The sequence below is a fragment of the Streptomyces sp. GbtcB7 genome (genome assembly GCF_019091445.1).
In the GTDB taxonomy this organism is placed as follows: Bacteria; Actinomycetota; Actinomycetes; order Streptomycetales; family Streptomycetaceae; genus Streptomyces; species Streptomyces mirabilis.
Genome location: NZ_JAGXJM010000048.1, coordinates 1 through 56637 on the forward strand (window position 1 = coordinate 1; position 56637 = coordinate 56637).

The following is a 56637-nucleotide window of genomic DNA, read 5'->3' on the forward strand; positions in this document are numbered from 1 at the left end:
TGGGTCTCGGGTGAGGCTATAGTGAAACCGGCCGAGCGGTTTTGTTTTGCGAGTGGTTCTCTGGCGGGTGTCGGTGCTGCCCGGGGGGACGGTTTACGGGATGCGCATGGCCCGGGCCGACACCCGGATATACACGGCCTGTGACCGACACCCAGGGTGTGTGCCCGGGTGTGCGCGGTGTGGGGCTGGGCGGTTGCTGGTGTGAGGTCCGGGTGTGCATCCGGGGCCGGGTCCCGGGCGTGTGCCCCAGGGGGTGGGTTCCTGTGGGCCGCGGGGATCGGGTGTCGGGGGTCCGTGGCTGATGGCGGGATTCCGGGGTGGTTTTCCGGGGCGGGGCCTGGCGTGTGTGGGGTTGTGCCTCTGGTGGGCGTCCGGGTGGTGGTGCGGGCGTGGTGCCGGGGTGTGTTTGTGGTGCTTGTCGGGAAGTTTTCGCGGTCTATGTCGTGGAGGTGTCCGGTGGCGCGTCAGCAGGAGCAGCAGGGTCGGCGGGATGAGCGGGGCCGGCAGGAGCAGCAGGAGCAGAGGGAGTTGCGGGGCGGCGGCGGGGGCGTGGCGGACCTGCGTGCCGTGCCGAACGGGCCGGACCAGAAGGATGTGCCGGATGCGCAGGGCGTGCCGGGTCTGCGTGCTGCGCGGGGTGGGTGCCCGTATGTGATGGATGGGTTGGGGCGGGATGTGCACGGGGAGGGGGCGTTGTTGCGGGGGCAAGGTGAGGCGGCGCGGGTGGTGTTGCCGGGTGGGGTGGGAGCGTGGGCGGTGACGGATCCGGCGGTGATCCGTGGGTTGTTGACGGATGGGCGGGTCTCGAAGGATGCGTATCGGCATTGGCCGGCGTGGCAGCGGGGTGAGGTGGGGGCGGAGTGGCCCTTGGCGGTGTGGGTGTCGGTGCAGAATCTGGTGACGTCGTACGGGGCGGAGCACCGCCGGCTGCGGGGGTTGATGGGGTCGGCTTTCACGGCGCGGCGGGTGGGGTTGTTGGGTCCGCGAGTGGGGGAGATCGCGGCAGGGCTGCTGGAAGGGATGGAGGAGGCGGCGCGGGAGGCTCGGGGCGGTGTGGTGGATGTGCGGGGGTTGTATGCGCAGCCGTTGCCGAGTCAGGTGATGCTGGAGTTGTTCGGGATTCCGGAGGAGTTCCGGGGGGCGTTGCGGGAGATCATTGAGGGGTTTTTCGCCACGGGGGTGTCGTTGGAGGATGCGCGGCGTAACTACGCGGCGCTGTATCGGACGATGGGGGAGTTGGTGGCGTTCAAGCGGCGTTGTCCAGCTGAGGACCTGACGAGTGCGCTGATCGCTGCGGGGAGCGGAGCGGATCCCGCCGATCCGGCTGCCCTTTCGGACCTCACAGGCCTCACAGACGTCGCGGACGGTGCGGGCGCGGGTGGCCCGGAGGCCCCGGGGGGTGGGGGGTTGAGTGAGAAGGAGTTGGTGGACAACCTGATCATGTTGTTGAGCGCGGGGTGTGAGCCGACGGTGAATCTGCTGGCGAACGCGGTGGTGTTGTTGCTGCGGGAGCCGGGGCAGCTGGAGTTGGTGCGGTCGGGGCGGGCGTCGTGGGGGGACGTGGTGGAGGAGGCGTTGCGGGTGGAGGCGCCGGGGGCGAATGCGATTTTGCGGTATGCGGTGGAGGATGTGCGGGTGGGGGAGACGGTGATCCCGCGGGGGGATGCGGTGGTGATCGGGTTCGCGGCGGCGGGGCGGGATCCGGGGGTACACGGGGAGGATGCGGAGCGGTTCGATGTGATGCGGGCGACGCGGCGGGAGCATTTGTCGTTCGGTCATGGGGTGCATTACTGCCTGGGCGCGCCGTTGGCGCGGCTGGAGGCCGAGATTGCCCTTCAGGCGTTGTTCGCACGCTTCCCCGGGATGCGGCTGGCGGTGGAGCCGGGTGCGCTGCGTCCGACGGAGTCGTTCATTTCGAACGGGCCGCGGGAGGTGCCGGTGTTGCTGGGGCCGCCTGCCGACGGGGTGAGGTGACGCGCCGGCCCGCCCCTGCTCGCACAGGCTCGGGACGATGACCGCTGGGGAGACGTGCACGGGCTCCCGGCGACGAGCAACAGGGCCTCGAACGGCATCTGCCGATCTCTTGGCACGACCAGGGGATACATGCAGCCCGCATGAACTGCCGACACCTTGCCGCCACCTACGCACCATCCACTCAGCGACGGTCCGCCCGACGGACGTGTGCGACAGCTACTCTCCGTCCCTGACCACCAAGCGGTGCCGCCAGGTCGCAGACTGGGCCGCGGCCAACAACGTCGGGATCGCCTGCACCCCGACCAACTCCTCATGCCTGAACATCGAGGCCCAGTTCACCGCCCTGCGCAACTTCACCCTCGACGGCACCGACCACGCCAGCCACAAAAGGCAAGGCAGCATGATCCGCCGCTCCATCATCTGGCGAAGTCGCCACGCTGACCCACCAGCGCCTACGAGCCGTGGTCGCCAACGACGGCTGCCAGGTCTGCACCCGCTCGGAGTAGGGCCACGGTCCGTGTGGCGATCTGGTCAAGGCGTTGTTGCAGGATGCGTTGGGTCTTGCCCAGGCTGTCGAGTTGGTGCAGGGAGCCCATGATCTCGCGCACTGCGGGAATGCTGTAACCGGTGCCGCGCAGGGCCGCGACGATTCGGGCCGCTCTGATGGCTGAAAGATCGTAGCGGCGTGCTTGCAGTGACGTCACTCGCTCGGGCATGACAAGCCCTTCCTGCTCCCAGAACCGCAGAGTGGAGGGACGTACATTGAGCGCTCCGGCGAGCTGTGTGATCGTCATCGCGTCACTCTCTTGCTCGAACTCGGTTGTGTTCGCTTCGGCTTGGATCGCACGCAGCGCTTGTTGAGCGCGCAGAGCCTCCTCTCGTTCCCGCGCGAGCCGAACATGGACCGCGTTGATCGCCGAGGCCGCCTCCGCGATCGTCTCCGTACGCAGTTCCGCGAGCATGTGCCGGGCTGTGACTGGCCCAACAGCACCTGCGAGTCCTCGATAGGCGCGTAGGGCATGCACGTGCAGCGGTGTGTAGGAACGGTATCCGTTGCTCGATCGAGCGGCTGGGGGAATGACTCCGAGTCGCTCCAGGTCGCGAACCTGTTGCACCGAATACCCCGACTCTCCGGCGACATCGACGGTTCGGAGCGGTACCCGTCGCGAACCGCTCACCAGCTCGCCCATCAGCCAACCCCACATAGGCACTTGAAGGTGATGCTTGAACCATGAGTATGGAACAGATCATCGCGACCGTGCGAGGCTTCGTCGGCGCGCTCGTGGTTGCTCCGAAGCAGGGCGGCGACTTCCCCGAGCTCGTGTGGGGGGATGCGTTCTTCTACTACGCCCCCGACGGTCGGGTGCCTCAGAACGTCCAGCCCTACGGGACCATCGTCACCAAGAACTACCCTGACGACGCCGATTCCGACCTTGACTCTCCGGGCCGCTGGCGCCTGAACATCCACGTCGACCGCGCGACGTTCGGAGAGCTCACTGGGGAGGAGCCGCGCAGCCTCACCCGACCTCGCGACTACGCGGCGGCCGACACGGTGATGCCGCACCCGGTATACGGGGCACTCGGCTGGATCTCTGTCGTCAATCCCGGTGAGAGGACGACGGACACGGCCGTGCGGCTTTTGCGCAGCGCCCACGACGCCGCTCGTGCCCGGTGCGCGCGGCTACACGCAACGCGAAGGTCGCAGGAGAATGACTGACACGGTTCCGGAGCGAGCGGACTTGAGGGCACCCCGCACACCGTGGTGAGCGCGAGTTCGCTCCAGCTCCGCCAATCACCAGATCGTCATCGACGGCGACAGCCGCCGGGGCATCGTGGTCGGCCGGCCACTGCCGGGCAACCGTGCCGACTGCAAGACATCGCACGGCGTTAAGGTGTCAAGCCGCCGCCTGTAGTGGGGAAGAAAACGCGAGGCGCTCATCGAACAATTCGCCCGTCTTCAGGCAGTGATAGAGCTGGCCGATCATGCGGTTGAACAAGTGCCTCTGAGCCTGGGCGTGCCAGTCTCCGTGGTCTCGTCGGCGCCGGTAGTGAGCGCCAGCTCCTTGGGAGGCCGTGATGGAGGCGAAGGCCCACAGATATCCCGCGTGATTGAGCCGGTCGTTCTTGACCATGCGGCGGCCGACGTAGTGCTTCTTGTCGGAGGCCCGCGTGACGGGGGGCGGATCCGGCGTATGCCTTGAGTCCCCGGGCGTCAGCGAAGCGATGGCGGTCGTCGCCGATCTCGGCCAGCACCCGGGCGCCGAGCTGGACGCCGAGACCCGGGAAGCTCAAGATCACTTCAGCATCCGGGTGCTGAGGGAATGTCTCTTCAACTGCCCCGGCGAGGTCGTCGGCGGCGCGGCCGGTCGCCTCCAACTGGCCCAGCAGAGCGAGCATTTGTCTGCCGAAGGCGTCCTCGATCAGTGGCGGCTGGTGGGCGTAGTCGCCGCGGAAGACGTCCCGCAGCCGTTCGACCTCCGCTTCGATCCCACGACTGCGTCCCGCCCGGGTGAGCGCGGAGCGCAATTGCGTGCGCGTGAGACGGGCGGCCCGTGTAGGAGTAGGGGCGAGCTTGAGGAGTTCGCGGGCCTCGGGTCGGCACAGGCCGTTCTGCCACGACGCAAAGGCATCCAGGGCGGCAGGGTAGTACTCACGCAGCAGCGAGCGGAGTTGGTTGGCCATCTGCTGGCGGCTCCAGGTCGCGTCCGGCTGGGCCCGGGCCAGGACGGCGATAGCGCGGGCGAGATCGGTGTCGGCAGGCAGCGGCCGGTGCATGGCCATGTCGGTGCGCAGGATATTCGCCAGCACCAGGGCATCGCCGGGATCGGACTTCTTGCGGCTCACCCCATGCCGGTCGCGGTAGCGGGCGGCGGCCAGCGGGTTGATGGCGAACACCCTCCGCTTGCAGGCGCGCAGGACGGCGACCAGCAGTCCACGGCTGGTCTCGATCGCCACCGGGATGGGCTCGTTTTCGGTGTCGCCGTACTCGGCGAGCATCTCCAGCAGGATGCGGTAGCCGGCCGCGTCATCGCTGATGCGGCGCTTGGCCAGCAGCTGGCCGGTGTCGTCGACCAGGGCGACGTCATGGTGGCGTTCGGCCCAGTCGATTCCGCAACAGATCACGCTGTCCCTCCCCTTAACACCCGTGGCATGCGCTGTCCCCCACGAATACGGAGACACCTCCGCTCTCGAACAGCTCTGGCGTGTACCACCATCTCCCGCAGTCGCTATGAGCGAATTAGGCATGGAAGGAGTCCGGCGCTAAAGCCGCCGTCGGCAGGACGCTCACGATCGCCGACGGCGGCTACCCGGGCACCGGCATCGTGATGCCCCACCCCCGCAACCTCGTCCTCGCCGGATGAACGAAGCGGCTCATACAGCGCCCCGCCTCGTCCGCGTCGATTCCAGGATCGTCGCGGGACGAGCCTCACGCTGGACCGTCCGTTCCGGCTTCGCTCAAATGACTTAGCTGTCAGGGGAGTTCACGGCCGTCACGAAACGCGTCACCGCCCGCGAGAAGGCCTCCGGCTCCTCGAGGTGACCGAAGTGCCCGCTGTTCTCCAGGATCAGCAGCTCCGATTCGGGGATCAGCAGGTGCAGTTCCTCGGCCCATCGCACCCCGCAGATGACGTCGTGGCGGCCGACGAGGACGAGGGTCGGTACGGTGAGTGAGCCGAGGTCCGCACGGTCGTCGATGACGTCCGGGGAGAGGTTCTCGTCCAGCCCGGAGATGTGCGCGGCCCGCACCGAGGCACGTAGGGGAGCGAACTCGTCCTCGCGCCCCCAGTAGTCGGCGAAGTACGCGGGGAGCAGCCCCCTGGCGACGGCTGTCATCTGTGCGTCGTCGGAGATGGTGGGGATCGCCTGGAACGCGGCCAGGACCTCGGGGAGTTCGGGGTGGTCGGCGTGGAGCGCGGCGAACGACTGCACCAGGCGCATGGCCTCGGCGCCGTGTTCGGGACCGGTCAGTGGCGCGCTCTCGTAGAGGATCACCCCGGCGATGCGCTCGGGGTGGTGCAGGGCGTGGTACTGGGCGACGAAGCCGCCGTGCGAGTGACCCAGCAGGAACACTTCGGGGACGCCGAGGTGCTCGATCAGCGCTCCGAGGAACCGGCTGTAGCGGGGCCGGGTGTAGCCGTGCGGGTGGGAGGGCAGGTGGCCGGAGCCGCCGGTGCCGATCGGCTCCGGGTAGACGATCGTCAGATGCCGCTCCAGTGCGGGCATGCGCAGGTACTCCGAGACGATGCCAGGTCCGCCGGAGTGCGCGACGCACACCGGACCTGTGCCGTGGACGTGATAGCGCTGCACGACTCCGTCGATCTCGACGGTGTGCGTTCCGGCGGCAAGAGGTTCGGTCGCAGAGGTGGTCATGGGTTCTCCGTATCGGGCAGGTGTCGATGACAGACACCGGCATGACGCTGGAGAGAGGACGAAGTTCGACCTGGACCGCGTGACGCCCGTCACATCGGGCGGAGTGACTGGAGGGCCTGCACCGGCCTGGGATGCAGGAGGCGCAGCCGGTGCGGACGACTGGCGTCGTCGAGGGTCATCAGCCAGGCCACCGAGGGCGGGCAGTGGTCGGGGTTGTCGACGGGGCTGAGGAGGTCCATCTCCCAGACGACAAGGGACCGCCCGGCCACGACATGGACCAGGCGCTGCCGTACACCGGCCTCGAGGTCACCGTCCATGCCGCGTGCGAGGACGCTCCTGCCGCCCACCGGGTCGTTCCCCCTGAGCAGGGCGATCTCGGGCGACCAGCGCTCCGTCATCAGCGCGCCGAAGCGTCCGCTCTCGGCGGCGGCCAGTGTCTCGTGTGCCTCGACACGGCTGGCGCGTAGGCGCTGCGCGGTGTTGCCGTGCGGGGCGTCCGCTGTGGCGGCGAGGGCTGTCGCGAGCTTGGCCCGCCCCTGGTTGAGCCGGCTGCGGACCGTGCCGACCGGGACTCCGCAGGCGTCGGCTATCCGCTCGTAGGAAGTGACGCCGGTGCTGAAGTGACGCAGCACCAGGGGCAGGCGCAGTGCCGGGGACAGCTCTTCGATGGCCTCCCAGATCCAGTCCCGCATCGCGTGCTGCTCCAGCCGCCGCTCCGGATCGGCGTCCGTGGCGGGCAGGTGCAGATCGTCGATCGGCTGGACGGGGACGGAGGACCGCAACAGGGAACGGCTGGCGTTGCGTACGATCATCCGCAGCCATGCGCCCACGGCCGCCGGGTCGCGGACGTCGCCCACGCGGCGGAGCGCGGTCACCGCCGCGTCCTGGACCACGTCGTCGACGTCGGGCCCCGGCCCCAGAACGCTCAGCGCCACCGCGCGCATGCCTGCCCGGTGCCGTTCCAGCAGTAGGCCGAGGGCGGTGACCTCACCCGCCTGCGCGGCACGGGTGAGCGCCGCGTCCTCGATGCGCGCGACTTCGTCCGACGTCTGGTTCATATGGCTCCCCTTCCAGCGTCCGCCGTCGCGCGTGACCGTACTACGTGATCGCCATGGCTCTCCCACGGTGGGCCGGTGCGGGGGCCGTTGTGCCACGCCGGAGCGCCACGGCCTCCCCGCATCGCTCAGTAACGCCCGCCCACCGCCTGCGCGGCCAGCCCGTCGAGCGTGGCGACCTCGTCGGCCGTCAGCTCGATGTCAGCGGCGGCCACGTTCTGCTCCAGCCACTTCACGCGCTTGGTTCCCGGGATGGGCACCACGGGAATGCCGAGGTGCTCACTGCGCGCGTGCACCCAGGCGAGCGCCAGCTGGGCCGGAGCGACACCCTTCTTCTCCGCCAGTGCGCGGACGGCGTCCGCGATGACCTGGTTGGCCGTCGTCCGGAAGCGGGGAAGCCGCTTACGGGCGTCGCCCGGCGGTAGGGATGTCACATCGACCGTGCCCGTCAGGAAGCCTCGGCCGAGTGGTGCGTACGCCACCAGTGCCACACCCAGTTCACGCAGGCAGTCCGCGACGGCCGTCTCGGGATCGCGGGACCAGATCGAGTACTCGCTCTGCACCGCAGCGATCGGATGAACGGCGTGGGCACGCCGCAGGAGCGCGCCATCGACCTCGGAAAGGCCGATGTGCCGGATCTTTCCCGCCTTCGCCAGCTCCGCCATGGCCCCGACGGACTCCTCGATCTCTGCTGTCCGCGGAGGCCGGTGCAGGTAGTAGAGGTCGATGTGGTCGACACCCAGACGCATGAGGGAGGCGTCACACGCGCGCTTGATGTAGTTCGCCTCCCCGCGCAGCACCCAAGTGTCGCTGCCCATGCGGTCGATACCCGTCTTCGTCGCGAGTTGTACCTCGTCCCGACGACCGGCGATGGCCCGGCCCACCAGCACCTCGTTGTGGCCGAAGGCGTAGGCGTCGGCGGTGTCGATGAGTGTGACACCCAGGTCCAGGGCGCGACGGATCGTGTCGATCGCGTCGTCCCAACTGGTCGGGCCGTACCCCTCGCTCATTCCCATGCATCCGAGCCCCTGGGACGACGTCGTGAGGCCACCGAGTGAAGCCTTGCTCACGGGATGTCTCCGTTCGATGTGGCTGTACTGTGACGCACGTACCGGAGGATCCTCCGGTACGTGGGACGTTAACGGAGGATCCTCCGCTAAGCAGGCGAGGGTGAGATGCCAGCTGCTGTCGTTCGGTCAGCGCGCCGGTCTGGAGGGCAGCACGCATGCACGAACAAGGACCTGCGCAGCCCATGCGCGCACACGCCCGACGTAACAGGGAGAAGCTATTGGCGGCAGCCCTGGAAGAGTTCGCTCACTCGGGTAAGGACGCGCCGCTGGACAGCATCGCCAGAGCTGCCGGGGTGGGCATCGGTACTCTCTACCGGCACTTTCCGACGCGGGAGGCCCTCGTCCTGGCCACCTACCAGCACGAGGTGGAGCAGCTGTGCTCCACCGCGGAGGATCTCCTCAGGACGCTGCCGCCGAACCAGGCGCTGCGCGAGTGGATGGCCCGATTGGCCAGTCTGCTGGTCGCGAAGCAGCACATGTCCGAAGCGTTGCGGAGCGTGGGGCCCTCCAGTGGAGCATGGGCGTCGGAGTCGTACGCGCAGGTCTTCGACACGATCGACACCCTTGTCGCCGCGGGCGTCGCCGCCGGAACGATTCGGTCCGACCTTGAGACAGCTGATGTGGTGCTGGCCATGAGTGGGCTTCTACGCCTGGACGTGACCGGAGACTGGAAAGGACAGGCCGACCGACAGATCAGGCTCCTCATGGACGGCCTACAGGCCGGGACACATCCGCATCCCCTGAACGCCGATACGGCCGAGGCGTGACCCTGGAGACCTTCCGGCCCTGTTCAGTGCGCCCCTGCCACCCGCGAAAGGAGATAGGGGCAGACGAGTCGGGCTGTACGCCGGGCTCGACCTGATCCAGGCGTTCGCTCCGGAAGCTGTCTACCCGCTCGACTGGCCGTACCCATGGCGCCTTTCGCGACGCCCGGGTGACCTACCTGTCCGAACCCACCCCGATACGGGCCAACACCTGGTCGGCCAACTCCGGCGGTGTCAGCCCTCCGTCCAGGAACACCGTGTCGCCGGGCAGGGTGTCGACCGCGGCCATGCACGGTTCGATCCTGTCCTTGCCCCAGCGTCGGACCTGTTCCTCCCGCTCGGGATCATCAGGGAAGAAGACTCGTCCGTCGATCCGCTTCTCCAAGGTCTCTCGAGAGACCTTGAGGAAGAAGTGGTGAAGGTCGATGCCCGCGTTCTTCAACGCGTCGAAAATCTCCCCGACATAGCCGGGGTCGACCACGGTCATGGGGACCAGGACCGGGCGGCGGTACTCCTCGATCAGCCCTACCGCCAGGTCGGCAACCTGTCGCCGCCACAACCGTAGATCCTGGAAGTCGCCAGTCGGTACCTCCACGATCTCCCGCAGCACGAAGCCGACCATCTCCGGGTCATAGACCAGTGCCTCGGGCCAACGAGGACGCAACTCGTCCACCAACGTGGTCTTCCCGCTGCCGAACGCACCGTTCACCCAGACGATCAACGCGATCCTCCGCACCCCATTGCCAGGCCCGCGCGTCGAACCCGGCGTGTCGGATCAGCATGCCGCTCGACCTGAGTGAGGCCAAATTCCATTGCCAATTCATGCCCGGAAGATCGATCAGTGGGGCCGAACCCAAGCTGACAAGCGGAGCCGGTTCACGTTGCCGCAGCCAACGGGCCGCCAGTGTCGACGACGTACTTGGCTCTGACCGCGATTTCATGAAGGTCAGGGTTGGCGGCTCTGCCTGTGTTGGAGGATGGGCTTCAGGGGGAACCATGGATGGCTTGCTCGGACCAGATCGTCTTGCCGTTCTGGCCATGGCGGCAGCCCCATCGTCCGCCGAGTTGAGAGACGAGGAACAGGCCGCGTCCTCCCTCGTCGGTTGTGCGAGCACGCCGCAGGCGGGGTTGGGTGCTGCTGGAGTCGGTGACCTCGCACACCAGGACGTGGTGGCGAATCAGACGGAGGTCCATCGGCGGACGGCCGTAGCGGATGGCGTTGGTGACCAGTTCACTGACGATGAGTTCGGTGGTGAAGAGGAGGTCGTCCAGGCCCCACATGGTGAGTTGGCGGGTTATCCACTCTCGAGCCTTGGAGACGGCGGCCGGATCGGCCGGGATCTCCCAGTGAGCGGTGTCCGCCGCTGGGACGGCGCGGGTGCGGGCCAGCAGCAGGGCCGCGTCGTCGCGCGGGGCCTGGTCGGCCAGGTCGGCGAGGAGAGCCCGGCCGGTTTCGTCCAGGGCACGATCCGGACGGCAGTGCGCGGCGAGGGCTTCCGTCAGGCGCGGCAGGCCTTGGCCGATGTCGCGATCGCCTCGTTCGACCAGGCCGTCGGTGTAGAGAGCGAGAACGCTGCCCGGCTCGACGTCGATCACGGTGGTCTCGTACGGCATGCCGCTGAGGGCGAGTGGTGGCCCCGGGGAGATCCCGACTGCTTCGGCGGTCCCGTCGGGCCGGACCAGGACGGGTGGCGGGTGCCCGGCACTGGCCATGGCGCAGCGCCTGGTGACCGGGTCGTAGACCGCGTACAGGCATGTGCCGCCGACGATGTCGCGGTCGCCGGACGGGGCTTCGGCCGCGAGGCGCTGGACCAGGTCCGCGAGCCGGGTGAGCAGCTCGTCCGGTTCGAGTTCCAGGTCCGCGAGCGTCTGGATGGCGGCGCGCAGGCGGCCCATGGTGGCGCTTGCGGGCATGCCGTGGCCCACCACGTCTCCGGCGACAAGGGCCACTCGGAGAGAGGGCAGAGCAATGGCGTCGTACCAGTCGCCGCTGATGTCCGCTCCCCCGCCTGCGGGCAGGTAGACGCCGGCGGTCTCGGCTGCCGGAGTGTCGGTCGTGGCCGGGGGAAGGAGGTGCTGCTGCAGCGCTACGGCCGCCCGGTGCTCGCGCGTGTAACGGCGGGCGTTGTCGATGGCCAGTGCACCCCGTGAGGCGATCTGCCTCATGAGATCCGCCTCGTCCTCGGTGAAGGGGTCGGATCGGCCGCAACGCCAGGCCGTTATGGCGCCGAGCGTGAGCCCGCGGGCATGCAACGGTGCCACCATCACCGAATGGGTGTCCTTCGGGACGAGATACTCGACCAGCTGCGGGTCGCTGACCATGGCGATGAAGTCGTCAAGGCTGAAGACGACTGGCTCGCCGTGCAGGAAGCTGAGCAGCAGGGGGTGGTCGGGAAGGGGCGGGATGGACTCGCCGCGCTTGATGCCGGCCGGCCACACCGCGGTGGCCGGAGCAAGGGCCGCGTTGCCCATGTTTCCACCGTTCAGCTGCTTCGAGGGTTCGTCCCCGTCGAAAACGGAGTGCGCAAGGTCGACTGCGGCGAAATCCCCGAACGCAGGTGCGAGAACGTCCGCAAGGTCCTGCGCGGTGCGCACGACATCCAGGGATCCTCCTACTCGCTCGGCCACCTCGCGGGCGAGATCCAGATGACGGCGGGCGCGCATCTGGTCGGCGTTGTCGAAGTACAGGACTGCGACCCCCGTGGGGCGTCCTCGCGCGTCCTCCAGACGGAAGGCGGACAGCGACAGCGCTTGCTGCCGCGCCGGATCGTGCAGACAGCTCACGTGCTGGTTTCTGCGGATCACTGGGGCACCCGTCTCGAGTACCTGGCGCAGTAGCGTCTCGAGGTTCTCGGCGTCCTCGGCGCCCAGCACGTCGCTCAGCCGAGAGCCGGGCCGTACTGGACGGCCGTCGAGAGTGCCCGGCGCGGCGTTCGTCTGCACAGTGGTGAGATCCGTGTCGTGCACAGCGATCGTGATCCGGTTCTGTGCGGACAGTGCACGCAGAAGCGCCGCGCCCTGCTCGTGGCCGGCGACGTGGTGGGTAGGGGCCGCCAGGACGAGGACCTCCGCCGAGCCCCCAACCTTGGTGGTCCTGAAGGTGACATCGATGGTGTCGCCGCACTTGTGCCACAGCCGTACCCGGCCGGACGCCGGCATCTCCGTGGCGCCACGCAGGTCGTCCGGGAGGTCGGCCACCAGTTCCTGCACGGGGCGGCCACAGACCTCCTCGGCGCGGAACCCCGTCAGGTCCTCTGCTGTCCCGGTCCACCGCACCACCGCGCCTCGATGGTCGAGCACGGCGGCTGCTGGACCGTCGAAGGCGTACAACCCGCCGCTGGGACCGGAACCGGAGACGCCAGTCGATCCTTGGGAGGCGCCTGCCGAGCAGGCGTTCTTGACACTCTCTATATCCATCTATGGCTTCCTTTACGAGAGCCTGCGGCTCGAGGGATCGGCATGCTGTGGCGGCCGTCGGCAGCGCGTCACACCGCAACGGCTTTGGAGGGCAGGTCTTGTTCGGCCCAGACGACCTTGCCGTCCGTTGCGGAGCGGGAGCCCCACCTGCGGGACAACTGAGCGACGAGGAAGAGACCGCGGCCCTGCTCGTCGATGATGTGGGGCTGACGGGGGCGTGGGTGGCTGGTGTTGCTGTCGGAGACTTCGCAGGTCAAGACCTGGTGCTGGATGAGGCGTAGGCGGATCGGCCCACCGCCGTAGCGGATGGCGTTGGTGACCAGTTCACTGACGATCAGCTCCACGGTGGCCACCAGATGGTCAAGCCCCCATTCGCTGAGCTGACGGGCGACTGCCTGCCGGGCGATGCGGACAGCGGCCGGCTCGTTCGGCAGTTCCCAGGAGGCGACCTGGGCCGGTTCGAGTCCGCGAGTCCGCGCAAGGAGCAAGGTGACATCGTCGGCCGGGGCCGGAGTCTGCAAGGTCTCGATCACCTGAGAGCACAGGTCTTCCAGGGACGAACCGGTCTCTGCCAGGGCGGCGCCCAGGCGATTCAGGCCTACGTCGATGTCGTCGTCGCGGGACTCGACCAGACCGTCGGTGTAGAGGGCGAGCAGAGTTCCCTCGGGCAGTTCCAGTTCGACGGACTCGAAGGGGACCAGACCGAGGCCGAGGCCGAGTGGGGCCCCGGCGGGCATGTCGGGGAAAGTGATATGGCCCTGCGGGTCGATGATCGCGGGCGGGGGATGCCCGGCCCGCGCCATCGTGCACTGCCGGGTGACCGGGTCGTAGACGGCATACAGACAGGTGGCGCCCGCCGCCGCGGGGAACTGCTCCAGAGCGTCGGCATCTTCCTCGCTCAGCCGCCTGACCGTGTCATCGAGGTGCGCCAGCAGTTCGTGGGGAGGCAATTCCATGTCCGCGAGCGTGCGGACGGCGGTGCGCAATCGGCCCATCGTCGCCGCGGCGTTGATGCCGTGTCCGACCACATCTCCGACTACGAGAGCCACCCGGGCGCCGGACAGCTTGATCACGTCGAACCAGTCGCCCCCCACGCCGTGGTCCGTGTCAGCCGGCACGTAGCGCGAGGCCACATCGAGGGCGGCGCCGCCTCCCACATGGTGGGGGAGCAGGTCGCGTTGGAGCGTCAGGGCCGCGGTGCGTTGGCGAGCGTACTGGAGAGCGTTGTCCAGGCTGAGCGCGGCCCGGGTGACGAGCTCCTCGGCGAGGAGGAGGTCGTCCTCCTGGAACGGCGTCGGTTCCGTGGAGCGGCCGAACAGCGCCAATCCCAGCACGCAGCGCCGCGCACGGATGGGTACGACCATCAAAGAGTGGATCCCGCTGTCACGGACCTTCTGCGCTCGCGATGGGTCGTGGTCGACCCATGGGCCGGCTTGGGTGTCCAGCACCGGTTCCAGGTGAGACCTGCCCGTGCGCAGGGCGGCGGCGAATGACGAGGTCGGAGGGACGTGGACCACCTCTTCGCGCACCGCCGGCAACTCCAGGACACCTTGTTCGGTGGAGGCCACCCCGGCACGGCGCAACACAGGGGGGCGGCCGCTCGTCGTGCCGATCCGCGCCGAGGGCTCCACGCCGAACGGAACCGACTCCACCAGGTCGACGATGGCGTGGTCGGCCAGCAGGGGCACGGCAAGGTCGGCCAGTTCCTGACCGGTCTGCATCAAATCGAGGGTGCTGCCGATGCGCGTGCTGGCTTCGCTGAGGATGGCAAGGCGCTCGCGCGCACGCCGATTGCCGGTGACATCCACGCTCATGGAGCACACGCCCAGTGCCTTGCCGTCCGCGTCCTGGAGGCAGAAGAACGAGGCCGAGAACACGTGCGCGCGGCCCCGGTCCGCCGGCGGCCACGCCCGGTACTCGTGGACCTTGGTGGGGCCGCTCTCCAGCACCTGCCGCATCACTGACTCGAGCGCTTCCGCCTCGAAGCCAGGGAACAGATCTTTCAGGCGGTGTCCGAACCATCGGTCACGAGGAACGCCAACGTGGCGCTCCATGACGTCGCTCACCCAGGTACAGCGCAGCTGCGGGTCATAGACGGCGATGCCGATCGGTGCGCGGGCCAGGAGCGACTCCCGCACAGCTCCGTTGGGCGCCCCCGAGGACAGGGTGCCTATGTCGGTCACGGACACCAGCCACCGGGTGCCGGCGTCCTGCCCCCACAGCATCGAGATCCGCAGCGTCATTTTGATGGCGTGGCCGTCGCGGTGGCGGACCGTCACGGTGCCGGACCAGCCATTCTGGGCACGGCACTGCTCGGCGAACGCTGATGCACTCGGGGCGTCCTCGGCGGGCGACAGCACGTGTGCGGCGGACCGGCCCACCACTTCCCCGGCCGAGTATCCGACAAGCTGCTCGGCGGCGTGCGTCCACCCCACCACGGTCCCCTCCGTATCGAGCATCGCTATTGCCGCATCGGGGATTTCTCGGGGGCTCACCGGTTCGGTGAGTGGCGTGTGGTCGGTGTTCGTCATCCGGTTCTTCCCATCGGTGCGGAGGTGTGCGACAGCGTCGGCATATGCGGCGTCGGGCCGATCTGCAGCTGCGGCGGAACGGCGGTGGTGGCCGGGGTCTGAGGAGCGCCCTGGCGGGACCGGCCGCGACGGGCGTGCGATAGAGCGCGCTGCCTCGCCGATGGTTGAGTGGTTCACCGGCGCGACGTTTGCCGACCTTGGACCACTTTGTCCACTTCTGATGAAATAGTCAGTTACGAGCGCTTCATCGTCAAGTCCCCCGAAATTGATCAAAGCGTCAGATGTGACTGTGCACTGTCGCATCACGCGACCGCGAAGTCGGGACGGTAGGCCACGGTGGACACTCGAGGTGGGCGATGTGATGATGAATCCATCAGAACTGCTGCTCTTATTCATGGAGCATGCCGATGCCAGCCCCACGCAGGAACCGATTCGAACGCCGTCGTGCCGAGACTCGCCAGGCACTCGTCCGCGCCGCGCGGCAGATCCTGGCTGAGTCCGGTGGAGCCGGCGCCAGCATCCATGCCATCGCGGAGCGCGCGGACGTGGGCCTCGGCTCCTTCTACAACCACTTCACGGGCAAGCCGGACCTGTTCGACGCGGCCGTGGCCGATGCGCTGGAGGAGTACGGCCAAGCCGTCGCCGAACGCCTGCACGGCGTCGTTGATCCCGCCGAGCGCCTCGCTGGGGGTGTGCGGCTCAGTGCGCGCATGGCCGAGTCATATCCGGAGATCATGCAGATCCTGTGCCACAGCCAGCTCGGTCGGATATGCGCCGGCGACGGACTGGCTGCGCGGGCGAAGCGCGACGTGGAGGAAGGTATGGCCGCAGGCCGGTTCACCGTGGTCGACCCGGCGATCGCCCTGACCGTGCTGAACGGCAGCCTGCTGGCGCTCCTGGAACTGTGGTGCAACCAGCCCGAGGCTGACAGTGACCAGGCCGCAGGCACAATGGCCGAGATGATCCTGCAAGTGCTCGGCCTCTCCCCGGATGAGGCCCGCGACCTCGCCCGACAGCCCCTTCGCGCTGCCGCGTGAAGAGAATCCTGTCGCGCACCGGTCGACTGGCGCCGACTATGCACCGGTCTCGCAGCCTGCGTAATGGACTGGTGTGGCTGGTCTCGCCTGCTGTCGCCGCCCCGCAGCCTCAGAGTTGGGATGGGTAGCCGAGGAGGATGGCCCGGACCGGGCACGCCGCTGCAGCCTGGCGCACGCGCTCGACCGGGTCGTCCGGGACGGCCGTGGCGTACAGCAACCCCTCCTCGCCGTGCGGCTCGAACACCTCCGGTGCGAGGAACACGCACTGCGCATAGTCCTGGCAGCGCGTGAGATCCACAACGGTCTGTGTCCCCACCACTCCCTCCGTGGCCTCACCCCCTCGTTTCCAGCATGGGGTCGGAGCCGGACGCCCGCATGCCACGGCTCCGGGGACGGAAATCCCGGGCAGCTCGTCCCTCGGGCGCGAGGGTTAGGTGAACGCCCGGGAATTGCTGTCCAGTTGCTCGTCGGTGTGGCTGATCTCCACGATGCAGAGCGCGAGATGGTCGATGCAGGTGAACATCTTCTCGAAGGCCAGGCGGAGTTCGTCCAGGCGGCCGACGCGGTCTGGGTGAGGACATCGAGCTGTTCATGCCGCTGTCGGCCGCGCGAGCCAATTTCGCCACCTCGACAGTTCCATACGGTGTATGGTAATTCTGGGAAGGTACTTCCATACGTCGTATGGAAGAGTTTGCTCGGGCACCAGGCGCCACACATCGCCTGCATGTAGTCGATGGTGCAGAGCGCACCAATCGGGAAGGAAAGATCATGAAGAAGCTCACGAGGCGCGTTGCCGTCACCGCTTCCTCCGTGGCGGTCGCGAGTGTCGCTGTTCTTGGTGCCGGGGGTACCGCTTCGGCCGCGACTTCTACATCCGCGCACGTCCAGGGTCCGGCCGTCAGTGTCAACGCCGGCGACTACCGCTGGGACCACGGTGTCGGCTACCTGCTCGAACTGGGCTACTCCTGGGACGAGATCCGTGGCTGGTATCACGACGGCCAGGTTGAGATCAGCGTTCGCTGACCGCCGCCCAGCCGGGAGTGAAAGTCGATGGAGTCTTTGAAGACCGTCATGCAAGGGATGGCCGTGCAGCTTGTCATCTCGCGCACCTACTCGCTGTCCATGTGCATGAGCCTGCGGTACGAGCCCACTGATCCCTATGTCGTCCGTGCCGCCTTTTTCGCCGACACTGACGAGCAGGCCGAGTGGGTCCTGGGGCGTGATCTTCTGGCCGATGGCCTGACGGGTTCCGCAGGCTGTGGGGACATCCAGGTCTGGCCGGCCGTCGACCGTGGTGACCAAGCCATGTACATCGTCCTCGGGTCTCCCGCGGGGACCGCCTTGCTCGAGGTTCCCGTGCAGGACGTCAGGACCTTCCTCGAGAACACGGAGGCGCTGGTGCCACGGGGCACCGAGTCCGGACACATCGATTGGGAGCTCGAACTGGGGAACCTGTTCGCGAAAGGCTGAGAGAAGCCTCCCAGCCGCCGTGCCGCTGGGGATCTTTGTCCCGGCGGCAGAAGAGCTGGGGATCTTTGTCCCGGCGGCAGAAGAGAAGGAAAGAGTGTTCATGTCCCAGTACCAGCTTCGTGTCTACACACTGCGCAGCTCTGAGGCGCTCGTCGCCTACGAGGACATCTGGTCCAAGCACATTCCCGGTATGGCCAAGCACAGGATCACCACACACGGCGTCTGGACGGCGCCCGCGGCTCCCGGGAATGAGGCTCCCCAGCTGTACGCCCTCGTTTCCTACCGGGACGCCGACGACGTTCAGGAGCGGCTGGAGGCGTACCTCTCCAGCCCCGAATTCCGCGCGGACATGGAGGGCTTCGACATCAGTCAGATCGTCGGCGTCGCCGAGTCCGTGCTGACGCCCACCGCCGACTCACCCTTGCGGTGACAGGTACCGAGCCGCTGGAAGTCTGCGGCGCCTTCTCGTTCGTGTCGGAACGCCGCGCAACTCCGCCAAGGGGCTAGCTGGACGGCAAGCGGCATGGACGAGATTGGCGAGGTCGAGGGGACGGTTGCAGTTGCCGTAGACCCGGTTGAGCGCCTGTCGGTACGGGCGGCCGACGCCCGGTGACATGGAGGCCCGTTGACCGGGGATGAACGCGTACCGGGGATGAACGCGTACTGGCGGCACCGTGCGCTGGGCTGCTGCCGCGTCCGGAGCTTGGCCGGCCAGTCCATGCGCAGGGTCGTCGTCCGGGGTGCGAGCGAGCCGCACGGCGGCATCCAGGGCCCTGCCACTGGCGGACGCTGCGGTTTCCTGGGACGGTGCGAGACCGCGGGTGACGTACACCATCCAGGCGGGCCCACAGCGGCAACACTGACCGCGAGGTTGCGTAGGGCAGGGTGTACCCGTAGGGCGCGCACGTGGATCCGCCGACGGTGTAACCACCAGGTCGGCCACAGATCGGCCGACCGGCCCAGCCGCAGCACACCGCGCATCTGCCACGGCCGCACGGAGAGGGCCTTTCCGGATGTGATGGGTGCGCTCCTCATGCGCGCTGCGGCCTGAGCCCGCCCGACCACGGGCCGGCGTCAGGCCGCAACACTTCAAGTCTGCAAAATCAATGGCCGGCGCCCTGGCCGTCACCACCGGCGGCCAGTCGACTCTCCAGACCCGTGATGAGCGTGTCCAGCGCCAGGCGGAAGACACGGTTCTCGTCATGGCCGGGATGGGGGAGTCCGTCTTCGCCGACAGTGGGGGGCTTGAGGCTCGACCACTGGTGGAGCGCGCCATTGAGCTCGGCGGTTAGGACACCGGTGATGACGGCGCACACGAGGGCGGCGATCTGCGGGAGCTCGGAGTGCGGTACCCCAGCGGCGTCCAGGATCGCGGCGAGCGAAACCCAGAACGGGTCTGCGGGCTGGATGAAGTCGGCCTGGTGGCTGAACGAGTAGGCCATGAGCTTGGGGTGGCGGTGCGCCAGCGTCCGGAAATCCGTGGCGAGCAGGCGGATGCGCTCCTGCCAGGGAGCGTCCTCCAGTGTCACGGTGCGGAACTGGGTGCCGACCATTCTCGCCACGCCGCGCAGTAGGGCGTCCTTGTTCGGCACGTGGTGGTACAGCGACATCGGGTTCGCATCAAGCACGGTCGCGAGTTTGCGCATGGTGAGCGCCTCGACCCCGTCCGCGTCGATGAGCCGCACGGCGGCGGCATAGATCCCGGCCTCGGTCAGAGGCACCTCTCTCTTCCTGGTTCCCCGAGCGGGACGCTTCGCCTTTTCCATACCCCGTACGGTATCAGTTTCGTACATCGTACGGAAGTGAATCCGGCCGCGCTGTGACCTGTCGGTCGCCCGGATGGCCTCGGGTTGCGGTCGACTTTCCATACGGCGTATGGTACCAATTCCATACGGCGTATGTTTCCGTGGTGCGGCCGGGTTTCGGCCGGCGCCCTTGCCATCCCCTCCCTGTACAAAGGAGCAAGCCATGACCACACAGCCCGAGGCCGGCCTGCGACCCATCCGGTCTCCGCGCGGGGTCCCGCTCTTCGGCCACACGCCGCAGATCCCCAGCGCCAACCCGGTGGAGTACTTCGGCAAGCTGTCCAAGCAGTTCCCCGAGGGGCTCTACGGCATGGAGATCGCCGGTATCGAGCAGGTCTTCGTCTGGGACCCGGACCTGGTGGCCGAGGTCTGCGACGAGACGCGGTTCTACAAGCAGATCGAGAAGACGCCGCTGAACCATGTCCGGGACTTCACGGGTGCGGGCCTGTTCACGGCCCATCAGCGCGAGGAGGAATGGGGCATGGCGCACCGGATCCTCCTGCCGGCGTTCAGCCAGCGGGCCATGAAGTCCTACTACGGGCAGATGCTGGAGATCGCTCAGAACCTGGTGGGCAAGTGGGAGAGCAAGGAGGGCCGGCCAGTCAAGATCACCGACGACTACACCCGGCTGACCCTGGACACGATCGCCCTTTCGGGGTTCGGCTACCGGTTCGACTCGTTCGCCAAGGAGGATCTGCACCCCTTCCTCAACGCGCTGCTGGAGGCGCTGGTGGAGTCGCTGCGGCGCTCGCAGGAGCTTCCGATGATGACCAAGATGCGCAAGGCGGACGACAAGAAGTACCGCGAGAACATCCAGCTGATGCGGGACCTGGTCGAGAAGGTGATCAAGGAGCGCCGTGAGGGGATCGACGCGGGTGAGGATGATCTGCTGGGTCTGATGCTGCAGGCCACGGACCCCGACACCGGCAAGGGTCTGGACGACGACAACGTCCGCGACCAGGTGGTGACCTTCCTGATCGCCGGCCACGAGACCACCAGCGGTCTGCTGTCGTTCGCCACGTACTCGCTGATGCGCAACCCGCACGTCCTTGCCCAGGCCTACGCCGAGGTGGACCGGCTGCTGCCGGGCGACACGGTCCCGGACTACGACACGATCATGCAGATGGACGTGATCCCGCGGATCCTGGAGGAGACCCTGCGCCTGTGGGCTCCGATCCCGATGATCGGCAAGTCCCCGCTGGAGGACACCGTCATCGGCGGCTGCTACGGGCTGAAGAAGGGAACAAGGGTCAACATCCTCGAAGGCCCCCTGCACACCCATCCCAAGGCGTGGGAGCGGCCGGAGGAGTTCGACATCAACCGGTGGCTGCCGGAGAACCGGGTCAACCACCACCCGCACGCCTACAAGCCGTTCGGGAACGGTGTGCGAGCCTGCATCGGCCGGCAGTTCGCGCTCACCGAGGCCCGCCTGGCCCTCGCGCTGGTGCTGCAGAAGTTCAAGTTCTCCGACACGACCGACTACAAGATGGACGTGCGGGAGGCGCTGACGCGCAAGCCCGGCGACTTCGAGCTGGTCGTGCGGTCCCGTCAGGAGCACGAGCGCACCGTCTTCGGCGTCGCGGACCTGCAGACCGACGACACGCAGCACCAGGCCGCGGTCAGCGGTGTCGGGGTGAACCTGACCGTCGCCTACGGCTCCAGCCTTGGCTCGTGCGAGGACCTGGCGCGCACCATCGCCGACCGCGGCGAGCGCTCGGGGTTCGGCACCACCTTGGTCGGCTTGGACGAGCTGGGCGACAACCTGCCCGCCGAGGGCCTGCTCGTCGTCGTGGCTTCCAGCTACAACGGCAAGGCTCCGGACAACGCGCAGCGTTTCGACGAACTGCTCACCGCCGGGCTCCCGGAGGGCTCGCTGTCCAACGTGCGGTTCGCACTGCTGGGCGCCGGCAACACCCAGTGGGTGGCCACCTACCAGGGCTTCCCGAAGCGGATCGAGGCAGGCCTGCTGGCCGCCGGCGCCACCCGCGTCATCGAGCGCGGCATCGCGGATGCCGCCGGTGACTTCGACGGCATGGCCACCCGCTGGATGGACACCCTCTGGACCACCCTGGCCGAGGAGTACGCCGCCGACACCTCCGAAACCACAGGGCCGCGCTTCCAGGTCCAACTGCTCACCGAGGCCGACGTGCGCCCCGCGATCGTCTCCGAGCAGGCCTACCCCCTCACGGTCGTCGCCAACGAGGAACTCGTCAACGACCCGACCGGCCTGTGGGACTTCAGCATCGAGCCGCCGCGCCCGGCCGCGAAGTCCATCACCATCGAACTCCCCGACGATGTCACCTACGACACCGGCAACCACCTGGCCGTCTTCGCCAAGAACGAGCCGCAGCTGGTAAACCGCGCCCTCGCGCGGCTCGGAGTCGACCGCGACCAGGTCCTGCGCCTGGACCAGCCCGCCGGCGGCCGCACGCACCTCCCGGTGGGCACGCCCGTCACCGCGGGTCTGCTGTTCACCGAGTTCCTGGAGCTGCAGGACGTGGCCACCCGCTCCCAGATACAGACGCTGGCCGGGCACACCGAGTGCCCTTGGACCCGGCCGCAACTGCAGGCCTATACGGCCGACACCGCCGAAGCCGAGGAGCGCTACCAGACCGAGGTCCTGGGCAAGCGCGTCTCCGTGCTCAACCTGCTGGAGCGCTTCCCCGCGGTCGAACTGCCGCTGGCGGTGTTCCTGGAGATGATGGGCCCGATCCGCCCGCGGTTCTACTCCATCTCCTCCGCTCCGCTGGCCGACCCGCGCCACGTGCGCTTGACCGTAGGCCTGCTGGAAGGACCGGCCCTGTCCGGTGACGGCCGGTACCGCGGCACCTGCTCCTCCTACATCGCGGGCCTCAATCCCGGCGACGTCGTCTACGGCTATGTGCGCGTGCCCTCTCCGACCTTCGCCCCGCCGGCCGACCCCGCAACGCCGCTGGTCCTCATCGGCCCGGGCACCGGCATCGCGCCGCTGCGCGGCTTCCTGGAGGAGCGAGCCCACCAGCACGCGAACGGCACCCAGGTGGGCCTGTCCCAGGTCTTCGTCGGCTGCCGCCACCCGGAGCACGACTACTTCTACGGCCAGGAGATGCAGGCCTGGGAGCAGTCCGGGATCGCCCAGGTGCACACCGCCTTCTCCGCGGTGACCGGCCACCCGGCCCGGTTCGTCCAGGACGCCATCGCCAATGCGGCCGACACCGTGTGGCAGGCCATCCAGGACGGCGCGTACATCTACGTCTGCGGTGACGGCCGCCGCATGGCACCCGCCGTACGCGAGGCGCTCGCCGCCATGTACCGCAGGCACACCGGCAGCGACGACGAGGCCGCCCAGCAGTGGCTCGCCCAGCTCGAGGCCGACGAGCGCTACCAGCAGGACGTCTTCGCCTGACCCCCCCCCAGACGCCGGGAGGCGTGCGGCGGTCCTGACACCCCGCACCTTCCCGGCCACCACTCACCCACGAGGCACAACACGGCACCCGTCGGCCGAACCGCCGGAGTGCCGCTCACAGAAAGCAGAGCACCATGGACACCATGCTCGCCGGGCGCTTCCACCTGGACAGCAAGAAGTTCGCCGTCGAGGAGGTCCCCGTCCCCGTGCCCGGCCCGGGCGAGGTCCTCATCGAGGTCAAAGCTGCCGGCGTCTGTCTCTCGGACGTCCACCTGCTCGACGGCTCCCTCGTGCCGCTGTTCGCCACCTCCGACACGGTCACCGTCGGCCACGAGGTCTCCGGTGTGATTCACACTCTCGGCCCCGACCTCAAGCGCGGCCTGACCGTCGGCACCCGCGTCACCCTGGAGGCCGGCAAGACCTGCGGCCAGTGCGCCGGCTGCGTGCGCCGCCGCCCCTGCACCCAGATGCTCACCGCCGGTATCGACTACGACGGCGGCTGGGCCCAGTACACCCTCGGCCGCGAGGACACCCTCATCCCCATCCCTGACAACCTTCCCTTCGACCAAGCCGCGATCATCCCCGACGCGGTCTCCACCCCCTACGCCGCCGTCGTCGCCACCGCGGGGGTGCGTCCCGCGCAGTCCGTCGGAATCTGGGGCGTGGGCGGTGTCGGCGCCCACAACGTCCGCGTCGCCCGCCTGGCCGGCGCCGCGCCGATCATCGCCGTCGACCCGCTGCCCGGCGCCCGGGAGCGTGCCCTGGCCTTCGGTGCGGATTTCGCCCTGGACCCGGCCGCCGACGACTTCGCCGACCAGGTCCGCGCGGCCACCGGCGGACGGGGTCTGGACTTCGCCTTCGACTGCGCCGGCGTGCCGGCGGTCCGTGAGCAGGCCGCCGCCGTGCTCGGCCTGAACGGAGTCCTCATCCTGGTCGGTATCAGCCCCAGGCCGATCGCCATCAGCGAGGGCCTGACCTTCAACTACCTGGGCAAGCAGGTGCGCGGCCACTACGGCGGCACTCCCGAGTCCGTCACCGAGCTGGTCCGGCTGGCCGAGGTCGGCCGGCTCGACCTGGCCCCCTCCATCACCGACCACATACCGCTCGCCGAGGCCGCCGACGCGGTCAACCGGCTGGAGAACAAGATCGGCGACCCGATCCGCCTCATCCTCGTCCCCTGACAACTGAACAGAAAGTTCACCAAGACCACCTCGGGCAGGGGTGAGTGGGCGCCGGTGCTTGAGGGAGCACCGGCGTCCACAGTCTTTCGCTCCCGACCCCCCTGAACCACAGGCGGTTCAGAGCCACCCGCGGCAGGCCGCCTGCGCACCCGCCTGGAATCGGCTCGTCGCCACGAGGCGGGTGCTCAGGCCGGTGATCCGGCGGCGCAGGGTGCGTTCGCTGAGGCCGAGTTGGCGAGCTATGGACTTGTCCTTCAGCCCGGCGTGGAGCAGAGCACAGTCGGTCTCGCTGAGGTCAGGCTGTTCTTCCGTCTCCTGGGCCTTGCTGCCGAACACGGGCGTGGCCTGCTGCCAGCCGGCCTCGAACAGCTCGACGAGGGCGTCGCACAGTGGTGACCGGTGGACCAGGGTGGCGGTCTCGCTCATCGCGGGTGTCGATGCGGCCCTGAAGCAACCGCCCAGCGCAAGCGCGCAGGACCGCCCGGCATCCCTTCTGGACGCCGGGGCCCCTGAGCTGTCAATCGAGGCCAGGCAGCGGCCTCCGGGTCACCTGGTGGGCGTCGTCCGGAGGGACGCCGAGCATGCGCAGGACCATCTCTGCCAGGTCGGAGGCGGCCTCGTCCCCGTCGAGGTCGGGTCGGGCCAGCCGCAGCGCCACGAGGGACATCAGGGTGCCGCCCAAGGCGGACAGGGCGGTTGTCGCGTTGCGGCAGGTGAAGCGGCCCGAGGTGATGCCGTTCTCCAGGTCGCGCAGGGCTCGCGGGGCGAGTCCGCGGTCGGAGTGGATGTAGGCCAGACCGCGGTCACGAAGGATCCGCATGAGTTCAGGGTGGGAGTCCGCCATCCGGGCGGTGAGCCGGAAGCCCGCCGCGACGAGCTCGGCCGGGTCGTCGATTCCTTGTACGCGCTCGTCTATGACCTGCCCGAACTCGTCCAGGGCGTCTGTCACCGCGGCGTCGAACAGCTCCGTCTTGGACTCGAAGTGGTTGTAGAAGGAGCCGAAGCCGACGTCCGCGCGCTCGGCGATGGCCTGGATGCTGGCGCTGGTGTCCCCGGTCTCCGCGAGGATCTGCCGGGCCGCGCGGACGAGCGCCTGACGGGTCTCGGCGCGGCGTCGCTCGAAGCGGTTCTTGGGCGGGGCTGACGTCGGCATACGGCGAGTGTAACAACCGTCGCGATGAGTCTGCCATTACTGATGAGATCATCAATTATTTGACTCCGCCCTATTGACGATGGGTAACGGCAAAGTTGATGATTTCCTCATTACGGCAATGTTGCTTGGAGGACACCATGTCCCACACCCCCGTTGACGGGGCCACTCCTCAGACGCCCCACCAAGACCTCCACAGTGAGCAGGGCGCCCTGCGCGGAGAGCACCCCGGACGTTCCCGGAATCCCGTGATCAAGGTGGCGGATCTGGCCTGGCTCGAGTTCGAGAAGCCGGACCTGGACCGGGCCGAGGTCTTCGCGCGTGACTTCGGGTTCGCGGTCGCCGCCCGCACCGAGGGGGAGCTGTGGCTGCGCGGTACGTTCGCGGGCTCACCCTGCATGGTCATCCGGCGGGGGCGTGCGTCCCGGTTCATCGGGCCGGCGTTCCGCGCGGCAGAGCGGGCCGACCTGGACCGGCTGGCCCGCGCCACCGGCAGTACCGTCCGGGACATCGGTGTACCGGGCGGTGGGCAGTCGATCGCCCTGCTCGATCCCTCGGGCCTGCCGGTCCGGGTCGTGCACTGCGCCGAGCAGCTGCCCGCGTTGCCCGAGCAGGATCCGCTGATCCTCAACTTCGGTACAGATCACCGTCGTACGAACGCCACCCAGCGTCCGCCCCGTGAGCCGTCCCGTATCCAGCGGCTGGGCCATGTGGTACTGGAAACCCGGGTGTTCGCCCGCACCCTGGACTGGTACCTGGACACCCTCGGGATGATCGTGTCCGACTTCCTGTTCCTGGACGGGCAGCGCGGGCGCGGGCCGACGATGACGTTCATCCGGTGCGACCAGGGGAGCGTGGCCGTCGATCACCACACGCTGGCCCTGCACCTGGGGCCCGGAACCGGCTACGTCCACTCGGCCTACCAGGTCACCGACCTCGACGCGATCGCCGCCGGTGGGGAGTACCTGGCCGAGCGCGGCTACAAGCGCAGTTGGGGCATCGGCCGGCACATCCAGGGCAGCCAGCTGTTCGACTACTGGCGCGACCCCGACCACTTCATGCTGGAGCACTTCGCCGACGGCGACCTGTTCTCCTGCGACCTGGAGCCCGGCTGGGCACCGATGTCGGCGAGCGGCCTGGCCCAGTGGGGTCCGCCGGTCACCCGCGACTTCCTGGGCGCCAGCCCTTCCCCCGCCAAGCTGCGCGAGGTCATGACGGCCCTGCGCGGCGACAACGAACTCGACCCCGCACGCCTGCTGGGCCTGATGAAAGCGATGAGCTCATGAGCACCAACGTTCTGCGTACCACCGACGGCTGGTGGGTCGTCCGGGACGATCGCGCCGTCCGCATCGACACCAAGGCCGTCACCACCGCCGAACTGCTCGCCGACCGCGACGCGATCCGCGAGGCCGCCGCCTCCGCCGAGAGCGGCACGCCCGTCGCCGACCTGGTGGCGCTGCCTCCGGTCACCACCCCGTGCCGGGTGGTCGCCCAGATGGTCAACTACCGCAGCCACGCCAAGGATTCGGGCTTCACCGGCGACATCCCGCCCACCTTCTTCCGCAAGGCGTCCGGCTCGGTCAGCGGCCCCCACGACACGATCATCCGCCCCGCGCACGTGAAGTTCCTCGACTACGAGGTGGAACTCGGCCTCGTCATGGGCGCGACCCTGCCCGTGGGCACCGTCGTCGAGGAGCAGGACCTGCCGCGCTATGTCGCCGGCCTTGTCCTGACCAACGACGTCAGCGCCCGCGACGTCCAGCTGACCAAGACCCAGTTCTACGAGAGCAAGTCCTATCCGACCTTCACGCCGACGGGTCCGTACCTGGCCCTGCTGGAGCCCGAGGACTTCACCCACCTGCTGAACCTGCGGCTGCGGCTGTCGGTCAACGGCGTGTCACGCCAGGACCGCACGCTGGCCGACATGATCGTGCGGCCCGCACAGGCGCTCACCCTGCTTGCCCGCTTCCAGACCCTCGCCCCGGGCGACCTGCTGCTGACCGGCACTCCCGGCGGCACGGCCCTGAAGGCCCCGCCCAAGGCGGCCGAGAAGATCGGGGCGCTGCTGCCGCCCGCACTGAAGTGGAAGGCGTTCTTCAAGGGCCAGGCCAAGAACCCGCGTTACCTGCGCAACGGTGACCTCGTCACCGCCACGATCGCCACCCCGGACGGGCGGATCGACCTCGGCGAGCAGCGGACCCCCATTGCGGACGCATCATGAAAGCCGCATCCCGGAGACCGGTGGTGATCATCGGTGCGGGACCCGTCGGGGTCATGGCCGCCCTGCTGCTCGCCCGGCACGGAGTGCGCAGCCTGGTCCTCGAACGTCACCGGGACATCTACCCCCTGCCGCGCGCCGTCGTCGTGGACGACGAGATCCGCCGGATCCTGCAGAGCGCCGGTGTCCACGAGGAGTTCGCCGCCCTCGCCCGCCCGGCGCCCGGACTGCGGCTGCTGGACGCCGGGCGCCGCGTGATCGCCGAATTCCCGCGGTCCATGCACGGACACCACGGCTTCCCGCAGACCAGCATGTTCGACCAGCCCGATCTGGAACGCCTGCTGCGTGACGCCCTGGCGCGCCGCCCGGAGTGCGAATTGTGGAGCGGAGTGGAGGTCGTGTCCGTCACCCAGTCCGTCGCACGGGACACCGCCGGACCGAACGATCCGACGGGTCCGGTCCGGGTCACCTTCCGGCGCGACGGCAGCGACGAGGACGAGCACCTGTGGGCCGATGCCGTCCTCGGCTGCGACGGTGCGAGCAGTCTCACCCGTGACGCCATCGGCGCCGTGTGGGAGGACCTGCACTTCGAGGAGACCTGGCGGGTCATCGACGTGCGCACCAGCCGCTCCGTACGCACCTGGGAAGGCGCCGAGCAGATCTGCTCTCCCACCCAGCCGGCCACCTTCATGCGCGTCAGCGAAGACCGCTACCGCTGGGAGTTCCGGCTGGCCGACGATCAGCACCTGGACGGCCCGGACGGATGGGAGCGCCTGCGCGAACTGGTCGCCCCCTGGGTGGACCTGCCGCCCGACGCCTCGCCGGGCAACGACTTCGAGGTGGTGCGGCAGGCGCAGTACACCTTCCGGGCCCGCCTCGCCGACCGGTGGCGCAAGGGGCGCGTCTTCCTGCTGGGCGACGCCGCCCACCTCACTCCGCCCTTCGTGGGGCAGGGTCTGTGCGCGGGCCTGCGCGACGCCCAAAACCTCACCTGGAAGCTCGCCCAGGTGCTCCAACGGGGCGCACACGAGGGGCTGCTGGACACCTACGAACGCGAGCGCAAGCCGCACGCCCGCCATGTGATCCGCGTGGCTGTCGCCGTCGGCTGGGCCATGACCGGCGGACAGGACCGCGGTGCGGCGTTCCGCCGGGCCGTCGTGGGCACGGCCTGTCGCATCCCCGGTGTGACTGCGGCGGTGAGCCGTGACCTCAGTCCCGCCCTCACCGCCGGTCCACTCGTACGGCGCCGCCCCAGGCTGACCGGCCGCGTGCTGGCCGGCACCTTCTGCCCGCAGCCCTGGGTACGGCACGACGGCAGGCGAGTGCGCCTCGATGACGTCCTCGGGGATTCCTTCGCCGTCCTGACCGCTGTGCCGCCCACGGCGCAGATGACGGCCGTGGCCACGGCACTCGGCGCCCCGACGATCCGCGTCGAGGACCTGTGCGACGACGGCACCTTGGCCGGCTGGCTGGCACGCGGCCGTGTCGACGCCGTCCTGCTGCGCCCCGACCGCGTCGTGATGGACACCGTCCCGGCCGGCACCGGCGACTTCACGGACACCGTCGCCTGGGCCCCCCTGCTGCACACGGCCCGCCGTACCGCCGACGCCCGGCCCGCCTGACGAGGAGCACCACACCATGACCACCCCGCGCCCTGAGCCGTATACGGAACCCTTCTTCACTCCCGACCCGAAGTCGGCCGCCCACAGCCGCATCGCGGACTTCGCCCGATGGGCGGCCCGGCACCGGGACGCCGAAGGGATCCAGGACCCCACGGACTACCGAGCCCTGTACCAGTGGTCCGTCACCGACCTCGAAGGGTTCTGGGCCGCGGTGTGGGAGTACTTCGACATCGACGCGACGACTGAGTACGAGCGGGTGCTGGCCGAGGAGACCATGCCCGGCGCCCGCTGGTTCCCCGGCGCCACCCTCAACTACACGCATCACGCGCTGCGCAACCTGCAGCCGGACGCTCCCGCGATCACCGCCCTGGACGAGACCGGAGCCGGCTACGAGATCACGGGCCGGGAGCTGCGTGCCCGGGTCGCCTCCGTCGCTGCCAGCCTGCGCGACCTGGGCGTCGGACAGGGCGACCGGGTGGTGGGCTATCTGCCCAACACCCCCCACGCCATCGTCGCCTTCCTCGCCACCGCAAGCCTGGGCGCGGTGTGGTCGGTGTGCGGCCAGGACTACGCACCCAAGGCCGCCGCCGACCGCTTCGCCCAGCTCGAACCCACGGTGCTCATCACCGCGGACGGCTACCTCTTCAACGGCGCCACCCACGACCGCCGCGCCGCCTCGCTCGAACTCGCCGCCGCCCTGCCGAAGCTGAAGGCCACGGTGCTCGTGGACCACGTGGGCCTTGCGTGGCCCGAGGGCGGGGACTCGGGGCTGACGGTTCCCTGGGAGGACGCGGTCACCCGCGTCGAGTACCTCACCATCGCCCCGGTGCCGTTCGACCACCCCCTGTGGGTCGTCTTCTCCTCCGGCACCACCGGACTGCCCAAGGGCATCGTCCACGGGCACGGCGGGGTCCTGCTCGAACACCTCAAGACCCTCGGCCTGCACACCGATCTGGGCACCGGGGACCGCCTGCTGTGGTACACCACCACCCACTGGATGATGTGGAACCTGGTCGTCTCCACCCTGCTGACCGGTGCCACCACCTGCACCTACGACGGCAGCCCGGCACCGCAGGCGCGTCCGGACGTCCTGTGGGAGCTGGCGTCCCGTCACAAGGTCACCGTCTTCGGCACCAGTCCCCAGTACCTGCTGACCATGGCCAAGCTGGGCATCGAACCCTCCGTGCACGACCTGTCGGCCATCCGCGTCGTCGGCTGCACCGGCTCCGCTCTGCCCGCCTTCGCCTACCCCTGGGTCCGCGACCACGTGGGCGCCGACGTCCAGTTGGCCTCCACCAGCGGCGGTACGGACATCGTCTCCGGCTTCGCCGGCAGCGCCTCCACGACCTCCGTCTGGGCGGGGGAGCTGTCCGCCCCCAGCCTCGGCGTGGCCCTGGCCGCCTACGACGCGACGGGCACCCCTGTCCTCGACCAGGTCGGCGAACTGGTCGTCACCCGGCCCATGCCGTCCATGCCGCTGTACTTCTGGAACGACCCCGACGGCAGCCGCTACCGCGACGCCTACTTCGGCGCCTACCCCGGTGTGTGGCGGCACGGCGACTGGATCACACTCACCTCGCACGGCTCGGTGATCGTCCACGGCCGCTCCGACGCCACTCTCAACCGCAACGGCGTGCGCCTGGGCAGTGCCGACATCCACGACGTCGTCGAACACCTCCCCGAGATCACCGAGGCCCTCGTCATCGGCGCGGAGGAACCCGACGGCGGCTACTGGATGCCCCTCTTCGTGGTCCTCGCCGACGGGGTCGGCTTGGACGATTCCCTGCGCGAGAAGATCCGCGACGCGATCCGCGCCGGGGCCTCACCCCGCCACGTCCCCGACGAGATCCTCGCCGTACGAGCCCTGCCGCACACGAAGACCGGCAAGAAGCTCGAGGTTCCCGTCAAGCGCTTGCTCCAGGGTGCCCCCGTCGAGCAGGTCCTGAACCCAGCGGCGGTCGACAACCCTGAACTGATCGCCTACTTCGCTCGGTTGGGCGTGGAGCGGAACAAGCGGTCAACACACCACACATGACGTCGGCCAGGGGACCACATGCCCACGTGACAGCACTGGGTCCTTGTGCCCTGCCCGACTCCGCAAACCCCGTCCCCACGGGGTGGTGCCGGGGCGGTCAACCCGCCCCGGCACCTCACACAACCGAAGTAAGAGAGAAATGATGAGCATGACCGACCGCGAACCGCAGGCCCTCGATGTCCTCGACGACGCCGGACGAAAGGTGCTGTTCACCGAGGCCCGCACCGCGAACACCTTCACCGAGGTGGCCGTTGCCGACGACGAACTGGCCATGATCTGGGAACTCGCCCGCTGGTCGCCGAGCGCCGCCAACGGCCAGCCTCTGCGCGTGCTCTTCGTGCGGACCCGAGAGGGCAAGGAGCGACTCGTCCGGCATCTCGACGAGGGCAACAGGGCCAAGACGCTCAGTGCGCCGGCCGTGGCGGTCTTGGCGTACGACGTCGACTTCCACGAGCAGATGCCGACCGTCTTCCCTGCCCGCGGGGACTTGCTGCGAGCGGCGTTCGCCGACCAGATCGACGCGCGCGAGAGCATCGCGGCCTACAACTCGGCACTGCAAACCGGGGTCTTCCTGCTCGCGGTCCGTGCGGCGGGATTCGCGGCCGGTCCCATGGCGGGCTTCGACAAGGGCGGCGTGGACGAGGAGTTCTTCGCCGGTACCAGCTGGCGCTCGCATCTGGTGGTCAACATCGGTCACCCCGGTGCCGACCCGTGGTTCCCGCGGCTGCCCCGCGTGCCTGTCGAGCACGCCCTCGACTGGGCCTGACGGCACTGCAGCCGCCTGGTCGCGCGGGATCCGAAGACCGATCAGCCCGAGCGTGGTCGGCGTAGAAGTGAGAGGTGCCATGTCGTGGGCGCCGGTGCTCTCCTGAGTACCGGCGCCCATTCTTTCTCCCCTGCCCGGGGCGGCTGTGATGGACTTTCTGGAAGCGACCGTCCTCATAGCGGCCGTCAACGAGTGGCTGCAGCCCGGGTGACCATGAGGTGTCGCGTGGCATGCGGAGAGTGAGTGCCTGGAGGGGCAGTTCGATGAGGGCGTAGGCGAGGAGCGCATCCTTTCCTGCCGTCACGTCCGAATTCGGCGTATTCGTAGTACCCGATGATCAGGCCTGCCTCGGCGCCGAGGCCGCCGATCGCGGCCCGAACCAAGGGGCCCTGCTGGTAGAGCAGAAACTCCGGCGGCGAACGCGGCAGCGGACCAGACGGCACCGGAGTTGGCGATCTGGCTCCACGCGTCAGGTGGGAGTAGTGGTCGTCACGGCGACCTCCACCAACGGGGTCCCAAAGACGGCACGCATGCCTCGACGGCTGCAGAGATACCTCGAGGTCGTGGGCCTTCGCGCGAGTCGAGGCCGCCTCTTACCCGGGGCCCCGATCAACACCCTTAGTGCGACGGAACTTCGCACTCGCATTTCCATACGCCGTATGGTTTACTCGAGGGGTAGTTCCATACAACGTATGGAACCTTGGGGCCTTGCTGCGAAAGCGACTTCTCTCGCGCTCGGTGACGCAGTGCAGAGCCGACCGAGCCCGCACAGAGCGGCCAGCAGCGCCCCACGAACTGCACCAGCGACAGGCGCACCCGTTGCACTGGCGGATTGCCCTGGCCCGAAGGAGAAAACCCGTGAGTAACCTGACAAAGCGCATGTGTATCGCTATCACCTCTGTGGTGGTGGCGGGCGGAGCCGTAGTCGGTGTCGGGGGTACCGCGTCGGCTGCGGTGTCCGAGCATGTCCAGCGCCCGGCTGTCGGTGTCGCGGCCGACAACCACCGCTCGGGCGGCGGCCATGAGCACAACTGGGACCGGAGCGACGACCGCCGGCCGGGCTGCGATCACGACTACTGCTGGGACAGTGACCACGCATACCGCTCGGACCGCGACCACGACTACCGCTGGGACCGTGGTGACGGCCACCGCCGGGACCAGGGCACCAGCTTCTCGTGGGGCGATCGCGGTGGGGACCGCGACGGCGGGAGCCACTACAACCAGGACCGGCAGGACAGTGGCCGCTGACACGACCATGGCTCTTGCCAGGCAGCCGAGGTTGCCTGCATCCCTGTGATGCCCCCGGCGGTCAGCGGTCGCTTTGTCTGCTCCTGCCGACCGGCCGGACACCCTGGCGACGGCACGAGATGTAGCCCCCGCGAGCGCTCTCGTGTCGTCCGCCACCGGTCCCGCCGCAACCATCCCCCTATGGCTCGAGGCGCCAGGAGCGAACCCATGAAGTCAATGAGAACCGTGATGCAGGGTCTACCTGTACAGCTTGTCGTCTCGCAGGAAATGTCCCTGTCCATGTGCATGAGGCTGCGGTACGAGCTCAGTGATCCTTATGCCGTTCGTGTCGCGTTCACCGTGGACGACAGCGATGAGGCGGTGGAATGGATCATCGGACGCGATCTGCTGATCGACGGCCTGAAGGGCCCCGTCGGCGAGGGAGACGTTCGGATCTGGCCGGCCGGCGAGTGCGACCGCGGTGCTGTGTACATCGTCCTCAAGCCGCCCAGTGCTATGGCGTTGCTCGAAGTTCCGGCGCAGGACATCAAAGGGTTCCTGCAGGAGACAGAGACACTCGTACCCAGAGGATCCGAGTCCGAGCACATCGACTCGGACGCGCTACTGAGGCACCTCCTCGCCTAAGGCTGAGGTCTTCCTGCCCGGAATCAGGCTCTGGCCGTGATTGCAGCAAAACGTGCCGTTGCGGGCCGAGACCACCCTGACCAGCTGCCTGTGGCCCGTTGCGACGTTTAGCGTGGCCATCCTGAGGCTGGCACACTGAATGTGTGTCCCCGTTGATGACCGCTGCTGATCAGAATGCGTCCTCATCGTTTACCGGCGCCGCCGTCGTGTCGGTCTGCGCATTGGTCTTCACGGTCTCCTCATTCTGGTGGATCAATGCCAGACAAGGGTGCCTGAAGACATGGGAGCCTCACTCCTTTGCGGCGATTTTCAACTACTCTCTGGTTCGCCTGCGGCTTCCGCTCGTCCTTCACAACACCGGCGCCAAGCCGATAGTTGTGCAGGATCTCAGGCTCACCTTCCCTGATGAGCCCGCCTCTCATCTACCGCTCTTGTGGATGTCTTCGCCGTCTCGTCTCCAACCCGGACCGGACGAGGAACTGAAGTTGCCGGCCGGATTCGTTGTGGCCGGCAGAGAAGCTCTACAAATTTTCATCGAGCTCGAGGCGCCGTTTCCCGGGCTCCTTCCAGAGGCCCGTGACTACAAGGCCCAAATTCAAGTCAGGGTTGGCCACCGCAAGGGGTGGCGCCCGCTTCTGACATTCACGTTGAGGACCACCAACATCGTTGATCCCGACCGGTACGCCGTCTACAACAACGCACCTCTTGAACTGACGAAGGAGGATCAGCAAAAGGCAGACGCTGCGCTCCTGGAGCTCTTGGACAAGCAGGAGAAGGACGCTTCCGCTCAGGGTGGGACCAAGCAGCGAGACTCTCCGAGCGACGATGGCAACGCCGGTACCGACCTGTAGGCCGGGAAGATGGTCATGAGACCGGCAAGGGCGGACGTGCTGGTGCACTGCACGTACGGCACGTCCTGACCGTTGCGCCCGTCCGGCGCCGCCGCCGGCAGGTGCCCAGTCATCCTTGGCGCGCATCTCATGTGAGGCAAGTACTCCTTGGCAATCCTGAATTTTCAAGGAGTACTTGCCTCGTGGCTCTTCCCGACCTGGACTGCCTCATCGCGGAAGTCGACCGAAGGTGCGACACAGCACACCGACCCGGCGGACAAGAACAGCCCGACTGGCTCGCACTCCTCGCGGTCGCCACCCAACTCGCAGGCGAAGTGCAGGCGCTGGCAGACAACCTGGTCGAGGACTACGTCGAGCACTGCCGGATGCACGGTTCCTCATGGACGGACATCGGCGCCGCCCTGGGCGTGACCCGACAGGCAGTCCAGCAACGCTTCCAGGCCCCGCACAGGCACTACAGCCCTGAGACGATGACCGACGACGTCCGCCAGACGATGGTCCATGTCAAGCTGGCAGCGGTGCAGCACCGCAACAACTACATCGGCACCGAGCACCTGCTCTGGGGAGTGACCACCCAGGACACCGGCGCCCCCGGCTCCTTCAAGCCGCCGGTGTCTCGCCGGAGACGCTGCACCGGTCCGGCGAAGCCCGGCTGAGCATGGGTGCCTTCCACGCAGCCGAGCGAGTCACGTGGACGCCCTACTCTCGCAAGGCCATCGCCATCGCAGGGGCTCGATCCGAGCACAACGGCTCCGAGCGCATCGGCTGCGAAGACCTGCTGATCGGCCTTGCCCAGGTCGGTCGCGGAGTGGCCGCCAGCGTCCTGACCTAGGCCGGCTTCGACCCGGCCGCCCTCGACGCCCCACCTGCGGACGCCCGCGCAATGATCAGAACCTGTGGATGGTCCTCGGCGGGGTGACGTGAAGGGGCGCACCTTCCCGAGGGAGATCGATAGCCCATAGCAAGTCTGATCATGTGCCGGCGTTGGCGTGCCGGTCGGGAATGTACGCCCATGCCCAAGGTTCCAGCACTCCTTGGGGGCGGCCGTGCCGGGCGGACGCGAGCAGATCGTCAAGGTCGGTGTCGCGGAAGCGCCGGACGGTCTTGCGGTGCAGGCGCCGGGCGATCGCGGAGACGGAGCATCCCTGCCGGAGCAGGCGGTGGATGTCGGAGTAACGGTCAACGGTGCGGACAGCGATCTTCGTGGGTGGGAGAGCCGGCAGAGGCAGTGGGTTGATGATCCGCAGGGGCTCTGCATCACGTTCGGCTTCGGCGTGTTTGCGCAGACAGGATCGGTGCTGGTGGCACGTCTTCTCGACCGCGGAGGAGAGGTTGTTCAGCAGGTGCCGGCGGTCGGTGATCTCCTGGGCGCCTGGTGCTGCTTCGCGCGCGGCGCTGGAGTAGGCGCTGGCCCGGTCCCTGCAGATGATCTCCGCGCCGGGATGTTCGCGCAGCCAGGCGGCGAAGGTGGCCGCGGCCCGGTCTGCGAGGACGTCCACCACACGACCCGCCTCCACGTCGACCAGAGCGGTGCCGTATCGCCAGCCCTTACGGAAGGCGAATTCGTCGACCCCCAGCACCCGGGGCGCCTGACCGGGCTCGCTCGGTGTCGCGAGCAGGCTCAATAGGTGGGTGCGGCCGGTGGGTAAATGCAGGGTCCGGCACAGACGTTCACCGGGGCGGCCGCCCAAGAACGTTGCGATGGCTTGCATCCATCGCCGCAGCCCGACGCTGTGACGCCGGTACCGTTCGCTCAGGTCCAGGACCTGCCCGGCGAACGTCCGCCGTCTGCACGAGGCCCGCTCGCAGAAGAAGGGGCGCACCTTGAGCGAGATCACCAACGGCCGTCCCAGCACAGGACGTTCGGTCACGCGGGCACACATCGAGAGTGCACGAGACGTCCTGGACAGCCGCAGTCCGGACAGGCTGGTGGCCGTCCGCCCGACGACGCTTCGACGGCGACTCTCTCCTCGGTGACGTGCATCGCCGTGACACGCACATCGATCCCGGGAAACAGCACATCCTCGATCGCCGCAGCCCCCATGCCTGGGCAATCCCCGCAAGAAACGTTCCCGCAGTCGCACGATGACCTGGGGATTCACGCAAGCGCGGCCAGAACCGCGTACTTACCTGGTGCCGTGGTCGCGTAATTCCCCAGGTCCTGGGCTCGGTGTGGGGCTAGGTTGGCCGGCATGAGCAATGGCCGAAGGAGCTATGGCTATGTCGGACCCGCCGACTTGAAGACTCTTGTCCGAGCGGGAAGCGAGGGTCGGAGCATGCGCTCGGCGGTGGACTTCGACGAGTGGGTCTCGACCCGGACAGCGGGAGAGCTGGCTGAGTCCTTCACCTTCGTAGTTGATGCCTCTGGGAACCTGCGGCTCGCACCGCGCCGGAGTGAGCACGTGGTTTGTGCCGGTGGGGGACGGGTTCTCAGTGCCGGTGAGGTCAGCTTCCGCAAGGAGTCCGGGCGGTGGACGGTCGAAGAGGTCAGCAACCAGTCGACCGGCTACTGCCCGGACGTCAGCTCATGGCCGGCTGTGGCGGAAGCCCTGGACCGAGCCGGGATCTCCCGGCCCTCCAGTTTCACGCATGAAGTGGTGTTTCGACGCTGCCCATCCTGTGGGCAGCTCAACATCGTGAGAGAGGAGGACTTCGTCTGCGTCTTTTGCGACGCAGTCCTGCCAGCGGAGTGGAACGTAGCCGAACCGGACGCTGGGTGATCGGTGGTTCGCTGGTCTCGTCGGTCGGGTTCTTGGGGCACTTGTTCGGGCGGTAGCTGAAGCTGTTCATGACACGCAACGGGACCAGTCCAAGCAGGAGGGTGCCGATGGGTACGACTGCCTCCGAGCCGCCGTTCGTCGATCCGGCAACGCTGATCACAGACGAGGCGGCGGTCAGCGCGGAATCACCCAGCCCGGCGCCCAGGTCCCGGTGGCGTCGTGGTCGGCCGCTGTGGCGGCGAGGTGGGCGCGGAGAGTGGCCAGCGCGGGGTGGGGGTTGTCGCGGTGCCAGAGGAGCGAGTGAGGGTAGACGGGCGTCGGGTCGGTCACCGGGATGCGGCGCAGGCCGTGGCCGGAGGGCCAGACGAGGCGGGTGTGCCCGCCCATGAAGGTGGCCAGGGCCGGGGTGTCGGCGACGGTGTCGAGGAGCGCGTCGGAGCCGAAGTTGGGGCCCGTCGCCTCGATGGTGAGGCCGAACTCGGCGACGAGGTCGTCGTAGTAGGCGGCCCACTCGGTACCGGGGACGATGCCGGGCATCCAGATCCGGTGCCCGGCGAGCTGAGCGACAGTCACCGACCGGGCGCCCGCCAGCGCATGCGCGGGGCCGGTGAGGAGCTGGAGCGGCTCGTCGAGCACCCGGACGGACTCGATGTCCTCGGGAAGGGGCCGCCCGGGCGCGGCGACGGCGCGGAAGGACGCGTCGATCGCACCGGACCGGATGGCGGCGACGGCCGTCTCGATGTCGAACAGCATCACCACGTCGAGGTCGATCTCGGGATGCGCACGGTAGAAGCCGCGCATCAGGCCCGCCGCCGCGCCGCGCGAGGCGATGACGTCGACGCGCAGCGGACGGCGGCCGGGGCGCACGGACGCGACCGCGCGCTCGGCGACGCGCAGCAGCTCGCGCGCGTGAGGGAGGAACGCCTGCCCGTCGATGGTGAGCTCGGCGCCGCGCGCGGTGCGAGTGAACAGCCGCACACCGAGGTTGCGCTCCAGCGCGGCGATGCGCTTGGAGACGGCCTGCTGGGTGACCGCCAGCTCGGCGGCGGCCTCCTGGAACTGCCCCGCGTCGGCGGCGACGACGAAGGTCCGGACGGTATCGAGGTCCATGCCGACACCCTACGAGCACAACCGATGGTTGTGGTCGGTGGCCCTACGGTTGTTTGATCCCCTGGTGTGACGCCCGCTTTGATGTTTCCGAACGCGGATCGGTTGTGCGGGTGAGTGGCGAGGGGCGTCGGGCATGAGGAGCGGACACCGGCTGGGACATCTGCTCGGACATCGGCTGGGGTGGCGGTTCGGGTGGCTGTGGGGAGCGTACGGGACCAGCGCGCTCGGCACCTGGCTCGCCTTCGGCGCGTTCCCGCTGATCGCCATCCGGGTGCTGCACGCCGGACCGGCCGAGGTCGCCGCCCTCTCCTCCGTGGGGGCTGCGGTGGGCGCGGCCGTGGCGGTGCCGCTCGGCCCGTGGGTGGAGTTCCGCCGTAAGCGGCCGGTCCTGATCGCGATGGACCTGGTGCGGTTCGCGGCGCTGCTGACGATCCCAGCCGCGTTCGCGCTCGGCGTGCTCACCTTCCTTCAGCTCCTGCTGGTCTCGGTCGTCGTCGCCGCGGCCGACATCACCTTCCGCGCCGCCTCCGGCGCGTACCTGAAGACCCTGCTGCCGGCCGAGGACCTGCTCGTCGCCAACGCCCGATTCGAGTCCACGGCCTGGACGACCACGATCATCGGACCGCCGCTGGGCGGCGCGGCGATCGCGCTCCTCGGTCCGGTGGCGACGGTGGTGGCCGACGCGGTCAGCTACCTGCTCTCGGCCCTGGGCATCCGCGCGTCGGGCGGGCACGAGCCGCGGCCCGAGCGCCGGGAGGCCGCGCACCTGCGGGCCCGGGACCTGCTCGCCGGCTGGCGGTACATCCTCGCCGACGCGACGCTGCGCCCGCTGTTCTTCAACACCGCCTTGTTCAACGGCCTGGTGATGGCCGCTCAGCCGCTGCTTGCCGTCCTGATGCTCGGCCGACTCGGTTTCACACCGTGGCAGTACGGCCTGGCCTTCGCCGCGCCCTCGATCGGCGGGCTGCTCGGTTCGCGACTCGCCCGACCGCTCGTTACCCGGTTCGGACAGCATCAGGTCCTGGTCGTGACCGGGGCGCTGCGTGCGCTCTGGCCCGTCGGCCTGGCCTTCCTGGGGCCGGGCACCGGAGGGCTGCTGCTCGTGATGGGCGTCGAGCTCGGGCTCATCTTCTGCTGCGGGGTCTTCAACCCCGTCTACGCCACCTACCGCCTCGAGCGCACCGCGACCGACCGGATCACCCGCACACTGTCCGCCTGGACGGTGACGACCAAGGCGTCGACCGCGCTCCTGACGGCCGTCTGGGGCGTGCTGGGCGGCCTGCTCGGCCCGCGTACGGCCATCGGCCTGGCCGGCGTGCTCCTGCTGGCGACCCCGCTGCTGCTTCCCCGCCGCGCGGCAGCGCCTCTCGCCGATCCGGAGCCGGAGCCGAACCGCGCCTGACGGACCGTCACCGCCGTTACCACGATGCCGCGTGCAGCTCAGCGAGCAGGACCTCGTGCGGTCGCCGCCACACGCCGACCCCGTTCCACTCCCGCAGCCGGCGCCGCTCGCGCTGCGGCAACAGCGGTTCCAGGAGCTTTCAGGGGCGATCCATCTCGATGTGTCAGCTCTTGCACGAGCCTGTGATTGCATCCCCGGAATCGTGCTGTGACTGCCAACCGTGGATCAGTAGGTCGAACACTGTCTCCACGGTCGCGCGTGGATCGTGTCGGCCCTTGGCCAAGGTCGGGACTTCCAGGACGAACCGTGCGAGTGCCGAGCATGCGAGATCATCCGCTTCGCGGCCGAGTTCCTCCGCGATGACGGCGCTGAGGGTGCCCGCGTGCCGCATCCACATACGCTCCGCGTACTCGCGGAGCGCGGGCGTCTGGTCCACCAGCGCGGTGAGTTGATGCAGACGTGGATCCGACGCGATCGGCACCCAGGACTTCAGCGCGTGGGCGCGGAGCGCCTCGACCACGCTCTGGTCCTTGGGTCGTTCACGGACGGCGGCGGTCAGCTCTGCCTCGACTTCCTCCTCGCGGTCGAAGACCAGTGCCTCCTTGCTCGGGAAGTGCGCGAAGAGGGTCGTCGTCGATACGTCTGCTCGTTCGGCGATGTCGCGGACACTCGCTTGTTCGAAGCCGTGTTCCAGGAACAGGTCCAGCGCAGCGTCAGCGATGGCCTGCCTCGTCGCCGCCTTCTTGCGCTCGCGACGGCCAACGGTCGGGGAGTCGGGCATGCCGTCACTGTACCCCATAACTGAAATGAAGCAGAAACTGTAACGGTTGCACTTATGGACTCGTTTCTGCTTTCGTGGTCTCCGTAGGGGTTGCCGCATCCCGGTGGGGTCGCGGCACCGGTCATCGCCGCGCCGCGGCGCCACCCGGAACCCCACCGACGAAAGGAATCCACCGTGGACTCTCCGACGCCCGCAAACGCGCGGATCAGCATCATCGGTGCCGGCCCGGGAGGCCTCACGTGCGCACGCATCCTGCAGCAGCACGGCATTCCGGTGGCGGTGTACGACCGCGATCCTGAGCTGAACTCCCGCAACCAGGGAGGCTCACTCGACCTGCACGAGGAAGACGGCCAGCTCGCGCTCCGTGAAGCGGGCCTACTGGAGGAGTTCTTCGCGCTCGCCAGGCTCGAGAGCCAGGAAATGCGCCGCATGGACCCTGCAGGGCGCGTCCTTGCCCACCATCTGCCGGGCGAGGGCGAAACGGTCAGCCCCGAGATCGACCGCGGACAGCTTCGCGATCTCCTGCTGGGCTCGCTCGCTGTCGGGACCGTTCAGTGGGGACGCACTCTCGAATCAGTGAGCGGACCGGCCGACGGGCCGCGAACGCTGACGTTCGCCGACGGGACGGCCGTTGAAGCGGATCTCGTGATCGGTGCGGACGGCGCCTTCTCCCGCGTCCGCACTGCCGTGTCGCCCGCGACACCGCGCTACACCGGGGTCAGCTTCCTCGAGGCATGGTTCGACGACATGGAGACCGCTCATCCCGAGCTTTCCGAACTGGTCGGGAAGGGCAGCGCCCACGTCGCCGACGGCGAGCGCGGCCTCTTCGCGCAGCGCAACAGCGGCAGTCACATGCGCGTCTACATCATGCAGCGTGTCCCTGTGGACTGGATCACGATGAACGGGCTTCGCCCCGAGGACACCGAGGGCATCCGCGCGCATCTGTTGAGCGAGTACGCGGCCTGGTCACCGCAGACACTCCGGATGATCGCCGACAACGACGGCCCCTACGTCGATCGTCCGCTCTTCGCCCTGCCGGTGCCGCACACATGGGAGCGCTCGCCCAGCGTGACACTCCTGGGAGACGCCGCACACCTCATGCCACCGCTCGGCGTCGGTGTCAACCTCGCCATGCTCGATGCCAGTGAACTCGCGCTCGCACTCGTCCACTCCGCCACCATCGACGACGCTGTACACAGCTACGAGAAGTCGATGCTTCCGCGCTCGGCCGACATAGCCCAGATGCTCGAAGGCGGCGCTGAGCATCTTCTGTCCGTGCCCGACCCCGACGAGATCGCGCGGATCGGTCCGTCCCGGCCCTGACATCGCGGGCGCGGCTCCGTCAACCAGCCGAACGCTCAATCCTCCCCCTCCCTTGACACCACCACCAAAGCCAATCGCACTCCTTGTGTTGGCCGTTGTAAGGCGTTGTGGATGGGGTGGTGGAGAAGCTGGTCCCCGGAGGCGATGCGGCGGCTCCTCAAGCTGTCGGACGTCCGCCTGGAGGACTACGGGTCGGAGTGCCGGGCCAGGGCGGGGTGTCGTGTTCGTCGGTGGTGATGGTTCCGCGCGGGCAGGCCGTGAGGCGGCGCTTGGCGGCGATGGCCCCAGCCTGGGCCGTGACCTTCTCCCCGACGGCGGTGGAGTGGACCAGGATCCAGCGCACTCGATGCGCTGGATCCCGTATGCGGCGCCCGGTCGGGGTGTGGACGACCTCCAGCACCCGGTAGACCTCCCGCACCGGGCGGGGACGGGCCACTGGAGTGGTCCGTGGCGACAACGGCACTCGTGCGCGGCGCGGGTCCGGGGGACCGGCCCGGGATCCGCGTTTAATCGCGCCGGAGAACCGAGACGCCAGGAGCGGAGAGCGCTGACGGGCGTGGATCTCCGGGCCACGCCCCACAGCGCTTGAGGGAGATTGCAATGAGCGGCACAACGACCTTGCCGACACGGTCCGGTCCCTACCTGGACAAGGGGCTGCTGCCCGCCGACTTCTACGCCTACGAGGACCTGCTGTCGGACGGGGAGCGGGAGAAGCTCGAGTCCGTCCGCGAGTTCCTGCGCACACAGGTCGCACCCATCGTCGACGACCATTGGGCCCGGGCCGAGTTCCCCTTCCAGCTGATCGGGGGCTTCGGGGGGCTCGGTCTGATGGACTGGGCCGACCCGGACTCACCGGAGTCCAAGCCGAGCAACCTCCTCGCGGGCTTCCTCGCGCTGGAGTTGGCGCATGTCGACGCTTCCGTGGCCACGTTCGTGGGCGTGCACACGGGTCTGGCCATGGGCACCATCCTCACCTGCGGCTCCGACGAACAGAAGCGTCGGTGGCTGCCGGCGATGGGCCGCTTCGAGAAGATCGGCGCCTTCGGGCTGACCGAGCCGCACGGCGGCTCCGACGTGGCCGGTGGCCTGCAGACGACCGCGCGCCGTGACGGCGACGAATGGATCCTCGACGGCGCGAAGCGGTGGATCGGAAACGCGACGTTCGCCGACCTGGTGGTCGTCTGGGCCCGCGATGTCGAGACCCGTCATGTGCTGGGCTTCGTCGTGGAGAAGGACGCCCCAGGGTTCACCGCGACGAAGATCGAGAACAAGATGGCGCTGCGGATCGTGCAGAACGCCGACATCGTGCTCGACGGCTGCCGTGTTCCGGAGGCCAACCGGCTGCAGAACGCGAACTCGTTCAAGGACACCGCCAAGATCCTGCGCCAGACGCGCAGCGGGGTGGCCTGGCAGGCGGTGGGAGTGATGTTCGCCGCCTACGAGATCGCCCTGCAGTACGCGAAGGAGCGCGAGCAGTTCGGGCGCCCGATCGGGGGCTTCCAGCTCGTGCAGGACCTGCTCGTGAAGATGCTCGGCAACGCCACGGCCTCGTGCGGGATGATGACGCGCCTGGCCCAGTTGCAGGACGCCGGGGTATTCCGGGATGAACAGTCCGCCCTGGCGAAGGCCTATTGCACCGTGCGGATGCGCGAGACCGTGGGGTGGGCGCGGGAACTGCTGGCAGGCAACGGCATCCTCCTCGACTACAAGATCGGCCGCTTCGTCGCCGACGCCGAGGCCATCTACTCGTACGAGGGCACGCGGGAGATCCAGACCCTCATCGTCGGACGCGCCGTCACCGACGGCCTGAGCGCCTTCGTGAGGTGACGACGATGACCACCGAATCCGTCTTCACCGGCCTGAAGGTCCTCGACGCGTCGAGCTTCATCGCGGGACCGGCCGCGGCCACTGTGCTCTCCGACTTCGGAGCGGACGTCATCAAGATCGAGCCACCGGGAAAGGGCGACCCCCAGCGGGGGCTGAGCTCCGTGCCGCCCAGCCCCCGGGCACAGGCCAACTACAGCTGGCACCTCGCCAACCGCAACAAGCGGGGCATGGTCATCGACCTGAAGGCACCGGCGGCCACCAAGATCCTCAAACGCCTCGTCGAGTGGGCCGACGTGGTGATCACCAACTTCCCGCACGGCACACGCGAGAAGCTGCACCTCGGCTACGACGAGGTCGCGGGCTGGAACCCGCGGGTCGTCTACGCCGACATCACGGGCTTCGGGGACGCCGGTCCCGACGCCGGGCAGCCGGGCTTCGACCTGACCGCCTACTGGGCGCGCAGCGGGCTGCTGGCCTCCACCCGGGACGCGGGGGCCCCGCCGACGGCCCCGGTCTGGGGCAGCGGCGACTACATGTCGGCGATCGGGATCTACGCGGCGATCGTGACCGCCCTCTACCGCCGCGAGCGGACGGGACAAGGGGCCAGCGTCGGGACGTCACTGCTCGCAGAGGGGGTCTGGGCCACCGGAACGCTCGTGGCCGGCGCGCTCGCCGACGGCACGCCGTTCGAGTTGCACGACCGGAAGGCGCCGGCGAACCCGCTGATCAACCCCTACCGGACCGCCGACGGCGAATGGTTCATGCTCGTCACCTCAGCCCCGCACTGGCCGGGCCTGACCCGGGCCATCGGGCACCCCGAACTGCTCGAGGATCCCCGTTTCGCGGACATCGAGGGCTTCGTCAAGAACTCCACCGCGCTGACCGAGCTGCTCGACGCCGAGTTCCGTTCGCGGCCCTTCGCCCACTGGAAGGACGCCCTCACCCGGGAACGCGTCACCTACAGCCTCATTCAGACACCGGAGGAGACCGCGCGGGATCCGCAACTGCGCGCGAACGACATCGTCGTACCGCTGGAAGGAGTCAGCGGGCTGGAGTACACCATCAACAGCCCGGTCAACCTGCGAGGCGTCGCGAAGGTCCCGGCGAAGCGGGCACCGGACCTGGGCGAGCACAACGACGAGGTCCTCGCCGAGCTGGGATTCGGCCCCGCAGAGATCGCCGAGCTGCGCGCCGAGGGAGCGATTCCCGGCCCGGCGGAAGCGGAGGGGGCGCGATGAGCACTACGCCCGACGCGTCGGGCGTAGTGCTCCACGAGCGCCGCGACAGCGTGCTGACCACCGCCATCACCGCACCTACTTCGGTACCACGTCGCCGCTCGTACTGCTCACGGGCGAGCCGCTGAACGCCGCCGAAGGCAGCCGCCAAGGAGGTCCTGCGCGCAACGCAGGGCCCGAAGGAGAGCGACGTGTTCAGACACCAGGACGAGCTCACGAGCGGGCCGGCCGCCGGACAGGACGCGGGGGTAGGCGTACGGGCGTTCGCCGAGAAATGTGCCCCCACCCGGCGCGGCCGCTGATGCCGGCCACCTCTGCCGCCATTCCCCCGCAGCCCGTGTCCGACTTTCAGGAGCAGTGAACCAGTCATGAACGCACACAAGCCCGTCCACCGCGTAGCGATCGTCGGTACCGGCACGATCGGTGCGAGTTGGGCGACGCACTATCTCGTCCGAGGCTTCGACGTGACGGCGACGGACCCCGGCCCCACCGCGGAGGCGGCCCTGCGGTCTTATGTGGAGGCGGCATGGGACACGGCTGCTTCGATCGGACTCGCGCCCGAGGCGTCGCCCGATCGCCTGAGCTTCACCACGGACATGCGTCAGGCCGTCGCGGACGCCGATTTCGTACAGGAGAACGCGCCGGAGCGTCCGGAACTCAAGGTCAAGCTGTTCGCCGACATCGACGACGCCACGCCGCCCGACGCGATCATCGCGTCGAGTTCCTCGGGCATCACGATGAGCGTCATCCAGGCCGAATGCCGGCGCCCGGAGCGGACCGTCATCGGTCATCCCTTCAACCCGCCGCACGTCGTCCCGCTGGTCGAGGTCGTGGGCGGGACGAAGACCGCCCCGGAGACGATCCGGGACGTCATGTCGTTCTACGCCGCGATCGGCAAGAAACCGATTCACCTCAAGAAGGAGCTTCCCGGGCACGTCGCCAACCGTATCCAGGCCGCGCTGTACCGAGAGGTCGTGTACCTGGTCCAAGAGGGAGTGCTCGACGTGGCGGACTCCGACGACGCGGTGTCCTGGGGGCCGGGGCTCAGATGGGGCGTCATGGGTCCCCATCTGCTGTGGCATCTCGGCGGGGGAGAGGGCGGCATTCAGCACTTCATGGACACTCTTATGCCGCGGATGGTGGCGTCCTGGCAGGACCTGGGCACCCCCGAGTTCACGCCCGAGCTCCAGGAGAAAATCGTGGGCGGCGTCCTGCAGGAGGCGCACGGCGACTCGGTCGATGAGCTGGCCGCCCGGCGCGACGCGATGCTGTCCGCCCTGCTGGCCGTGCGGGCCGAGCACGACCCGCTCGGCCCGCGGAGCGCCGCAGCCGGTCGCCCGGCGAAGGAGGAATCGTGACGCGGCCCCAGGAAAGACTGTTCGTGCTCGAGGCCAGCAGCGGCGGTCGCCTGTTCTCCGTGAACCCCGATGGCTCCGACAAGAAGGTCATCGTCACCGGGTGCAGGATCCCCGACGGGGTCGCCGTCGATGTCCAGGCCGGGCACATCTACTGGACGAACATGGGCCGTCCGCCGGAGAACGACGGCTCGATCGAACGCGTGGACCTGGACGGAGGCAACCGGACGACGATCGTCCCGAGCGGTGGCACGCATACGCCGAAGCAACTCCACTTCGAGGCATCCGGCCGGAAGCTGTACTGGGGTGATCGCGAAGGCATGCGCGTCATGCGCTGCGACCTCGACGGGCACAACGTCGAGACCCTCGTGCAGACGGGACAGGGAGACGACGACCGCCGCGACGAGACCAAGTGGTGCGTGGGAGTTGCCGTCGACCCGGTCGGCGGACACCTCTACTGGACACAGAAGGGCCCGAGCGACGCGGGACTCGGGAAGATCCTGCGCGCCGGAATCGACCTGCCCGCTGGGGAAAGTGCGGCCGAACGCGGCGACATCGAGGTGCTGTTCGACGGGCTGCCCGAGCCGATCGACCTGGAGCTCGACCTCACGCGGCGCATGCTGTACTGGACGGATCGCGGCGACCCGCCGCGGGGCAACAGTGTGAACCGCTCGCCGGTGGACGCGCCGGAAGGGCAGCGGACCCCCGAGATCCTGCTGACCCACCTCATGGAAGGCATCGGCCTCGCCCTCGATCCGGACGACGGCCGCATGTACGTGACCGACCTCGCCGGGAACGTCTACGCGGCCGACCTCAACGGATCGAACCAGAGCGAGATCCTCATCCTGCAGGGCAATCTCACCGGCATCGCCCGTGCCGTGCTGCCGACCGGAACGAAGGGATAGGCCGTGTCTGACAAATGACGCCCAAATCCCGCCCGGTGTCCTCCGGGCGGACGGCGCTCCTTGCCAGACACGGCCGAACCAGTGGGTGGAACTCGGCGCCTGCTGTGCTCAGCCTGGTGCCTTGACGCCGTCGGTGAGGAGGCGCAGCAGATGTCGTATCAGTAGCGCCAGGCCGCCGAGCGCGCGAAAAGGCCGCAAGCCCCGGGCGGGGCTCAGCTCACCGCCTGCTTCACGAGCGCATTGATCCGAGCCTCCACCTCGGGCGTCACCTCGGTCAGGGCGAAACCGGCCGCCCACATCGTGCCCTCGTCCAGCTTCGCCTGGTCGCTGAACCCGAGCGTCGCGTAGCGCGCCTTGAATTTCGCCGCGCTCTGGAAGAAGCAGACGACCTTGCCGTCCAGCGCGTAGGCGGGCATGCCGTACCAGAGCTTCGGCGCGAGGACCGGGGCGCCGGCTGTGATGACGGCATGGACGCGTTCGGCCATGATCCGGTCCGAGTCCTGCATCTCGGCGATCTTCGCGAGCACGTCCCGCTCCGCCTCCGCGGCCTTGTCCGCGCGCGAGCCGCGGCGCGCTGCTGTCTTCAGCTCTCGGGCGTGGTCCTTCATCGCGGCCCGTTCCTCGGCTGTGAATCCCTCGTGCGTGCTGCTGTCAGTGCTGGTCATGGCAGATCTTCCTTCGTCGATCCGATGTGGCGGGTGTTGATCTGATCCGGCGGGATTCTGGGCGTCTGTGGCGACACGCCGTCACTCCAGCATCGGCACGCACCGTGCCGATCGATACTGAATGCTGCGCGCAGCCCTCGGCATTGTCAACGGCACGCCGCGTGCCGATAGAGTGTGGGTATGAGCGACACGCCCGCCACGCCACGCCGCCGAGGTGCCGCGCGCACCGAAGAGCTGCTGCGGGTGACCCTCGATCTGGCTGCGGAGGTCGGGTATGCGGGCCTGAGCATCGAGGCGGTCGGCCGACGGGCCGGGGTCGGAAAACACACGATCTACCGGCGCTGGCCGTCCAAGGCGGCTCTGCTGCTCGACGCGCTCAGTCGCGTGTGGACCAGGGACCTGGACTACCGCGACACCGGGGACGTCCGAAGGGATCTGCGCGAACAGTTCCTACGTTCGGGTTTCGCCCTCTCCAGCCCGCCGATCGGCCCCATCTACCGCGCAGTCATCGCGGAAGCGCAGGCTGATTCCACGCTGCGGGCGACCCTGCACGAACGATTCCTGGCCACCGTCGAGCAGAGCACCCTCGATCGGATCACCCGCGCCCAGCACACCGGTGAGTTGACCGCAGCAGCGAACCTGGAATTCGCCGCCGAGGTGCTGTGCGGCACTCTTTACTACCGCAGCCTGCTGTCGACCCGTCCCATTGACGAGGCCGCGATCGACGGACTGCTGGACATGTTCATGGCTGCCTACGGAACCACCGCCCAGGGCCTGTCCGATCATTGAACTTGTTGTACGCCGTGGAGAGTTGACGGATGTGGCATGGGAGCGGACAGGGCTGCTGTTGCCGGGTGTTGATCGGCGGGAGGCCGTGTCGGGACCACCGACAGGTGATCGACGGTGTGCTGTGACGTCTGCGGACGGGACTTGGGGCCGCCTCTTGGGAACAGGCCCACGTGCGGGACGACTTCGTCGGCGCGGTAGATCCGTCACGTGCGGCGCTCGGCCAGGCGCTCGGCCGGTTCTGCGGCGGCCTGACCGCCAAGGTCCGTCTCGCCCGCGACGGCCGGGGCTTTCCCCTGGCGGCTTCCCCTGGCCCGCATCGTCACCGTCGGCAACGGCCAACTCGTATGACCGTTGGGTGAATTCGTCGCGGAGACGACAGCTCGGCGGTCACCATCACCAGGGCACCGGGCCGTCCTCGCTGACGAACCCACTGGTCGGCCCGTCCCCGCCGAGCGTGGCCAGGCGCACCAAGACCGCGGCGCCCTGCGCGACCGTGACGTACCCGCTGTGGTTGTTGATCTCCGTGTCGACGTAGCCGGGGTCGGCGGCGTTGATGAGGATGCCGTTCTTGCGCAGTTCATTGGCGTATTGCACGGTCAGTGCGTTCAGTGCGGCCTTGGAGGGCGTGTACGCGGCCGACGTCGGCCGAGCCGCCGGCGGGCCGTCCGGGTCGCTCGTGACGGTCAGCGACCCGGCGGCGCTACTGACGTTGACGATGCGTGGCTCCGGTGACCGTCGCAGCAGGGGGAGCATGGCGTTGGTCACCGCGATCACCCCGAAGACGTTGGTTTCGAACACCGTCCGGACCATGTCCAGGTCGACGGAGCTTGGGACTTGATCGTGGGCGTCCTCGGCGGAGACCTGTCCGGAGCCGGTGATGCCGGCGTTGTTGGTCAGCACGTCGAGGTGGCCGAAGCGTTCCTCGATCTGCTGTGCGGCCGCCCGGGCGGTCGTCCTGGTCGGTGACGTCCAGGACGACCGCGTGCGCGTTGCCGCCGACCGCGCGCAACGCCGCGGCGGCATCCTCGCCACGCCGTGGGTCTCTGGCACCGATCAGGACCGTCATCCCCAGCGCAGCGAGCTGCTCGGCAGCCGCCCGGCCGATCCCCTTGTTCGCCCCGGTAATCAGCGCGATCTCCTGGTGCGTGGCGTACTCGCTCATCACCAGCTCCCTGCTACGGGATGGTGGCGTCCTGCAACTCGTGCAGAGACCCGACGCCGACGCCGCGTCGAGGAGGTCGGTGACGATGGAGATCAGGTCTGCAGCCAGTGTCGAGGTGGGCAGCGCGCCCGACGATCGGATCGACGGGCCGGTCCGCCTCCGGCGCCAGCCCGGGGTGCGGACCGCCACCGTTCGTGCAGCGGATCCAACGTTGTAGACGTTGGGGTTGGGGTTTCGGCCGTTCAAGCAGCGGCCCGGGAAGCTGCGCGCAGTGGGCCGAGCGCCTGCGCCCACGCCAGCAGCTCGTCGACCAGCCCGTGCACCTCCGCCACGTGCAGCTCCTGCGGCCGGAAGTCGGCAAAGGCTTCGAAGTCCTCGCGCAGCGAAAGCGCCACCTGAGGCCCGATGTCCGCCATCCGCAACGGGCCCGCCTGCGCACGGAGCTTCTGCACCGCCATGACCGCGCCGAAGATGCCGTAGCCGACGTAACCGACCGGCTTGCCGCCCCACTCCGCGTAGAGGTAGTCGATGGCATTGGTCAGGGCGGCGGGCGGGGCGGTGTTGTACTCGGGCGTGACGACGATGAAGGCGTCGCACGATCCGATCCGCTCGGCCCATCGCCGTGTGTGCGGCCGCCGGCCCGGTGCCGTGCGCGCCGGCACGGGCTCGTCGAGCAGCGGCAGCGCGTAGTCCTTCAGGTCCACGAGCTCGAAGTCCGCGGCGTCGCCTGCGTGTTCAACCGCCAGATCCCGCACCCATTGGGCCACCTGGTCGCCGTTCCGGCCGGGGCGGGTGCTGCCGATGATGATGCCGATCGTGATCATGTCCGATTCTCCTGTTCTGGTTTTGGTTCTGGTTCTGGTTCTGGTGCGCCGAACCTGTCGCTGCTTGGTGTTTGGTTGGGGCGCGCATGTCCGCGATGGTGAGTTCCCTGCCGCGACGGCGGGTTCCCGGTCGGCCTGCGGCACCCGGCACCACGGGTCTGGAGCGCAGTCAGCTCTTCAGGTCAGTCCGCGTCCCGACGGACCTGTTGTGTTTCGCGCAGGACCGCCCACGCGTCGCCCACGGGGCCCATGTGTCCGAGCTTGTCGGGGTTGCTCACCGTGCGGATCGTCTGGATCCGTCCGTCGAGGATGTCGAGTGTCCAGGTGTTGAGGACATTGCCGTCCGGGTCGCGGAAGATCGCGCCCGGCTGGCCGTTCACCTGGTGCCGTTCCACGACGCCGCCGATCTGGATGAACGGCGGGAGGAGGGTGGCGAGCACCTGGGACACATGGTCGGCGCCGAAGAAGCCCGTGGCCCACTGCGGGGCCTTGCCGCCGCCGTCCCCGACCAGCGACACGTCGCTGGCGAGGAGTTCCCGCAGCCCGTCGATGTTCCCCTCCCGCAAGGCGTCGAAGAACCGCTCGGCGAGCTTCTCGCGCTCCTTCCGGTCGGCCTCGAACCGAGGCCGACCCGCGTCCATGTGGCGGCGTGCCCGCACCGCGAGCTGGCGGCACGCCGCCTCCGACCTGCCCACCGCCGAGGCGATGTCCGGGAAGCCGAAGGCGAACACCTCCCGCAGGACGAACACCGCGCGTTCCAGCGGGCTGAGCCGTTCCAGCAGCAACAGGGATGCCATCGACAACGTGTCGGCCAGTTCCGCCGAGTGCTCCGGGTCCTCGTAGGGGTCGGTGAGCAGTGGCTCGGGGAACCACGGCCCGACGTACTCCTCCCGCCGCAGGCGGGCCGAGCGCAGCACGTCGATCGAGATCCGGGTGACCACGGCCGAGAGGAACGCCTTGGTCGACGTGGGCCGGGTCGCGGAGAGCTCGTAGCGCAGCCAGGTCTCCTGGACCGCGTCCTCGGCCTCGCTCACGCTGCCCAGGATCCGGTAGGCGATCGAAAACAGCAGTGGCCGCAGCTGTTCGAACTCCTCGGTCCGGGTCACACCAGCCCCTCCTCGAAGCCCTGCCGCCACGACGGATAGCGCGGCTCCCAGCCGAGCTCCCGCTTGGCCTTCGCGTTGGAGAAGCCGCGCCCCTCGGTCATCATCGTCACCACCACCTGTCCGGCCAGCAGCCGGGCCAGCCACGGGGGATGCGTACCGGCCGCTTCGCCCCCGCGCACGCCGCGAGATGGGGCAGCCACTCGACGGCCGGGGCCGGGTCGTCATCGACGATGTTGAACACGCCCCTCGCTTTCTGCTCGACGGCCAGGACGGTGGCGCTCGCCGCGTCGTCGAGATGGATCCAGGAGGCATAGCCGGTGCCGTTGCCGACCAGCGGGAACTGCCGCTTGCGCACGAGTACGACCTGGTCGTCGGTGGCGCCGGGTCCGTAGAACGCGCCGTATCGCATCACCGCGCCGCCGGCGCTGATGACGGCATCCTCGACGTGGCGCAGCGCTGCCATCGCCGGGCGCGCGGGCGTTTTCTCGTGCAGGTCCAGCGGGTCCTCCTCGGTCTTCACCCAGCCGCCCTCGCGGATCCCGTTCCAGTTGGCGTAGCCCTGCGCGACGAAGTGCGGCACGCCGGTCGCCTCGGCGGCGGCCAGCAGGTGATCGGTTCCCTCGGTGCGCAGCCTGATGGTGGGCAGGGACCAGCGGTCGAAGTGCTTCAGGTCGGGCTTGCCGGCGTGAGCCATGCTGATCCCGGTCATCTGGTGCACGATCACGTCCGGGCGGGCGGCTGCCACCGCTTCGCCGACGGACATCGGGTCCAGTCCGTCCATCACGACGCCGTCCGCGCCCAGTTGCTCCACGAAGCCGAGCTTGGCCGTGCTCGTCGTCGTGGCCGTCACCCGGTGGCCACGAGCCACGAGCTGCGGCACCAGCCGTCGCCCCAGGACTCCACTCCCGCCTGCCACGAACACCCGCATGACCATCACCTTCCTGCTTTCGGAGTCTGTCTTCGACGATCTGAGACGAGACAGCCCCGCCGTTCTGTGACATCGGAGGGCGCGGGAAGGAAATGGCGGGGAGGAGGCCGCCGGTGCCGCCCGCGCACGGGCCGAGACGGGGACGCGCCCGCCGCACGTCGGCCGGTTGTCAGGTCGTCATGAAGGGCCCGGGCTGCCGCCCCGGCGAACAGCCGAAGAGCCCGGCTGACAAGCCACCGGCCAGGGCTCTTGCCTTCCCTGGCGAGAGGGGCGTGCGCCCGGTCGCGACCTGGTTCGTCATCGACGGCGCGGCGCCGGCAGTGGCCGCCGTCAGCTACACCAAGCGCATGGTGATGACGCGGTTCGACAGCGATGGTGATCCCGACGAGGACACCGTCCCCCTGCCTGAGGCACTGCGGATCATCAGCCGCATCCCCGGCACGGGCCTTCCACCCTCTCCCGCGACCTGGCCGGTCGGCCGCGAGTCAGGCCAGTGCCTGGGGAATCACCTGGCCGCAGCCCCTGGGGAATGACGTCGGCGTCGGCGAACGGGCGCCGGGATCCGTCGTTCCGGGAGTGCGGGCGCGTACGGAGTGCTCTAGCGTCGTATGAGCGAGGGTGGCCGATACCGGGCCGATCGGGTCTCGGAGGAAGCGCACACCACCCGCACGACAGGCACGGCACACCGCCTGCTCGACCCCTGTGGTGCTCGATCCCCGGGGGATTCCGTCTCTCGGGTTCGCTCGCCGCCGCCCCCGCCCGCGGTCCGGCGCGCCCAGGACCGCGTGATCCGACCCAGAGAGCAGGTGCATCCTCATGCGTCGTTCGGCTTGTATTCCCAGTGTTCTCGCGGGCCTGGCCCTCGCCCTAGGCGGCACCGTCATCGCCGCACCAGCCGCCCACGCGGACATCGCGGCCTGCGAGAACCAAGTCCGGGACCAGGGCACCGACGTCACGGACGCCGTCCGGATGGCGTGTTACGTCGGCCTGGTGGGCGACCAGAGCGGCTGTGTCGGCGATCTGGCCCGGGCCGGGGTGGCGGGCGCCGTCGCAACCGAGGCGTGCCGCCAGGCCCCGCAGTAGGCCGCTGCCCCCAAGGAAGAGGCCGGGTGCTCCGGAGACTTCCGAGGGCCCCGGGACGGACGGCGCCCGGTAGCCGGGTTCGAAGAACCGCCGCCCGTCTACGCAACAGGCTCCGATCGGCGGCCGCCGCGCTGCCCGCCTTCGCCGCCGCCAAAAGCGTCGCAGCACCAGAACATGACCTACACGGTGAGCCATCAATGCGGCAGTCGCTGAACAATGACGAACTGTCAGGTGAGGGTGGTCTTCACGGGCAACTCGTGGTCTCGGGAATCATGGTCGGCAGCAGGCCGGTGGGGGTGCCGTCCCCCCGGCCGGTACACGGTCGCGGCCGGCTGGGTCGGCCCTGCGGGACTGTCGCACCGTGGCCGTCGCTCGATATGTGCTCCAAGCCCCTCACATCTGGACATGACCGGCGGTGCCGCCCCAGCCCCGCCATACGTTTGGGTCATGAATTCCTCCTCGTCCGCCCGTCCTTTGCCGCCTGCCGCAGAAACAACCACGCGTGCGGTATTCGGCCCCAGCTGGTTCGCGGCGGTCATGGGCACGGGCATCGTCGCCAACGCGGCGGTCACGCTGCCCCGGAGCATTCCCGGGCTGCGGACTTTCGCCACGGTGGTCTGGCTGGGCGCCGCGCTGCTGCTGATCCTGCTGGCCGTCGGTTACCTCAGGCAGCGGGCGCTGCGGGTACACGCGGCTGATCCCGTGGCGGCCCAGTTCTTCGGCGCGCCGCCGGTGGCGCTGCTCACGGTGGGTGCCGGCGCGCTGGTGTTGGGTCGGCGGCTGATCGGGCTCGAGGCAGCGCTGCGTCTGGACTGGGCGCTCTGGTCACTCGGTACCGTGCTCGGTCTCGTCACAGCGTGCACGGTGCCGTATCTGATGGTCACCCGGCACCGCTTCGCGCCGGACGCGGCGTTCGGCGGCTGGCTGATGCCGGTGGTGCCGCCGATGGTCTCCGCCGCGACGGGCGCGCTGCTGGTGCCCCACGCACCGGCCGGGCAACTGCGGCTCGCCCTGCTGCTGGGGTGTTACGCGATGCTGGGGCTCGGCTTCGTCGCGGCGCTGCTGGTGCTGGCCATGATCTACGGGCGCCTGGTGCACCACGACGTACCCGCCGCGACAGTGGTGCCCACGGTGTGGATCGGCCTCGGGGCGTTGGGCCAGTCGGTGACGGCGCTCGGCGCGCTGGCCGCGGTGGCGCCGAGCGCGTTGCCCGCGCCCTACGCGCGAGGCGCCGCGGTCGCCGCGTTGCTGGGGGGAGTGTCGGTGTGGGGCTTCGCCATGTTGTGGCTGGCGCTCGCGGCGGGGCTGACCGCACGGACGGTCCGGGGCGGGCTGCCCTTCGCACCCACGTGGTGGTCTTTCATCTTCCCGGTGGGCGCCTGTGTGACGGCCACGAGCGCTCTCGCGGCGCGGACCGGATCGCAGCTGTTCATATGGGCGGCTGCCGTGCTCTACGTGCTGGTGGTCATTGCCTGGATGGTGGTGGCGAGCCGCTCTTTGCGCTACGCCGCCGGACACATGCGCCGCCGACCCGTCATTGAGCACGCGCGCCGTCGGCCGGCCGAGCCTGACGCGCGCCGCGGCATGGCGCCCGTGCTCAGGGGTACCGTCCGCAGCAGCACCACGGACGGCCGCCCGGTTTCCGAGGCCCGCGTCACGCTCCTGGACCCGGCGGGCGACGTCGTCGGCATCGCGCTCACCGCCGAGGACGGCTCGTACGTCTTCACCGGTCTCGAAGCCGACCAGTACACCGTCGTCGCGGCGGGCTACCCGGCCCGGTCAGCATCCCTCACCCTGGATGCGGCCGGCCAGGACGCCTTTGATCTGACGCTGGCACACGACGAGGGATGAACGGCTCTGTCACTGACGGGCCCGCTCCGCGCGTTCGGAGCGGGCCCGCCGTGGTTTTCGCGTGATCATGGGCGCAGCGGGGGGACGAGGTCGTCCGTCCGCGCCGCGGACCTGCTCGCCGACAGGAGGCACCATGGCCACCGGGAGGCCGTCACTGCCCTGCCCTGCCCTGCGCACGTGCGCAGGGCAGCGGGGCTACGCGCCGGCCCCCTTCCCGCAGCGGCACACGGTGTCACATCAACTGCTGGTCGTGTGCCTTGCGCAGCACGGCGAGCCGGGCCATTTGCTCACCCATGCCGCGTGTCCCGGCCAGTGGTGTGCGGGCGTGTGGCCAGGTGGTGCGGACGAGGCCGGCATGCCGTGCGCCGCCGAGAGCCACAACGGGGTCGAGGAGCACGATGTCGCGCACTGTGGCCTGCTTCAGTAGGGCTTGGGCTGTGATGGCGTCGGCAGCGCCATGGGGTGTGTCGTACGGGTCGATGACGTCGTCGAGGTCGAGCAGGCCGTAGCGCGCGGAGAGTATGAGCAGCCGGTCGGGCCGCAGCGCATCAGCCGCCCTGCGGCACGCACGGTGATAGGAGCCGACATACAGGTCTGCCGCTCGTGCGCGCCGGCCCAGTTTGCGGCTGCCGCACGGGATGACGACGAGTTCGGGTTGGAAGCAGTCGAGGTAGTCGTTCGCCGTCATGTCTGTTGTCCTGCCTGTCCATGTGTGACGTCAGCCGTGTGGGCGCTGTATGCGCCTGGTACGGGTCTCATGACCTGGACGACTGTTCGGTCTCGGGCGCATGGGGCGCGGGGGAGGGGATTGCCGTGCGACGACGGAGCGTGCCGCAACCGCTGTTCACCGCAGGGCGCGAGGCAGCCGGTGATCAGGCTTCGGCTGTGCGTGGAAGCATTCCACGCGAGGGCCGCCTCACTGCTGCGATGTCCTGATGTGACGGCGTTATGGCATTCCTGGGTGTCTTGCTCGGCTCCCGCAATGCCATAGCGTCGA

Annotated in this window: 50 protein-coding genes and 7 pseudogenes; 35 read left to right on the forward strand and 22 right to left on the reverse strand. The window is 68.8% G+C overall.

Features of this window, described 5'->3' with window-relative positions; all coding sequences use genetic code 11:
* Window positions 1–456 precede the first annotated feature (456 nt).
* The 3 genes and pseudogenes from KVT44_RS47410 to KVT44_RS60825 all read left to right on the forward strand — a co-directional run.
* A complete protein-coding gene (locus KVT44_RS47410) occupies window positions 457–1974 on the forward strand; it encodes a cytochrome P450 (protein ID WP_308314311.1) in 1518 nt (505 codons plus the stop codon).
* Window positions 1975–1989: 15 nt separating this feature from the next.
* Window positions 1990–2088, forward strand: a pseudogene (locus tag KVT44_RS59115) (N-acetyltransferase); the annotation flags it as partial.
* 43 nt (window positions 2089–2131) lie between these two features.
* Window positions 2132–2480, forward strand: a pseudogene (locus tag KVT44_RS60825) (hypothetical protein); the annotation flags it as partial.
* On the opposite strand, the gene KVT44_RS47415 reads toward KVT44_RS60825, so the two are convergent.
* On the reverse strand, window positions 2427–3164 hold the full coding sequence (locus tag KVT44_RS47415; RefSeq protein ID WP_217574522.1) for a MerR family transcriptional regulator: 738 nt from the start codon (window positions 3162–3164) through the stop codon (window positions 2427–2429). The pseudogene KVT44_RS60825 and the gene KVT44_RS47415 sit on opposite strands and share 54 nt — an antisense overlap.
* Window positions 3165–3211: 47 nt before the next feature.
* On the opposite strand from KVT44_RS47415, the gene KVT44_RS47420 reads away from it, so the two are divergent.
* Complete coding sequence (locus KVT44_RS47420; RefSeq protein ID WP_217574619.1) at window positions 3212–3691, forward strand: DUF6194 family protein; 480 nt, start codon at window positions 3212–3214, stop codon at window positions 3689–3691.
* A 67-nt stretch (window positions 3692–3758) separates the two neighbouring features.
* Window positions 3759–3848, forward strand: a pseudogene (locus KVT44_RS47425) (IS5/IS1182 family transposase); the annotation flags it as partial.
* Window positions 3849–3869: 21 nt separating this feature from the next.
* Here KVT44_RS47425 and KVT44_RS47430 read toward each other — a convergent pair.
* Window positions 3870–5097: pseudogene (locus KVT44_RS47430) on the reverse strand (IS110 family transposase).
* 119 nt (window positions 5098–5216) lie between these two features.
* Between KVT44_RS47430 and KVT44_RS47435 the strand changes: the two are divergent.
* A pseudogene (locus KVT44_RS47435) lies at window positions 5217–5309 on the forward strand (IS5/IS1182 family transposase); the annotation flags it as partial.
* 130 nt (window positions 5310–5439) lie between these two features.
* On the opposite strand, the gene KVT44_RS47440 reads toward KVT44_RS47435, so the two are convergent.
* The 3 genes from KVT44_RS47440 to KVT44_RS47450 all read right to left on the reverse strand — a co-directional run bounded on the left by KVT44_RS47440 (window position 5440) and on the right by KVT44_RS47450 (window position 8470).
* Complete coding sequence (locus KVT44_RS47440) at window positions 5440–6345, reverse strand: alpha/beta fold hydrolase (RefSeq protein ID WP_217574524.1); 906 nt, start codon at window positions 6343–6345, stop codon at window positions 5440–5442.
* Between the two features lie 89 nt (window positions 6346–6434).
* Window positions 6435–7403 (reverse strand): RNA polymerase sigma factor, encoded by a 969-nt coding sequence (locus KVT44_RS47445; RefSeq protein WP_217574526.1) that lies wholly within the window; start codon window positions 7401–7403, stop codon window positions 6435–6437.
* A 125-nt stretch (window positions 7404–7528) separates the two neighbouring features.
* Complete coding sequence (locus KVT44_RS47450) at window positions 7529–8470, reverse strand: aldo/keto reductase (protein WP_308314312.1); 942 nt, start codon at window positions 8468–8470, stop codon at window positions 7529–7531.
* A 182-nt stretch (window positions 8471–8652) separates the two neighbouring features.
* Between KVT44_RS47450 and KVT44_RS47455 the strand changes: the two genes are divergently transcribed.
* Entirely contained in the window at window positions 8653–9237 is a 585-nt protein-coding gene (locus KVT44_RS47455; protein ID WP_217574528.1) for a TetR/AcrR family transcriptional regulator, read from the forward strand.
* 172 nt (window positions 9238–9409) lie between these two features.
* Here KVT44_RS47455 and KVT44_RS47460 read toward each other — a convergent pair whose 3' ends face one another.
* The 3 genes from KVT44_RS47460 to KVT44_RS47470 form a co-directional block, all read right to left on the reverse strand.
* Window positions 9410–9955 (reverse strand): AAA family ATPase, encoded by a 546-nt coding sequence (locus KVT44_RS47460; RefSeq protein WP_217574530.1) that lies wholly within the window; start codon window positions 9953–9955, stop codon window positions 9410–9412.
* A 263-nt stretch (window positions 9956–10218) separates the two neighbouring features.
* A complete protein-coding gene (locus tag KVT44_RS47465) occupies window positions 10219–12651 on the reverse strand; it encodes a SpoIIE family protein phosphatase (protein ID WP_217574532.1) in 2433 nt (810 codons plus the stop codon).
* A gap of 68 nt (window positions 12652–12719) precedes the next feature.
* Complete coding sequence (locus tag KVT44_RS47470) at window positions 12720–15182, reverse strand: SpoIIE family protein phosphatase (RefSeq protein ID WP_217574534.1); 2463 nt, start codon at window positions 15180–15182, stop codon at window positions 12720–12722.
* A gap of 401 nt (window positions 15183–15583) precedes the next feature.
* Between KVT44_RS47470 and KVT44_RS47475 the strand changes: the two genes are divergently transcribed.
* A complete protein-coding gene (locus tag KVT44_RS47475; RefSeq protein WP_217574536.1) occupies window positions 15584–16219 on the forward strand; it encodes a TetR/AcrR family transcriptional regulator in 636 nt (211 codons plus the stop codon).
* Window positions 16220–16328: 109 nt separating this feature from the next.
* Here KVT44_RS47475 and KVT44_RS47480 read toward each other — a convergent pair whose 3' ends face one another.
* Window positions 16329–16535: a ferredoxin gene (locus KVT44_RS47480; RefSeq protein ID WP_217574538.1), complete on the reverse strand. Its 207-nt coding sequence runs from the start codon at window positions 16533–16535 to the stop codon at window positions 16329–16331.
* Between the two features lie 452 nt (window positions 16536–16987).
* Between KVT44_RS47480 and KVT44_RS47485 the strand changes: the two genes are divergently transcribed.
* The 3 genes from KVT44_RS47485 to KVT44_RS47495 all read left to right on the forward strand — a co-directional run bounded on the left by KVT44_RS47485 (window position 16988) and on the right by KVT44_RS47495 (window position 18119).
* Complete coding sequence (locus KVT44_RS47485; RefSeq protein WP_190174717.1) at window positions 16988–17242, forward strand: hypothetical protein; 255 nt, start codon at window positions 16988–16990, stop codon at window positions 17240–17242.
* Between the two features lie 27 nt (window positions 17243–17269).
* The gene (locus tag KVT44_RS47490; protein ID WP_217574540.1) at window positions 17270–17689 is read left to right on the forward strand and encodes an SsgA family sporulation/cell division regulator; all 420 of its coding nucleotides are present in this window, start codon (window positions 17270–17272) and stop codon (window positions 17687–17689) included.
* Window positions 17690–17789: 100 nt separating this feature from the next.
* Complete coding sequence (locus tag KVT44_RS47495) at window positions 17790–18119, forward strand: NIPSNAP family protein (protein WP_217574542.1); 330 nt, start codon at window positions 17790–17792, stop codon at window positions 18117–18119.
* A gap of 673 nt (window positions 18120–18792) precedes the next feature.
* Here KVT44_RS47495 and KVT44_RS47500 read toward each other — a convergent pair.
* A complete protein-coding gene (locus KVT44_RS47500) occupies window positions 18793–19410 on the reverse strand; it encodes a TetR/AcrR family transcriptional regulator (protein WP_308314313.1) in 618 nt (205 codons plus the stop codon).
* 247 nt (window positions 19411–19657) lie between these two features.
* Here KVT44_RS47500 and KVT44_RS47505 point away from each other — a divergent pair, with 247 nt between their 5' ends.
* Together KVT44_RS47505 and KVT44_RS47510 are read left to right on the forward strand one after the other, a co-directional pair.
* Window positions 19658–22879 (forward strand): cytochrome P450, encoded by a 3222-nt coding sequence (locus KVT44_RS47505; RefSeq protein ID WP_217574546.1) that lies wholly within the window; start codon window positions 19658–19660, stop codon window positions 22877–22879.
* Window positions 22880–23013: 134 nt separating this feature from the next.
* Entirely contained in the window at window positions 23014–24060 is a 1047-nt protein-coding gene (locus KVT44_RS47510; RefSeq protein ID WP_217574549.1) for a zinc-binding dehydrogenase, read from the forward strand.
* A 117-nt stretch (window positions 24061–24177) separates the two neighbouring features.
* On the opposite strand, the gene KVT44_RS47515 is transcribed toward KVT44_RS47510, so the two are convergent.
* Window positions 24178–24486, reverse strand: a complete 309-nt coding sequence (locus KVT44_RS47515; protein ID WP_217574551.1) for a LuxR C-terminal-related transcriptional regulator — start codon at window positions 24484–24486, stop codon at window positions 24178–24180.
* Between the two features lie 91 nt (window positions 24487–24577).
* Entirely contained in the window at window positions 24578–25213 is a 636-nt protein-coding gene (locus KVT44_RS47520) for a TetR/AcrR family transcriptional regulator (RefSeq protein WP_217574553.1), read from the reverse strand.
* A 137-nt stretch (window positions 25214–25350) separates the two neighbouring features.
* Here KVT44_RS47520 and KVT44_RS47525 point away from each other — a divergent pair, with 137 nt between their 5' ends.
* From KVT44_RS47525 to KVT44_RS60830, 9 genes are all read left to right on the forward strand, one after another.
* Window positions 25351–26496: a VOC family protein gene (locus tag KVT44_RS47525; RefSeq protein WP_217574555.1), complete on the forward strand. Its 1146-nt coding sequence runs from the start codon at window positions 25351–25353 to the stop codon at window positions 26494–26496.
* Complete coding sequence (locus KVT44_RS47530; protein WP_217574557.1) at window positions 26493–27431, forward strand: fumarylacetoacetate hydrolase family protein; 939 nt, start codon at window positions 26493–26495, stop codon at window positions 27429–27431. Before KVT44_RS47525 ends, KVT44_RS47530 begins: the two co-directional genes overlap by 4 nt.
* The gene (locus KVT44_RS47535) at window positions 27428–29050 is read left to right on the forward strand and encodes a bifunctional 3-(3-hydroxy-phenyl)propionate/3-hydroxycinnamic acid hydroxylase (RefSeq protein ID WP_217574559.1); all 1623 of its coding nucleotides are present in this window, start codon (window positions 27428–27430) and stop codon (window positions 29048–29050) included. Before KVT44_RS47530 ends, KVT44_RS47535 begins: the two co-directional genes overlap by 4 nt.
* 16 nt (window positions 29051–29066) lie before the next feature.
* Complete coding sequence (locus KVT44_RS47540) at window positions 29067–31085, forward strand: acetoacetate--CoA ligase (RefSeq protein WP_217574560.1); 2019 nt, start codon at window positions 29067–29069, stop codon at window positions 31083–31085.
* 142 nt (window positions 31086–31227) lie between these two features.
* Complete coding sequence (locus tag KVT44_RS47545; RefSeq protein WP_217574562.1) at window positions 31228–31851, forward strand: malonic semialdehyde reductase; 624 nt, start codon at window positions 31228–31230, stop codon at window positions 31849–31851.
* 858 nt (window positions 31852–32709) lie between these two features.
* On the forward strand, window positions 32710–33099 hold the full coding sequence (locus KVT44_RS47550; RefSeq protein ID WP_217574564.1) for a hypothetical protein: 390 nt from the start codon (window positions 32710–32712) through the stop codon (window positions 33097–33099).
* A gap of 207 nt (window positions 33100–33306) precedes the next feature.
* Window positions 33307–33723, forward strand: a complete 417-nt coding sequence (locus KVT44_RS47555) for an SsgA family sporulation/cell division regulator (protein WP_217574566.1) — start codon at window positions 33307–33309, stop codon at window positions 33721–33723.
* A gap of 143 nt (window positions 33724–33866) precedes the next feature.
* Window positions 33867–34574, forward strand: coding sequence for a hypothetical protein (locus tag KVT44_RS47560; protein WP_217574568.1), 708 nt, complete (start codon window positions 33867–33869; stop codon window positions 34572–34574).
* A gap of 182 nt (window positions 34575–34756) precedes the next feature.
* Window positions 34757–35230 carry a Clp protease N-terminal domain-containing protein gene (locus KVT44_RS60830; RefSeq protein WP_308314314.1) on the forward strand — a complete coding sequence of 158 codons (474 nt, stop codon included), beginning with the start codon at window positions 34757–34759 and terminating at the stop codon, window positions 35228–35230.
* Window positions 35231–35545: 315 nt separating this feature from the next.
* On the opposite strand, the gene KVT44_RS47570 is transcribed toward KVT44_RS60830, so the two are convergent.
* Window positions 35546–36445: a transposase gene (locus tag KVT44_RS47570; RefSeq protein ID WP_217574570.1), complete on the reverse strand. Its 900-nt coding sequence runs from the start codon at window positions 36443–36445 to the stop codon at window positions 35546–35548.
* A 321-nt stretch (window positions 36446–36766) separates the two neighbouring features.
* Here KVT44_RS47570 and KVT44_RS47575 point away from each other — a divergent pair, with 321 nt between their 5' ends.
* Window positions 36767–37294 carry a hypothetical protein gene (locus KVT44_RS47575; protein ID WP_217574572.1) on the forward strand — a complete coding sequence of 176 codons (528 nt, stop codon included), beginning with the start codon at window positions 36767–36769 and terminating at the stop codon, window positions 37292–37294.
* A 174-nt stretch (window positions 37295–37468) separates the two neighbouring features.
* Here KVT44_RS47575 and KVT44_RS47580 read toward each other — a convergent pair whose 3' ends face one another.
* A complete protein-coding gene (locus KVT44_RS47580; RefSeq protein ID WP_217574574.1) occupies window positions 37469–38404 on the reverse strand; it encodes a LysR family transcriptional regulator in 936 nt (311 codons plus the stop codon).
* 133 nt (window positions 38405–38537) lie between these two features.
* Here KVT44_RS47580 and KVT44_RS47585 point away from each other — a divergent pair, with 133 nt between their 5' ends.
* Window positions 38538–39806, forward strand: coding sequence for an MFS transporter (locus KVT44_RS47585; protein WP_217574576.1), 1269 nt, complete (start codon window positions 38538–38540; stop codon window positions 39804–39806).
* 163 nt (window positions 39807–39969) lie between these two features.
* Here KVT44_RS47585 and KVT44_RS47590 read toward each other — a convergent pair whose 3' ends face one another.
* Window positions 39970–40587, reverse strand: a complete 618-nt coding sequence (locus tag KVT44_RS47590) for a TetR/AcrR family transcriptional regulator (RefSeq protein WP_217574577.1) — start codon at window positions 40585–40587, stop codon at window positions 39970–39972.
* 174 nt (window positions 40588–40761) lie between these two features.
* Here KVT44_RS47590 and KVT44_RS47595 point away from each other — a divergent pair, with 174 nt between their 5' ends.
* The gene (locus tag KVT44_RS47595; protein WP_217574579.1) at window positions 40762–41910 is read left to right on the forward strand and encodes an NAD(P)/FAD-dependent oxidoreductase; all 1149 of its coding nucleotides are present in this window, start codon (window positions 40762–40764) and stop codon (window positions 41908–41910) included.
* A 157-nt stretch (window positions 41911–42067) separates the two neighbouring features.
* On the opposite strand, the gene KVT44_RS47600 is transcribed toward KVT44_RS47595, so the two are convergent.
* Window positions 42068–42346 carry a hypothetical protein gene (locus tag KVT44_RS47600; protein ID WP_217574581.1) on the reverse strand — a complete coding sequence of 93 codons (279 nt, stop codon included), beginning with the start codon at window positions 42344–42346 and terminating at the stop codon, window positions 42068–42070.
* A gap of 164 nt (window positions 42347–42510) precedes the next feature.
* Here KVT44_RS47600 and KVT44_RS47605 point away from each other — a divergent pair, with 164 nt between their 5' ends.
* The 5 genes from KVT44_RS47605 to KVT44_RS47620 all read left to right on the forward strand — a co-directional run bounded on the left by KVT44_RS47605 (window position 42511) and on the right by KVT44_RS47620 (window position 47232).
* Entirely contained in the window at window positions 42511–43737 is a 1227-nt protein-coding gene (locus tag KVT44_RS47605) for an acyl-CoA dehydrogenase family protein (protein WP_217574583.1), read from the forward strand.
* 5 nt (window positions 43738–43742) lie between these two features.
* Window positions 43743–44975, forward strand: coding sequence for a CaiB/BaiF CoA-transferase family protein (locus KVT44_RS47610; RefSeq protein WP_217574585.1), 1233 nt, complete (start codon window positions 43743–43745; stop codon window positions 44973–44975).
* Window positions 44972–45100, forward strand: a complete 129-nt coding sequence (locus KVT44_RS60315) for a hypothetical protein (protein ID WP_302832202.1) — start codon at window positions 44972–44974, stop codon at window positions 45098–45100. Before KVT44_RS47610 ends, KVT44_RS60315 begins: the two co-directional genes overlap by 4 nt.
* A gap of 240 nt (window positions 45101–45340) precedes the next feature.
* On the forward strand, window positions 45341–46330 hold the full coding sequence (locus KVT44_RS47615) for a 3-hydroxyacyl-CoA dehydrogenase NAD-binding domain-containing protein (RefSeq protein WP_217574587.1): 990 nt from the start codon (window positions 45341–45343) through the stop codon (window positions 46328–46330).
* On the forward strand, window positions 46327–47232 hold the full coding sequence (locus KVT44_RS47620; RefSeq protein WP_217574589.1) for a 3-hydroxyacyl-CoA dehydrogenase: 906 nt from the start codon (window positions 46327–46329) through the stop codon (window positions 47230–47232). Before KVT44_RS47615 ends, KVT44_RS47620 begins: the two co-directional genes overlap by 4 nt.
* A 212-nt stretch (window positions 47233–47444) precedes the next feature.
* Here KVT44_RS47620 and KVT44_RS47625 read toward each other — a convergent pair whose 3' ends face one another.
* Window positions 47445–47897: an iron chaperone gene (locus KVT44_RS47625; protein ID WP_217574591.1), complete on the reverse strand. Its 453-nt coding sequence runs from the start codon at window positions 47895–47897 to the stop codon at window positions 47445–47447.
* A gap of 180 nt (window positions 47898–48077) precedes the next feature.
* On the opposite strand from KVT44_RS47625, the gene KVT44_RS47630 reads away from it, so the two are divergent.
* Both KVT44_RS47630 and KVT44_RS59125 read left to right on the forward strand, forming a co-directional pair.
* Window positions 48078–48686: a TetR/AcrR family transcriptional regulator gene (locus KVT44_RS47630; RefSeq protein ID WP_217574593.1), complete on the forward strand. Its 609-nt coding sequence runs from the start codon at window positions 48078–48080 to the stop codon at window positions 48684–48686.
* A pseudogene (locus tag KVT44_RS59125) lies at window positions 48682–48997 on the forward strand (transposase); the annotation flags it as partial. The gene KVT44_RS47630 and the pseudogene KVT44_RS59125, both read left to right, overlap by 5 nt.
* An 82-nt stretch (window positions 48998–49079) precedes the next feature.
* On the opposite strand, the pseudogene KVT44_RS47635 reads toward KVT44_RS59125, so the two are convergent.
* From KVT44_RS47635 to KVT44_RS47650, 4 genes and pseudogenes are all read right to left on the reverse strand, one after another.
* Window positions 49080–49848 (reverse strand): annotated as a pseudogene (locus KVT44_RS47635) (SDR family oxidoreductase).
* 242 nt (window positions 49849–50090) lie between these two features.
* Entirely contained in the window at window positions 50091–50672 is a 582-nt protein-coding gene (locus tag KVT44_RS47640) for an NADPH-dependent FMN reductase (RefSeq protein ID WP_217574595.1), read from the reverse strand.
* Window positions 50673–50854: 182 nt separating this feature from the next.
* On the reverse strand, window positions 50855–51778 hold the full coding sequence (locus KVT44_RS47645) for an RNA polymerase sigma-70 factor (protein ID WP_217574597.1): 924 nt from the start codon (window positions 51776–51778) through the stop codon (window positions 50855–50857).
* A 106-nt stretch (window positions 51779–51884) separates the two neighbouring features.
* Window positions 51885–52706, reverse strand: a complete 822-nt coding sequence (locus KVT44_RS47650) for an NAD(P)-dependent oxidoreductase (protein WP_308314315.1) — start codon at window positions 52704–52706, stop codon at window positions 51885–51887.
* Between the two features lie 272 nt (window positions 52707–52978).
* Between KVT44_RS47650 and KVT44_RS47655 the strand changes: the two genes are divergently transcribed.
* The 3 genes from KVT44_RS47655 (at window position 52979) to KVT44_RS47665 (ending at window position 55640) form a co-directional block, all read left to right on the forward strand.
* On the forward strand, window positions 52979–53239 hold the full coding sequence (locus KVT44_RS47655; RefSeq protein WP_217574599.1) for a hypothetical protein: 261 nt from the start codon (window positions 52979–52981) through the stop codon (window positions 53237–53239).
* 283 nt (window positions 53240–53522) lie between these two features.
* Window positions 53523–53789: a hypothetical protein gene (locus KVT44_RS47660; protein WP_217574601.1), complete on the forward strand. Its 267-nt coding sequence runs from the start codon at window positions 53523–53525 to the stop codon at window positions 53787–53789.
* 447 nt (window positions 53790–54236) lie between these two features.
* Window positions 54237–55640, forward strand: a complete 1404-nt coding sequence (locus KVT44_RS47665; protein WP_217574603.1) for a carboxypeptidase regulatory-like domain-containing protein — start codon at window positions 54237–54239, stop codon at window positions 55638–55640.
* 232 nt (window positions 55641–55872) lie between these two features.
* On the opposite strand, the gene KVT44_RS47670 is transcribed toward KVT44_RS47665, so the two are convergent.
* Window positions 55873–56328, reverse strand: coding sequence for a DUF6884 domain-containing protein (locus KVT44_RS47670; RefSeq protein WP_217574605.1), 456 nt, complete (start codon window positions 56326–56328; stop codon window positions 55873–55875).
* Window positions 56329–56637: the final 309 nt, after the last annotated feature.

Excerpts from the sequence above, each read along its gene's own strand:
- KVT44_RS47415 (WP_217574522.1), bottom strand. The coding sequence starts at position 3,164 with ATGGGCGAGCTGGTGAGCGGTTCGCGACGGGTACCGCTCCGAACCGTC.
- KVT44_RS47420 (WP_217574619.1), top strand. The coding sequence starts at position 3,212 with ATGGAACAGATCATCGCGACCGTGCGAGGCTTCGTCGGCGCGCTCGTG.
- KVT44_RS47440 (WP_217574524.1), bottom strand. The coding sequence starts at position 6,345 with ATGACCACCTCTGCGACCGAACCTCTTGCCGCCGGAACGCACACCGTC.
- KVT44_RS47445 (WP_217574526.1), bottom strand. The coding sequence starts at position 7,403 with ATGAACCAGACGTCGGACGAAGTCGCGCGCATCGAGGACGCGGCGCTC.
- KVT44_RS47455 (WP_217574528.1), top strand. The coding sequence starts at position 8,653 with ATGCGCGCACACGCCCGACGTAACAGGGAGAAGCTATTGGCGGCAGCC.
- KVT44_RS47465 (WP_217574532.1), bottom strand. The coding sequence starts at position 12,651 with ATGGATATAGAGAGTGTCAAGAACGCCTGCTCGGCAGGCGCCTCCCAA.
- KVT44_RS47470 (WP_217574534.1), bottom strand. The coding sequence starts at position 15,182 with ATGACGAACACCGACCACACGCCACTCACCGAACCGGTGAGCCCCCGA.
- KVT44_RS47475 (WP_217574536.1), top strand. The coding sequence starts at position 15,584 with ATGCCGATGCCAGCCCCACGCAGGAACCGATTCGAACGCCGTCGTGCC.
- KVT44_RS47485 (WP_190174717.1), top strand. The coding sequence starts at position 16,988 with ATGAAGAAGCTCACGAGGCGCGTTGCCGTCACCGCTTCCTCCGTGGCG.
- KVT44_RS47490 (WP_217574540.1), top strand. The coding sequence starts at position 17,270 with ATGGAGTCTTTGAAGACCGTCATGCAAGGGATGGCCGTGCAGCTTGTC.
- KVT44_RS47495 (WP_217574542.1), top strand. The coding sequence starts at position 17,790 with ATGTCCCAGTACCAGCTTCGTGTCTACACACTGCGCAGCTCTGAGGCG.
- KVT44_RS47505 (WP_217574546.1), top strand. The coding sequence starts at position 19,658 with ATGACCACACAGCCCGAGGCCGGCCTGCGACCCATCCGGTCTCCGCGC.
- KVT44_RS47510 (WP_217574549.1), top strand. The coding sequence starts at position 23,014 with ATGGACACCATGCTCGCCGGGCGCTTCCACCTGGACAGCAAGAAGTTC.
- KVT44_RS47515 (WP_217574551.1), bottom strand. The coding sequence starts at position 24,486 with ATGAGCGAGACCGCCACCCTGGTCCACCGGTCACCACTGTGCGACGCC.
- KVT44_RS47520 (WP_217574553.1), bottom strand. The coding sequence starts at position 25,213 with ATGCCGACGTCAGCCCCGCCCAAGAACCGCTTCGAGCGACGCCGCGCC.
- KVT44_RS47525 (WP_217574555.1), top strand. The coding sequence starts at position 25,351 with ATGTCCCACACCCCCGTTGACGGGGCCACTCCTCAGACGCCCCACCAA.
- KVT44_RS47530 (WP_217574557.1), top strand. The coding sequence starts at position 26,493 with ATGAGCACCAACGTTCTGCGTACCACCGACGGCTGGTGGGTCGTCCGG.
- KVT44_RS47535 (WP_217574559.1), top strand. The coding sequence starts at position 27,428 with ATGAAAGCCGCATCCCGGAGACCGGTGGTGATCATCGGTGCGGGACCC.
- KVT44_RS47540 (WP_217574560.1), top strand. The coding sequence starts at position 29,067 with ATGACCACCCCGCGCCCTGAGCCGTATACGGAACCCTTCTTCACTCCC.
- KVT44_RS47545 (WP_217574562.1), top strand. The coding sequence starts at position 31,228 with ATGAGCATGACCGACCGCGAACCGCAGGCCCTCGATGTCCTCGACGAC.
- KVT44_RS47555 (WP_217574566.1), top strand. The coding sequence starts at position 33,307 with ATGAAGTCAATGAGAACCGTGATGCAGGGTCTACCTGTACAGCTTGTC.
- KVT44_RS47575 (WP_217574572.1), top strand. The coding sequence starts at position 36,767 with ATGAGCAATGGCCGAAGGAGCTATGGCTATGTCGGACCCGCCGACTTG.
- KVT44_RS47580 (WP_217574574.1), bottom strand. The coding sequence starts at position 38,404 with ATGGACCTCGATACCGTCCGGACCTTCGTCGTCGCCGCCGACGCGGGG.
- KVT44_RS47585 (WP_217574576.1), top strand. The coding sequence starts at position 38,538 with ATGAGGAGCGGACACCGGCTGGGACATCTGCTCGGACATCGGCTGGGG.
- KVT44_RS47590 (WP_217574577.1), bottom strand. The coding sequence starts at position 40,587 with ATGCCCGACTCCCCGACCGTTGGCCGTCGCGAGCGCAAGAAGGCGGCG.
- KVT44_RS47605 (WP_217574583.1), top strand. The coding sequence starts at position 42,511 with ATGAGCGGCACAACGACCTTGCCGACACGGTCCGGTCCCTACCTGGAC.
- KVT44_RS47610 (WP_217574585.1), top strand. The coding sequence starts at position 43,743 with ATGACCACCGAATCCGTCTTCACCGGCCTGAAGGTCCTCGACGCGTCG.
- KVT44_RS60315 (WP_302832202.1), top strand. The coding sequence starts at position 44,972 with ATGAGCACTACGCCCGACGCGTCGGGCGTAGTGCTCCACGAGCGCCGC.
- KVT44_RS47615 (WP_217574587.1), top strand. The coding sequence starts at position 45,341 with ATGAACGCACACAAGCCCGTCCACCGCGTAGCGATCGTCGGTACCGGC.
- KVT44_RS47625 (WP_217574591.1), bottom strand. The coding sequence starts at position 47,897 with ATGACCAGCACTGACAGCAGCACGCACGAGGGATTCACAGCCGAGGAA.
- KVT44_RS47630 (WP_217574593.1), top strand. The coding sequence starts at position 48,078 with ATGAGCGACACGCCCGCCACGCCACGCCGCCGAGGTGCCGCGCGCACC.
- KVT44_RS47640 (WP_217574595.1), bottom strand. The coding sequence starts at position 50,672 with ATGATCACGATCGGCATCATCATCGGCAGCACCCGCCCCGGCCGGAAC.
- KVT44_RS47650 (WP_308314315.1), bottom strand. The coding sequence starts at position 52,706 with ATGCGGGTGTTCGTGGCAGGCGGGAGTGGAGTCCTGGGGCGACGGCTG.
- KVT44_RS47660 (WP_217574601.1), top strand. The coding sequence starts at position 53,523 with ATGCGTCGTTCGGCTTGTATTCCCAGTGTTCTCGCGGGCCTGGCCCTC.
- KVT44_RS47665 (WP_217574603.1), top strand. The coding sequence starts at position 54,237 with ATGAATTCCTCCTCGTCCGCCCGTCCTTTGCCGCCTGCCGCAGAAACA.
- KVT44_RS47670 (WP_217574605.1), bottom strand. The coding sequence starts at position 56,328 with ATGACGGCGAACGACTACCTCGACTGCTTCCAACCCGAACTCGTCGTC.